The 55,625-nt window shown below is 63.1% G+C and carries 55 protein-coding genes (2 of these 55 only partly in view); 28 read left to right on the top strand and 27 right to left on the bottom strand.

Going from position 1 to position 55,625, the window contains the following annotated elements; translation table 11 throughout:
- Positions 1-542: the start of an ROK family protein gene (locus AC07SZ_RS19590; RefSeq protein WP_056575788.1), read on the bottom strand. It extends 703 nt beyond the left edge of the window; only the first 542 of its 1,245 coding nucleotides appear in the window; it begins with the start codon at positions 540-542; the stop codon falls past the left edge of the window.
- Positions 543-814: 272 nt separating this feature from the next.
- Here AC07SZ_RS19590 and xylF point away from each other — a divergent pair, with 272 nt between their 5' ends.
- The 4 genes from xylF to AC07SZ_RS19610 all read left to right on the top strand — a co-directional run bounded on the left by xylF (position 815) and on the right by AC07SZ_RS19610 (position 5,960).
- Positions 815-1,855, top strand: a complete 1,041-nt coding sequence (gene xylF, locus AC07SZ_RS19595) for a D-xylose ABC transporter substrate-binding protein (RefSeq protein WP_056575790.1) — start codon at positions 815-817, stop codon at positions 1,853-1,855.
- A 145-nt stretch (positions 1,856-2,000) separates the two neighbouring features.
- Positions 2,001-3,353, top strand: a complete 1,353-nt coding sequence (locus AC07SZ_RS19600) for a sugar ABC transporter permease (protein WP_056576524.1) — start codon at positions 2,001-2,003, stop codon at positions 3,351-3,353.
- Positions 3,354-3,366: 13 nt separating this feature from the next.
- Positions 3,367-4,170 carry an ATP-binding cassette domain-containing protein gene (locus AC07SZ_RS19605; RefSeq protein ID WP_056575793.1) on the top strand — a complete coding sequence of 268 codons (804 nt, stop codon included), beginning with the start codon at positions 3,367-3,369 and terminating at the stop codon, positions 4,168-4,170.
- Positions 4,171-4,319: 149 nt separating this feature from the next.
- A complete protein-coding gene (locus tag AC07SZ_RS19610; RefSeq protein WP_056575796.1) occupies positions 4,320-5,960 on the top strand; it encodes a CHASE domain-containing protein in 1,641 nt (546 codons plus the stop codon).
- A 98-nt stretch (positions 5,961-6,058) separates the two neighbouring features.
- On the opposite strand, the gene AC07SZ_RS19615 is transcribed toward AC07SZ_RS19610, so the two are convergent.
- From AC07SZ_RS19615 to AC07SZ_RS19640, 6 genes are all read right to left on the bottom strand, one after another.
- The gene (locus AC07SZ_RS19615) at positions 6,059-6,304 is read right to left on the bottom strand and encodes a YMGG-like glycine zipper-containing protein (RefSeq protein ID WP_056575798.1); all 246 of its coding nucleotides are present in this window, start codon (positions 6,302-6,304) and stop codon (positions 6,059-6,061) included.
- Between the two features lie 109 nt (positions 6,305-6,413).
- On the bottom strand, positions 6,414-6,740 hold the full coding sequence (locus AC07SZ_RS19620) for a hypothetical protein (RefSeq protein ID WP_056575801.1): 327 nt from the start codon (positions 6,738-6,740) through the stop codon (positions 6,414-6,416).
- A gap of 192 nt (positions 6,741-6,932) precedes the next feature.
- Positions 6,933-7,109 (bottom strand): hypothetical protein, encoded by a 177-nt coding sequence (locus AC07SZ_RS19625; protein WP_081295075.1) that lies wholly within the window; start codon positions 7,107-7,109, stop codon positions 6,933-6,935.
- Between the two features lie 127 nt (positions 7,110-7,236).
- On the bottom strand, positions 7,237-8,271 hold the full coding sequence (locus tag AC07SZ_RS19630; RefSeq protein ID WP_056575806.1) for a sensor histidine kinase: 1,035 nt from the start codon (positions 8,269-8,271) through the stop codon (positions 7,237-7,239).
- A 184-nt stretch (positions 8,272-8,455) separates the two neighbouring features.
- Positions 8,456-8,620 carry a DUF1328 domain-containing protein gene (locus tag AC07SZ_RS19635; protein ID WP_010911886.1) on the bottom strand — a complete coding sequence of 55 codons (165 nt, stop codon included), beginning with the start codon at positions 8,618-8,620 and terminating at the stop codon, positions 8,456-8,458.
- Positions 8,621-8,826: 206 nt separating this feature from the next.
- Entirely contained in the window at positions 8,827-9,621 is a 795-nt protein-coding gene (locus AC07SZ_RS19640; RefSeq protein ID WP_056575809.1) for a response regulator, read from the bottom strand.
- A gap of 222 nt (positions 9,622-9,843) precedes the next feature.
- Here AC07SZ_RS19640 and AC07SZ_RS19645 point away from each other — a divergent pair, with 222 nt between their 5' ends.
- Positions 9,844-10,047 carry a NepR family anti-sigma factor gene (locus AC07SZ_RS19645; RefSeq protein ID WP_056575812.1) on the top strand — a complete coding sequence of 68 codons (204 nt, stop codon included), beginning with the start codon at positions 9,844-9,846 and terminating at the stop codon, positions 10,045-10,047.
- Between the two features lie 3 nt (positions 10,048-10,050).
- Positions 10,051-10,602 (top strand): sigma-70 family RNA polymerase sigma factor, encoded by a 552-nt coding sequence (locus AC07SZ_RS19650; RefSeq protein ID WP_494915508.1) that lies wholly within the window; start codon positions 10,051-10,053, stop codon positions 10,600-10,602.
- Positions 10,603-10,643: 41 nt separating this feature from the next.
- Here the strand turns inward: AC07SZ_RS19650 and AC07SZ_RS19655 are convergent, their stop codons facing one another.
- Positions 10,644-11,126, bottom strand: coding sequence for a response regulator (locus tag AC07SZ_RS19655; protein ID WP_320412015.1), 483 nt, complete (start codon positions 11,124-11,126; stop codon positions 10,644-10,646).
- Between the two features lie 48 nt (positions 11,127-11,174).
- Here AC07SZ_RS19655 and AC07SZ_RS19660 point away from each other — a divergent pair, with 48 nt between their 5' ends.
- From AC07SZ_RS19660 to AC07SZ_RS19670, 3 genes are all read left to right on the top strand, one after another.
- Positions 11,175-11,936 carry a Crp/Fnr family transcriptional regulator gene (locus tag AC07SZ_RS19660; RefSeq protein WP_140772696.1) on the top strand — a complete coding sequence of 254 codons (762 nt, stop codon included), beginning with the start codon at positions 11,175-11,177 and terminating at the stop codon, positions 11,934-11,936.
- A 227-nt stretch (positions 11,937-12,163) separates the two neighbouring features.
- Positions 12,164-12,490, top strand: coding sequence for an ElaB/YgaM/YqjD family protein (locus tag AC07SZ_RS19665; protein ID WP_056575821.1), 327 nt, complete (start codon positions 12,164-12,166; stop codon positions 12,488-12,490).
- Between the two features lie 11 nt (positions 12,491-12,501).
- On the top strand, positions 12,502-12,960 hold the full coding sequence (locus tag AC07SZ_RS19670; RefSeq protein ID WP_056575823.1) for a hypothetical protein: 459 nt from the start codon (positions 12,502-12,504) through the stop codon (positions 12,958-12,960).
- 30 nt (positions 12,961-12,990) lie between these two features.
- Here the strand turns inward: AC07SZ_RS19670 and AC07SZ_RS19675 are convergent, their stop codons facing one another.
- Positions 12,991-14,523, bottom strand: a complete 1,533-nt coding sequence (locus AC07SZ_RS19675) for a sensor histidine kinase (protein WP_494915509.1) — start codon at positions 14,521-14,523, stop codon at positions 12,991-12,993.
- A gap of 154 nt (positions 14,524-14,677) precedes the next feature.
- On the opposite strand from AC07SZ_RS19675, the gene AC07SZ_RS19680 reads away from it, so the two are divergent.
- Positions 14,678-14,851, top strand: a complete 174-nt coding sequence (locus AC07SZ_RS19680; protein ID WP_081295025.1) for a hypothetical protein — start codon at positions 14,678-14,680, stop codon at positions 14,849-14,851.
- 92 nt (positions 14,852-14,943) lie between these two features.
- On the opposite strand, the gene AC07SZ_RS19685 is transcribed toward AC07SZ_RS19680, so the two are convergent.
- Entirely contained in the window at positions 14,944-15,864 is a 921-nt protein-coding gene (locus AC07SZ_RS19685; protein WP_494915510.1) for a diacylglycerol/lipid kinase family protein, read from the bottom strand.
- 281 nt (positions 15,865-16,145) lie between these two features.
- Between AC07SZ_RS19685 and AC07SZ_RS19690 the strand changes: the two genes are divergently transcribed.
- Positions 16,146-17,459 carry a PRC-barrel domain-containing protein gene (locus AC07SZ_RS19690; protein ID WP_494915511.1) on the top strand — a complete coding sequence of 438 codons (1,314 nt, stop codon included), beginning with the start codon at positions 16,146-16,148 and terminating at the stop codon, positions 17,457-17,459.
- 71 nt (positions 17,460-17,530) lie between these two features.
- On the opposite strand, the gene AC07SZ_RS19695 is transcribed toward AC07SZ_RS19690, so the two are convergent.
- Entirely contained in the window at positions 17,531-19,096 is a 1,566-nt protein-coding gene (locus AC07SZ_RS19695) for an alkaline phosphatase family protein (RefSeq protein WP_494915512.1), read from the bottom strand.
- 224 nt (positions 19,097-19,320) lie between these two features.
- On the opposite strand from AC07SZ_RS19695, the gene AC07SZ_RS19700 reads away from it, so the two are divergent.
- The 4 genes from AC07SZ_RS19700 (at position 19,321) to AC07SZ_RS19715 (ending at position 22,384) form a co-directional block, all read left to right on the top strand.
- On the top strand, positions 19,321-20,253 hold the full coding sequence (locus AC07SZ_RS19700; protein WP_494915513.1) for a VOC family protein: 933 nt from the start codon (positions 19,321-19,323) through the stop codon (positions 20,251-20,253).
- Between the two features lie 4 nt (positions 20,254-20,257).
- Positions 20,258-20,878: an alpha/beta hydrolase gene (locus AC07SZ_RS19705; RefSeq protein ID WP_056575839.1), complete on the top strand. Its 621-nt coding sequence runs from the start codon at positions 20,258-20,260 to the stop codon at positions 20,876-20,878.
- Between the two features lie 2 nt (positions 20,879-20,880).
- Complete coding sequence (locus tag AC07SZ_RS19710) at positions 20,881-21,180, top strand: GNAT family N-acetyltransferase (RefSeq protein WP_056575842.1); 300 nt, start codon at positions 20,881-20,883, stop codon at positions 21,178-21,180.
- Between the two features lie 145 nt (positions 21,181-21,325).
- On the top strand, positions 21,326-22,384 hold the full coding sequence (locus tag AC07SZ_RS19715) for a dipeptidase (protein ID WP_056576531.1): 1,059 nt from the start codon (positions 21,326-21,328) through the stop codon (positions 22,382-22,384).
- A gap of 3 nt (positions 22,385-22,387) precedes the next feature.
- Here AC07SZ_RS19715 and AC07SZ_RS19720 read toward each other — a convergent pair whose 3' ends face one another.
- The 4 genes from AC07SZ_RS19720 to AC07SZ_RS19735 are packed head-to-tail and all read right to left on the bottom strand — an operon-like array spanning position 22,388 to position 27,103.
- Entirely contained in the window at positions 22,388-22,651 is a 264-nt protein-coding gene (locus tag AC07SZ_RS19720) for a hypothetical protein (protein ID WP_056575846.1), read from the bottom strand.
- 2 nt (positions 22,652-22,653) lie between these two features.
- On the bottom strand, positions 22,654-23,913 hold the full coding sequence (locus tag AC07SZ_RS19725) for an aminomethyl transferase family protein (RefSeq protein ID WP_494915514.1): 1,260 nt from the start codon (positions 23,911-23,913) through the stop codon (positions 22,654-22,656).
- Between the two features lie 3 nt (positions 23,914-23,916).
- Positions 23,917-25,497: a phytoene desaturase family protein gene (locus AC07SZ_RS19730; RefSeq protein WP_494915515.1), complete on the bottom strand. Its 1,581-nt coding sequence runs from the start codon at positions 25,495-25,497 to the stop codon at positions 23,917-23,919.
- The gene (locus tag AC07SZ_RS19735) at positions 25,484-27,103 is read right to left on the bottom strand and encodes a phytoene desaturase family protein (protein ID WP_172371995.1); all 1,620 of its coding nucleotides are present in this window, start codon (positions 27,101-27,103) and stop codon (positions 25,484-25,486) included. Before AC07SZ_RS19735 ends, AC07SZ_RS19730 begins: the two co-directional genes overlap by 14 nt.
- A gap of 278 nt (positions 27,104-27,381) precedes the next feature.
- On the opposite strand from AC07SZ_RS19735, the gene AC07SZ_RS19740 reads away from it, so the two are divergent.
- The 5 genes from AC07SZ_RS19740 to AC07SZ_RS19760 all read left to right on the top strand — a co-directional run bounded on the left by AC07SZ_RS19740 (position 27,382) and on the right by AC07SZ_RS19760 (position 32,495).
- Complete coding sequence (locus AC07SZ_RS19740; RefSeq protein ID WP_494915516.1) at positions 27,382-28,176, top strand: class I SAM-dependent methyltransferase; 795 nt, start codon at positions 27,382-27,384, stop codon at positions 28,174-28,176.
- Between the two features lie 6 nt (positions 28,177-28,182).
- Positions 28,183-28,869 (top strand): transcriptional regulator BetI, encoded by a 687-nt coding sequence (betI, locus tag AC07SZ_RS19745; protein WP_056575858.1) that lies wholly within the window; start codon positions 28,183-28,185, stop codon positions 28,867-28,869.
- 48 nt (positions 28,870-28,917) lie between these two features.
- Complete coding sequence (locus tag AC07SZ_RS19750; RefSeq protein WP_027041849.1) at positions 28,918-30,000, top strand: ABC transporter substrate-binding protein; 1,083 nt, start codon at positions 28,918-28,920, stop codon at positions 29,998-30,000.
- 111 nt (positions 30,001-30,111) lie between these two features.
- Positions 30,112-31,188 (top strand): extracellular solute-binding protein, encoded by a 1,077-nt coding sequence (locus tag AC07SZ_RS19755; RefSeq protein WP_056575860.1) that lies wholly within the window; start codon positions 30,112-30,114, stop codon positions 31,186-31,188.
- Positions 31,185-32,495: a flavin monoamine oxidase family protein gene (locus AC07SZ_RS19760; protein WP_494915517.1), complete on the top strand. Its 1,311-nt coding sequence runs from the start codon at positions 31,185-31,187 to the stop codon at positions 32,493-32,495. Before AC07SZ_RS19755 ends, AC07SZ_RS19760 begins: the two co-directional genes overlap by 4 nt.
- On the opposite strand, the gene AC07SZ_RS19765 is transcribed toward AC07SZ_RS19760, so the two are convergent.
- The 3 genes from AC07SZ_RS19765 to AC07SZ_RS19775 all read right to left on the bottom strand — a co-directional run bounded on the left by AC07SZ_RS19765 (position 32,459) and on the right by AC07SZ_RS19775 (position 35,335).
- Positions 32,459-33,532, bottom strand: coding sequence for an ABC transporter ATP-binding protein (locus AC07SZ_RS19765; RefSeq protein ID WP_056575864.1), 1,074 nt, complete (start codon positions 33,530-33,532; stop codon positions 32,459-32,461). The two genes, AC07SZ_RS19760 and AC07SZ_RS19765, sit on opposite strands and share 37 nt — an antisense overlap.
- Positions 33,533-33,599: 67 nt before the next feature.
- Positions 33,600-34,421 (bottom strand): ABC transporter permease, encoded by an 822-nt coding sequence (locus tag AC07SZ_RS19770; protein ID WP_056575866.1) that lies wholly within the window; start codon positions 34,419-34,421, stop codon positions 33,600-33,602.
- A complete protein-coding gene (locus tag AC07SZ_RS19775) occupies positions 34,418-35,335 on the bottom strand; it encodes an ABC transporter permease (RefSeq protein ID WP_494915518.1) in 918 nt (305 codons plus the stop codon). Before AC07SZ_RS19775 ends, AC07SZ_RS19770 begins: the two co-directional genes overlap by 4 nt.
- A 268-nt stretch (positions 35,336-35,603) precedes the next feature.
- On the opposite strand from AC07SZ_RS19775, the gene AC07SZ_RS19780 reads away from it, so the two are divergent.
- Complete coding sequence (locus AC07SZ_RS19780) at positions 35,604-37,019, top strand: aminotransferase (RefSeq protein WP_494915519.1); 1,416 nt, start codon at positions 35,604-35,606, stop codon at positions 37,017-37,019.
- Between the two features lie 74 nt (positions 37,020-37,093).
- Here AC07SZ_RS19780 and AC07SZ_RS19785 read toward each other — a convergent pair whose 3' ends face one another.
- Positions 37,094-38,125, bottom strand: a complete 1,032-nt coding sequence (locus tag AC07SZ_RS19785; protein ID WP_494915520.1) for an aldo/keto reductase — start codon at positions 38,123-38,125, stop codon at positions 37,094-37,096.
- Between the two features lie 116 nt (positions 38,126-38,241).
- Here AC07SZ_RS19785 and AC07SZ_RS19790 point away from each other — a divergent pair, with 116 nt between their 5' ends.
- Entirely contained in the window at positions 38,242-38,859 is a 618-nt protein-coding gene (locus tag AC07SZ_RS19790) for a TetR/AcrR family transcriptional regulator (RefSeq protein WP_494915521.1), read from the top strand.
- Between the two features lie 156 nt (positions 38,860-39,015).
- Here the strand turns inward: AC07SZ_RS19790 and AC07SZ_RS19795 are convergent, their stop codons facing one another.
- Entirely contained in the window at positions 39,016-40,218 is a 1,203-nt protein-coding gene (locus tag AC07SZ_RS19795; protein ID WP_056575872.1) for an aromatic ring-hydroxylating oxygenase subunit alpha, read from the bottom strand.
- 497 nt (positions 40,219-40,715) lie between these two features.
- Here AC07SZ_RS19795 and AC07SZ_RS19800 point away from each other — a divergent pair, with 497 nt between their 5' ends.
- Positions 40,716-41,126: a hypothetical protein gene (locus tag AC07SZ_RS19800; RefSeq protein ID WP_056575874.1), complete on the top strand. Its 411-nt coding sequence runs from the start codon at positions 40,716-40,718 to the stop codon at positions 41,124-41,126.
- Between the two features lie 119 nt (positions 41,127-41,245).
- On the opposite strand, the gene AC07SZ_RS19805 is transcribed toward AC07SZ_RS19800, so the two are convergent.
- Positions 41,246-43,330 (bottom strand): ATP-binding protein, encoded by a 2,085-nt coding sequence (locus AC07SZ_RS19805; protein WP_056575876.1) that lies wholly within the window; start codon positions 43,328-43,330, stop codon positions 41,246-41,248.
- Positions 43,331-43,423: 93 nt separating this feature from the next.
- On the bottom strand, positions 43,424-44,197 hold the full coding sequence (locus AC07SZ_RS19810; RefSeq protein ID WP_171883347.1) for a response regulator: 774 nt from the start codon (positions 44,195-44,197) through the stop codon (positions 43,424-43,426).
- A 45-nt stretch (positions 44,198-44,242) separates the two neighbouring features.
- Between AC07SZ_RS19810 and AC07SZ_RS19815 the strand changes: the two genes are divergently transcribed.
- The gene (locus tag AC07SZ_RS19815) at positions 44,243-44,944 is read left to right on the top strand and encodes a response regulator transcription factor (protein WP_056575880.1); all 702 of its coding nucleotides are present in this window, start codon (positions 44,243-44,245) and stop codon (positions 44,942-44,944) included.
- Between the two features lie 70 nt (positions 44,945-45,014).
- On the opposite strand, the gene AC07SZ_RS19820 is transcribed toward AC07SZ_RS19815, so the two are convergent.
- A complete protein-coding gene (locus AC07SZ_RS19820; RefSeq protein WP_081295026.1) occupies positions 45,015-45,182 on the bottom strand; it encodes a hypothetical protein in 168 nt (55 codons plus the stop codon).
- A 56-nt stretch (positions 45,183-45,238) separates the two neighbouring features.
- Complete coding sequence (locus tag AC07SZ_RS19825) at positions 45,239-45,727, bottom strand: hypothetical protein (RefSeq protein ID WP_494915522.1); 489 nt, start codon at positions 45,725-45,727, stop codon at positions 45,239-45,241.
- Positions 45,728-45,912: 185 nt separating this feature from the next.
- On the opposite strand from AC07SZ_RS19825, the gene AC07SZ_RS19830 reads away from it, so the two are divergent.
- Positions 45,913-46,368, top strand: coding sequence for a L,D-transpeptidase (locus AC07SZ_RS19830; RefSeq protein ID WP_056575884.1), 456 nt, complete (start codon positions 45,913-45,915; stop codon positions 46,366-46,368).
- 132 nt (positions 46,369-46,500) lie between these two features.
- Here the strand turns inward: AC07SZ_RS19830 and AC07SZ_RS19835 are convergent, their stop codons facing one another.
- Complete coding sequence (locus AC07SZ_RS19835) at positions 46,501-49,584, bottom strand: efflux RND transporter permease subunit (protein ID WP_172372003.1); 3,084 nt, start codon at positions 49,582-49,584, stop codon at positions 46,501-46,503.
- On the bottom strand, positions 49,581-50,930 hold the full coding sequence (locus AC07SZ_RS19840; RefSeq protein WP_056575889.1) for an efflux RND transporter periplasmic adaptor subunit: 1,350 nt from the start codon (positions 50,928-50,930) through the stop codon (positions 49,581-49,583). Before AC07SZ_RS19840 ends, AC07SZ_RS19835 begins: the two co-directional genes overlap by 4 nt.
- Positions 50,931-51,075: 145 nt before the next feature.
- Here AC07SZ_RS19840 and AC07SZ_RS19845 point away from each other — a divergent pair, with 145 nt between their 5' ends.
- Positions 51,076-51,609 carry a TetR/AcrR family transcriptional regulator gene (locus AC07SZ_RS19845; protein ID WP_494915523.1) on the top strand — a complete coding sequence of 178 codons (534 nt, stop codon included), beginning with the start codon at positions 51,076-51,078 and terminating at the stop codon, positions 51,607-51,609.
- 53 nt (positions 51,610-51,662) lie between these two features.
- On the opposite strand, the gene AC07SZ_RS19850 is transcribed toward AC07SZ_RS19845, so the two are convergent.
- A complete protein-coding gene (locus AC07SZ_RS19850; protein WP_494915525.1) occupies positions 51,663-52,103 on the bottom strand; it encodes an Lrp/AsnC family transcriptional regulator in 441 nt (146 codons plus the stop codon).
- 132 nt (positions 52,104-52,235) lie between these two features.
- Here AC07SZ_RS19850 and AC07SZ_RS19855 point away from each other — a divergent pair, with 132 nt between their 5' ends.
- Positions 52,236-55,292: an aminotransferase class III-fold pyridoxal phosphate-dependent enzyme gene (locus AC07SZ_RS19855; protein WP_494915527.1), complete on the top strand. Its 3,057-nt coding sequence runs from the start codon at positions 52,236-52,238 to the stop codon at positions 55,290-55,292.
- Between the two features lie 122 nt (positions 55,293-55,414).
- On the top strand, positions 55,415-55,625 hold the start of the coding sequence (locus tag AC07SZ_RS19860; protein WP_494915529.1) for an amino acid ABC transporter substrate-binding protein. The gene runs 794 nt beyond the window's last position; only the first 211 of its 1,005 coding nucleotides appear in the window; it begins with the start codon at positions 55,415-55,417; the stop codon falls past the right edge of the window.

The following is a 55,625-nucleotide window of genomic DNA, read 5'->3' on the forward strand; positions in this document are numbered from 1 at the left end:
ATGTCGGCGAAGGCGATATCGGTCTGCGGCGTGATCGGCGACCACAGCATGGCCCTGGCCTCGGTGTCGGTGATGCCCTGGATCGCCAGTGCGATGCGGGCGACGCTGCGCACGTCGATATCGGGATCCTCGAGGCGGCGCCGTACAATGGCGACGCATTCACCGATCAGCGCCTCACGCGACATGGTCAGCGTGTCCAGCCGGCGCTGTTCCTCCGATATCACCTGGCCGGCATAGTCGATGACGGCGACGGACAGGAAATTCAGCGACAGCACCACGGTCATGATGGCCGCGGCCTCCGGGTTGAGGCCGAGGCCGACCTGTGGCCGGCCGCGTTTGAGCGCACCGGCCTCGCTCGGCTTGCCCTCGGCCAGGATGCCTTCGCCGATCAGGTCGGAAGAGATCGCCGATATGGTCGAATGGCTGAGGCCGGTGGTCGCGGCGATCTCGGTGCGCGACGGTTGGCCGGCCCGGCGCACGGCCGCAATCACCATGGCGCGGTTGCGCCGGCGCAGATCGTCGTGGCGGATTCCGACCGACATACTTTCCCACATCCTCCCCGGTCGCCGCGGTTCTTCCTGCCCCTCGAACACTGCCGGCAACCGGGACAAATACTGGCAGAAGCGGATGGTGCTGTCATTTATTTATTGCGGGGCTCGAAAAAAAGTCCGCGACACCTCAATATCCATCAGAATCGATGTTGACAGCGTTTCGACGATGGACCAGTATTTTTTTTGAGGCTCGAAAAAATAGAGCCTCTGTGCCGGCCTTCGGGTCAGTTTGGTCGCGCCATACGCGGCGCAGGGAGGATATCATGAAGAGATTCACGGCCGCCATCCTGGCGGGTGTCGCCATGTCGCTGACGCTTGCGTCGGTCGCGCAGGCGAAGGACAAGGTCATCGGTGTTTCGTGGTCGAACTTCCAGGAAGAGCGCTGGAAAACCGACGAGGCCGCCATGAAGAAGGCGATCGAGGCCGCCGGCGACAAGTACATTTCCGCCGATGCGCAGTCCAATCCCGGCAAGCAGCTTACCGATGTCGAGAGCCTGATCTCGCAGGGCGCCAACTCGCTGATCATCCTGGCGCAGGATGCTTCGGCGATCGGCCCGGCGGTGCAGAAAGCACTGGACGAAGGCATTCCGGTCGTCGGCTATGACCGACTGATCGAGAACAAGGACGTCTTCTACCTGACCTTCGACAACAAGGAAGTCGGTCGCTTGCAGGCCAGCGCGGTGTTCAAGGTCAAGCCGGAAGGCAACTATGTCTTCATCAAGGGCTCGGGAGCCGATCCGAATGCCGATTTCCTGTTCTCGGGCTCGATGGAAGTGCTCAAGGCGGCCATCGACAGCGGCAAGATCAAGAATGTCGGCGAGGCCTATACGGACGGCTGGCTGCCCGCCAACGCCCAGAAGAACATGGAACAGTTCCTGACGGCCAATGACAACAAGGTCGATGCCGTGGTTGCCGCCAATGACGGCACCGCAGGCGGTGTCGTCGCGGCGCTGACGGCGCAAGGCCTTGCCGGTACCGTGCCGGTGTCGGGCCAGGACGGCGATCATGCCGCGCTGAACCGCATCGCGCTCGGCACCCAGACCGTGTCGGTGTGGAAGGACGCGCGCGAGCTCGGCAAGAATGCCGCCGAGATCGCCTCGCAGCTGGCTGACGGCAAGAAGATGACCGACATTGCCGGCGTGAAGGATTTCACGACACCTGGTGGCAACACCGTCAAGTCGCTGTTCCTGACCCCTGTCGCCATCACCAAGGACAATCTCAATCTCGTCATCGATGCCGGCTGGATCAAGAAGGACGAAGTCTGCGCGGGCGTCGCCGCCGGCAGCGTCGCGGCCTGCAACTAGAACGGCGCAGCACGGTTCGACATCGACGCCGCGGCCCAAAAGCCGCGGCGTTTTCTCAAAAAAATTTGTGTTTCCGCCTCAGGCGGATAGCTTCTAGGCTGCGTTCCGGCATCCGTGCCGGATGGCCGGCCGGTGGGAGGAAATCATGACCGACACGACGTCCAACCCGCAGGTCGACACCGCGCGTGCGTCGGAGCTTGGCGCGGTTGCCCGGTTCCTGAAGGCAACCGAGATCGACACCCGCATGCTCGGCATGATCGGTGCCCTGTTGCTGATCTGGGTCGGGCTGCACGTGATTTCGAGTCTGCGTCTGGGCGTCAATCCGCTCGATTTCGACAGCCGCACCTTTCTCACTCCGCGCAATCTGTGGAACCTGTCGGTGCAGACCTCCGCGGTCGCCATCATGGCCTGCGGCATGGTGCTGGTCATAGTCATGCGCAATATCGACCTGTCCGTCGGCTCCGCCGAGGGCTTGATCGGCATGGTCATGGGCTTTGCCCAGGTGCATTTCCTGGTCCGGTTCGTCGGGCTTGAACTCGGCAATCCGTGGATCTGGGTTCTGGCGCTGGTCATCGGGCTGGCGCTCGGGCTGCTGATCGGCGCTTTCCAGGGTTTCATCATCGCCTATCTCGAAGTGCCGGCCTTCATCGTCACGCTGGGCGGCCTGCTGGTCTGGCGCGGTGCCGCCTGGTGGGTCACGTCAGGCCAGACCGTGGCCCCGCTCGACGCCACGTTCCAGCTGATGGGCGGCGGCCCGGCCGGATCGATCGGCGCCACCTGGAGCTGGATCGTCGGCATCGTCGCCTGCCTCGCCGTCGTGTTTGCACTGTTCAACGGGCGGGTGCAGCGCAAGCGCTTCCGCTTCCCGTTGCGCCCGGTCTGGGCCGAGACGCTGCTTGGCACCGTCACCTGCGCCGTCATCATGGGCGCGGTGTGGCTGGCCAATTCCTATCCGTGGCCCATCGGCATCGTGAACAGATACGCCGCCGCCAACAACATCACCGTGCCCGAGGGTGGCCTGTTCATCGCCCACGGCATTGCCATCCCGGTGCTGATGGCGATCGCCGTCGGGCTGATCATGACCTTCATCACCAACCGCACCCGTTTCGGCCGCTATGTCTTTGCCATCGGCGGCAACCCGGAGGCCGCCAACCTGGCCGGCATCAACACGCGCTGGATCACCATGAAGGTGTTCATGATCATGGGCGTGCTGGCCACGATCGCCGCCGCGATCTCGTCTGCCCGGCAGAACTCGTCGACCAACGTGCTTGGCACATTGGACGAGCTGCTTGTCATCGCCGCCGCCGTCATCGGCGGCACGTCGCTGGCCGGCGGCTCGGGAACGATCATCGGCGCCATGCTCGGAGCGTTGCTGATGCAGTCGCTGCAGTCCGGCATGGTGCTGCTCGGCGTCGACTCGCCGCTGCAGAGCATCGTCGTCGGCGCCGTTCTGGTCATCGCCGTCTGGCTCGACACCGTCTACCGCAAGCGGGTTTAGGGGGAGAAAGACCATGGCTGACAAAACCGCTCCCGCCGCCAGCACGCCGCTGGTCGACATGCGCAACATCTCGATCGCCTTTGGCGGCATCCGGGCCGTCGACGACGCCTCGATCGATCTTTTCCCGGGCGAGGTCGTGGCGCTCCTCGGCCATAACGGCGCTGGCAAGTCGACGCTGATCAAGATCCTGTCCGGCGCCTATAAGCGCGATGCCGGACAGATCTTCGTCAATGGCGAGGAGGCTTCGATCTCCAACCCGCGCGACGCCAAGAGATACGGCATCGAGACGATCTACCAGACGCTCGCCCTGGCCGATAATGTCGACGCCGCCGCCAATCTTTTCCTTGGCCGCGAACTGATGACCGCCTGGGGCACGCTCGACGATGTCGCCATGGAGGCCGAGGCGCGCAAGGTGATGGGGCGGCTCAATCCCCGCTTCCAGCGCTTCAAGGAACCGGTGATCAAACTGTCGGGCGGACAGCGGCAATCGGTGGCGATCGCACGCGCGATCCTGTTCAACGCCCGCATCCTGATCATGGACGAGCCGACGGCGGCCCTTGGTCCGCAGGAGACGGCGCAGGTCGGCGAACTGGTCAGGCAGCTCAAGTCCGACGGCATCGGCATCTTCCTGATCAGCCACGACATCCATGATGTGTTCGAGCTGGCCGACCGGGTCTGCGTGATGAAGAACGGACAGGTCGTCGGCACCGCGCGCACCACCGATGTCACACAGGACGAGGTGCTCGGCATGATCATCCTGGGCAAGTGTCCCCCGGGCGCTATTCCCGGACCGGGAGCGCTGAAGATCGCCGCCTGAGGGCTTTCGGCGGGTGGCATTGCTCTCCCGCGCGTCCCCGTTGCCGCTCACGTGATGTGCCAGTGGTCGCGATGGGTTGGCCTTGCCATTGTGTTGGCCCGGCGACTTGCCCATAAAGGTCCGGTATTGCTCATGGACCGCATCATCCGTTGAAGAAACTTTTTCCGATTGTCGCGTTCATCGCCGTTGCGCTGATCAGCATGACCATGGCGGGGTTCGCCTATTTCGCGACGCAGGAAGCGGCCCGCATCAAGTTCGAGGCGGCGGCCGATGACGCACTCAACCGGATCGAGAGCCGTATCGACCTGCATTTGTCGCTGCTGCGGTCGACGCAGGCCCTGTTCGACGCCCGCAATGGCGACATCTCCCAGAACGAGTTCAAGGCCTTCTTCAACGCGCTGGATGTCGACACCAATTTCGCCGGCCTGCGCGGCATCGGCTTCCTCAGGCTGGTCAAGACGGGCGATGAGGCAGCTGTCGAACGCGACATCCTGCATGATTTTGGCGCCAGCCATCCGGTCTATCCGGAGACGACGCAGCCCTGGCGGGCGCCCATCATGCTCTTCGAGCCGATGGACCCGTCCAACCAGGCCGGCATCGGCTACGATATGTTCAGCGAACCAGTGCGGCGCGCGGCGATAGAGAAGGCGATGGCCGATGACCAGCAGCACGCGAGCGGGCTGGTGCAACTGGGCCAGGGCACGGGCGCCACGCGGACCTTCACCGGCTTCCTGGTCTTTGTCCGGCTTAATGTCGAAACAGCGCCGGAGGTCATCAACGCATCGCGTTCCTCGACCGCGGGCTTTCTCTACGCGGCCTTCCGCGCCCGCGACTTGTTCCAGATCGCGCTCAGCCGTGCGCCGCTATTACCGGTCAACACGGAAATCTATGACGGTGCGGTGAACAGCGACAATCTCCTGTTCCAGTCGGAGACGCCGCCGGTTTCGTCCTTTGGCGATCGGCTGCTGGTCACCCGCAAGATCACGGTGGCCGGCCGACCGTGGACGGTATTGTTCAGGCCGACCAGCGCCTTCTCGCAGCCGTCGTCGCGCGCCATTCCGGTGATGCTGGGGCTGTTCGGCCTGCTGGCGGCGGGCGCCATCGCGCTGGTGGCGCGCTATCAGGAACGTGCCTATGAGGCGGCATCGCGCTTGCACGAGACGACGGAGAAGAGCCTGCTCGAAAAGGACCTGATGCTGCAGGAGATGAAGCATCGCATCAAGAATTCGATCACCAGGGTGCTGGCGATCGCGCGGCAGACGGCTTCGCGAGCGACCGATGTCAACGAGTTTTCGGCGTCCTTCTCGGCCAGGCTGCAGGCGATGGCCGCTTCCCAGGACATGCTGACGCGTTCGCGCTGGCAGAAGGCGGATCTCGCTGATCTCCTGCGCATCGAACTTGGCCAGGTGTTCGGCAAGGACCTGCCGGAGGGGTTGCTGACGGGGCCCGAGGTGCTGCTCGACGAGACCACGACGCAGGCGCTTGGCCTCACCTTCCATGAACTGGCGACCAATGCGCTGAAATACGGTGAAGTGGGCAATTCCGCCAGTTCGCACCGAAGTGACTGGGCGCTCAAAGTGGACTGGTCGCTGGAAGGGCGGGGGCGCGAGCGGACGCTGGCGCTGAACTGGCGAGAGGCCGGGAAGAAAAAGGTCGAAGCGCCGGCCGAGACCGGATTTGGTACCAAGCTGATCGACCTCAATGTCACGCGCGAGTTGCGCGGCACGATCAAGCGCGATTTTCAGGCCGATGGTTTGAAGGTGGAAATAAGAATTCCGCTCACGGGTTGACGCCAATGGTCGCGCCGATGGCGATGGAATGTGCCCGCACATGCAAAATCCGGAGGCCGGCGGGCCGGCCTCCGGATCGTAGCTCGACTATCGCCAAATCAGTTGCAGCGGGCCGTGTAAATCCGGCCGTGACGGTCGCGATACTGGCAATAGCCGTTGCGCAGGTTGCGAACCAGCAAGCCCGATCCGGCACCGACAGCCGCACCGATCAGGGCACCCTTGCCGCCGCCGACCAGGCCGCCAATGCCAGCACCAATCAAGGTGCCGCCAGCCACGTCCTTCTCGGTCGAGGTGCAGCCGCTGAGAGCGGCAACCGCAACCATCGCAATAATCATCTTCCGCATCGAGTCACTCCTCACTTTGTGTCCACACTTTAGTTGGCTCCAGCAGCCATTTAGCTTAGTTGGCTCCAGCAGCCATTTAGCACGAAATTACGGCCTTTGCTGCTCGAATTTATTGTTGGCTAAGATAGTCTTTTTCTGGGCGCCCCGCCGCCGATGCCATCACCACATTGGAAATCGCCAATGATGCATTGAGGCTGCCATCGGGGCGCACATTCCAGACGATTTGATCGTAGTCATCCTCAAGCGCGGGATCGACCGCAAGGCATTTGGCGACAACATGCTGCGCCTGCCCTTGCACGTCGCCCATCGCGAACGGCCGTTCGGCGGTGCATTCGTCGGCGGTCGCGAAAACGCTGACGGGCACCTGCAATTCGCGGCAGTCGGCCATCGAGTTCGAACAGCCGATGACCAGCAACAACGCGGCTATGTGTTCCATGACGAGATGTCCTCTCGCCGCAACAACGGCGCACATCGTCAAAAAGTTCCTGTCGTGTCACGAGCACACGCAAATAATGACGGTACGAAGAACTGAGTTTCAAGCACGGCCAGAGGCTGCCACCAAAAAGCCAGCCCGGGGCAAGTTAGCGATATCCAGCCGAGAGCGCAGGGGAGGCGGCCAGGACTTCGATCAGGTCAACTGGAACAAAGCTGCGAGGAGTACAATCGCGGCCAGCGCGAGGACGATCCCAATCGTCAAGCCGTGTCGTGCCTGAAGGCGTGTTTCCGCGTTGGCTTCGGTATCCAGAAATTCGCCCATCGAAATACGGGCGGCCTGTTCCAATCTGTTGATATCGGCAATCGTCAAAACATTCCTCCCCACCGTACTGAAATCCTGCTGCCACAATGTCCGAAGACTGGACAGGTTCCGGCGGTGTCTGGGTAAAAAGACAATCCGCCTTTATGGTGAACGGCTGGTTAAGAGCACGAGCCGTTCACTGCGCCTCGAAATTGCTATGTGGGACGACGAGGCGGTATTCGAGGCGGCCATCCGTGATGTCGAGGGTCGCGGTTCCGCCCAGGGATGTCGGCACCACCCGCTCCAGCGCGACGCTGCCGAAGCGCTTCTCTGTCCCCCGACCGCCATTGGCTCCAATGGCTTCGGCCCATGTCAGCGAGAGTGTAACCTCCCCGCTTTCGGCGGTGTTGAGATCGGCGGTTACTTCGACGAATCCATCCGGCCGGGACAGGGCGCCGTAGCTGACCGAGTTGACGGCGAGTTCATGCATAGCCAGGCCGATGTGAAGCGCGGCATTGGGATTGAGGTAGGGATTGGCGCCCCGGAAGCGAAGGCTGTGCGGTGTATTCGTCCCATAGCGCCCAACCTGGCTCGTCACCAGTTCATGAAGGGCCGCACCGCGCCAGTTCGAGGACGTAACCAGATCCTGGGAGGAGGCCAGGGACTGCAGCCGGCCGCGAAAGCGCGTCAGGAAGTCGCCGATGCCATCTGAATAGCGGCCGGTCTGGCTCGCGATGCTCTGGATGATCGCCAGGAGGTTCTTCGAGCGGTGGCTGACCTCGCGCAGCAGCGTTGTCAGTGTCTGTTCGCGCCGCTTCTGCTCGGTCGTCTCGACCATGGTGGTGACGACACCTTGCACGTCACCAGCGTCGCCCCGATCGGCATCGACCCAAACCTGAAACCAGCGGACGCCGTTCTCGACCGGAACACTGATCTCGAGGCGCTCCGGATTGCCGGTCGCAACCACATCGCGCTTGGCCGCGCTGATCCGGTCGGCCTGCGCCATCGGCAGGATGCCGTTGCCGTCGGAATTATCCGAAGCCCAGGGCGCGCGCATGTTGCGAGCCCACACGGTCTTCATTTCGCGATCCTGATAGAGGACGGAAATCCCTGCATTGTGCAGTGCGTGGAGAAGAGCCCGGCCAAGCTGCATGCCACTTTCCGCCGGATGCAAGGCGATGACTTCATCGCTCCGTGCGCCTTCCGTTTTATCTGCAGTCCTGGAGCGCATCGGTCTATCTGTCCACCCAACTCAGGCTGAACGGCTCACTGTCGAATGGGTTCCAAATGAATGTCCCGAGAACCTGCCCCTCTAAAGCGGTCCGCCGGACGGCGTCCCTTGAGGGATACCGCCCGGCGGTGGCTGGAAACCGTTTGAGGGGTGCGGCTTCCAGTGTTCGCTCGCGAAGCGTTCCTCACGCCCGTCTAAACAGGCCGGCCAGCAGCGAGATGACCAGGAAAGCGAGAAAAATGAAGAACAATATCTGCGCTATACCAGCGGATGTGCCGGCGATACCGCCGAAACCAAGCGCGCCGGCAATGATTGCCACGACGAGAAATACGAGCGCCCAGTAAAGCATGGTTCATCTCCTTCCGAATGGTGCAGGGAAAACGTGGGTGGATGCGGTTTGTTCCACCATTTGCCGAAAAAGGCGATGCTTGCAAACTGTTAGAGACGGAACCGACAGCGAAATTCGGCGATGATGGCTTCGGCCGCCAAAAGGCCGCCCGATGCGTCGCATCGGGCGGCCTTGATCCTGGACATTCCTGCCGGAAAACAGCGAATCTATGCGGCGGCCTTTGCTTGGCGGTCGAAGAACAGCGCCTGGCTGATCAGCGCCTTGACCATGTCGGGATTGAACGGCTTGGTCACCAGGAAGGCCGGTTCGGGGCGCTCGCCGGTCAAGAGCCGCTCGGGGAAGGCGGTGATGAAGATAACCGGCACGGAGGTTGACGACAGGATTTCGTTGACCGCCTCGATGCCCGAACTGCCGTCGGCGAGCTGGATATCGGCCAGCACCATCTTCGGCCGCGTCTTGCCGAACATCGTCACTGCTTCGGCATGCGTGCGCGCCGTTCCAACCACACGATGACCGAGGCTCTCGACCATCTCCTCTATGTCCATGGCAATCAGCGGCTCGTCCTCGATGATGAGCACGTCGGTCGCCACCTGGCGGGAAATTTCATTGCTTGCCTGGGCAAGCAGTTCGGAGAATTGCTGGTCACCGACGTCGAGAATCTCGGCCGCCTCGTCCTCGCTGAAACCTTCGACGGCGACCAGCAGGAAAGCCTGGCGGGGCAGCGGCGCGATCGCATTGAGATTGGCGGCGGCGCGCTGCTCCCACGCCGATTGCGCATGCTCCTGCGGTACGCGGATGGCGACCGAGGTGAACAGCTTGGCGAAAACCTTGTAAAGAGCGATGCGGTCGCTCGAAGCTTGAGGGAAGATGTCGACGTCGGCGATGATGGCCTCAAGCATCGCGGCGACCAGCGCGTCGCCGCTCTCTTGCGATCCCGAGACAGCGCGCGAGAAGCGGCGCAGGAACGGCAGATGCGGTGCGATGGTGGCGGATAAACTCATGGTAGAACGTCTCCCTCAGAATGACGTGATTGCCTGGATTGCAGGTCAAGCTGATTGCAAGCCCCGCTAATACAACGCGGGTTTTCCGAAAAAGTTCCGGCCGATATGGAACGAATAGGCGAGAACGGCGTTTGGTGTCGGGATGGGCAACCAGACGAGGGTGCCGCTTGCCTTATGTCGAGTTGAGTATGAGCGGCCTAGCGCTGGGAATATAAGGGCGAAATGAAGGATATGACGAAAGATATTCTGGCTGGCGCCGAGGGTAGGCGCCGGAACGGTGTCGGTGACCCTCTGGGGCCGAACTCCGAGATCGGACGTAAACTCAAACAATATTATGACGAGCTGGTCTCCGACGATGTGCCGGATCGATTTGCCCAGTTGCTCAGCCAGCTGGAACAGACCGAACCCGCACAGAAGAAGGACTGAGGCATGGCAGCGGTCTCCCAAGGCTTCAAGACCGATCTGCTTGGGGCAATCCCGAGCTTGCGGGCCTTTGCCGTGTCGCTGACGCAGAATGCAGACAAGGCCGACGACCTTGTCCAGGAAACGTTGGTCAAGGCCTGGGACAAGCATGAGAGCTTCCAGCCCGGCACCAATCTCAAGGCATGGCTTTTCACGATCCTGCGCAATGAATTCTATTCGCAGATGCGCAAGCGCGGCCGCGAGGTACAGGACAGCGAGGGCATCATGACAGCCAGGCTCGCGGTGCATCCCGCCCAGCACGGCCAACTCGACCTCAAGGATTTTCGTGGTGCCCTCGAGCAATTGCCGGAAGACCAGCGCGAGGCCATCATCCTCATCGGCGCATCGGGCTTCTCCTATGAGGAGGCCGCCGAAATCTGCGGTTGCGCGGTCGGAACGATCAAGAGCCGCGTCAGCAGGGCCCGCACGCGCCTGCAGGAGATTCTGAAGATTTCCGGCGAGGACGAATATGGTCCCGATGCGATCTCGGCTCAGGTCACGGGAACCGCGGCGCATTGACGTAAGGTCCAAAAACGAATTCGGACGCAGCTATATCGATCTCATCCCGCAGAGCCGCGTCCGTAAGCCCGCGCCACCGCTTCGACCAGATCTTCGCCTGAATAGGGTTTGGTTACCAGCCTGACCCCCGGAAAGGACGCCTTGATCTCGTCCGCATCCGAATAGCCGGAGGCAAACACGAAAGGGACGCCTGTTTCCCGCAAGCCGGCGGCGAATTCGAGGGTCGATGTGCCGCCCAGCATCAGATCGACAATGGCCGCGTCAAACTCGATCGCGACCTTTCCGCCGTCAACCTCGGCCAAGTCTCGGGCTATCACCACCTCGCGTGCACCGTGGTCGCGGCAAAGCTGCTCGACATCCATGGCGATGAGGAATTCGTCCTCCAGGACAAGAATCCGCAATCCGTCAAGCAATGTGGGCATCACAGGTGAAGGCTCCTTGAAACGCCGGGAGTCATGATCGCAATTGCGTGTGTTGTCATTTAAAAAAGACATGCCTTCAATCCGGAACTCGGTTCCCGGCAAAACGTTTAAGAGTACCTGCTGACCGGCAGGCTTCGAAGAGGGGTCGAAATGCCAGGGCAGAACGGGCGTGCTTCATCGAGCCGACAATATCCCTGCGAGAAGTGTCCTTTAAGGCCATTACCGGTTTTCCGCGAGTTCGAAAATCAGGAACTGGCCTTCATCAGCAAGTTCAAGAAGGGGGAGCTCGCGGTCGACAAGGGCGCCACGGTGCTCGTGGAGGGGAGCCATAGCGCCCATCTCTACACTGTGCTGTCCGGCTGGGCATTCCGCTACAAGCTGTTGCCGGACGGGCGCCGACAAATCCTCAACTATCTCATGCCCGGCGATCTCATCGGCCTGCAAGGCAGCGTCATGGGCGAGATGCAGCATTCCGTCGAGGCCTTGTCGCCGATGCTGCTTTGCGTTTTTGAACGCGACAATCTGCACGAACTCTACCGCAACCATCCGGGTCTCGGCTACGACATCACCTGGATCGCGTCGCGCGAAGAACGCATGCTGGACGAGAACCTGCTTAGCGTCGGCCGCCGCAGCGCGATCGAGCGCGCCGCTTATCTGATTGCCTTCATAGCCAGCCGCGCCAAGGTCGTCGGACTGAACGGCAAGCAATCCATCCAGATTCCCATCACGCAGCAGCACATCGCCGATACGCTCGGCCTGTCGCTGGTTCACACCAACAAGACGATCCGCAAACTGATGGACCGCAAGCTGATCCTTTGGCGGGATGGCGGTTGCGAGGTGGTCGACACTGAAGGGCTCAAGCAACTCGCAGGCTGGGAAGGGTTGGGCGAGGGCCGTCGTCCCCTGATCTGACGACGTCCTCTCGCCCTGGTTTGGTGTTGGTGCGTACGCTCTTGTTTTCGACTAGAGCAGTTCACTGTTTCGCGGAAACAGCGAATTGCTCTATCTCTTTGTTTTTGACGCAACTCCGGACGGAAAACCGTTTCACACTTTTCCTGGAGTTGCTCTAGTTTGTCCCGATGCCGGAACCTTGAGACGCAAGGCGCGTTTGAAATCGAGCAATCACAAGGAGTTAAGCAATGGCAACCGCCGCAGGAAAGACCGCCAACGAAGCGCGGACGAATTCGGACCTCGAAGCCGACATCAAGCAGCTGAAGGCCGATATCGACAAGCTTACCAAACAGTTGGCCAAGACCGGCGAACACGGCTACGGCACGGCGCGCCGTGCGGCGGCCGAGGGTGTCGAGCAGCTGCGCGCCCAAGGGGAAGCAGCCTTCGACAGCCTGCGCGGCAATGCAAGGGATATCGAGGCGCAGATGCTGGCGAGCGTGCGCGAAAAGCCGGTGACGTCGCTGGCGATCGCCGCGGGCGTCGGCTTCCTGTTCGCGCTGCTCGCGCGTCGCTAGATCCGCCCCAGATGGGACTGCTGGCATCCCTGCTTTCGGGTTTCGCCTCGGGTGAAACCGTGGCCGCCATACGCCGCGCGCGCACGGCGGCCATCATCTATGCGATCGCCGCTCTGGCGGCTTTGTGCGGTCTCGGCTTTCTGGTTGGGGCAGCCTATATCTGGACCGCGGCCCGCTATGGATCGTTCGCGGCGGCGCTTGGCTTCGGTGTCGGCTTCCTGGTGATCGCCGGCCTCGTTCTTCTCGTCCATCGCTTGATGTCCGGCGCCCGTGCACGCCGCGAGGCGCGGCGGCGCAACGCCGACATGAAGGCGATCGGTATCACGGCCGCACTTGCGGTGCTGCCGGCCTTGCTCAAGGGAAAGGGCGGCCTCGGCGTCATTCTGGGCCCGGCCGTGGCGCTCGCCGCCTATGCCATATACCGCGAGAATACGAAGCCCGACGATCCGGATGCTGGGCACGAAACATGACGCCGCCGCTCCGGTCCTGGATCGGATCCGTCACTTGGACAGATCTTCCAGCGGCATCGATATCTCGGCGAAGACACCCTCGGGCCGGAATTCATGGGTGACTTCGCTTGAAATGACCTTGGCCAGGCTGCGGCGGATGAGAATCGAGCCGAAGCCGTGGCGCTGCGGCGGGGCGACTTCAGGGCCGCCGCTTTCGCGCCAGGTCAGCACCAGGCGCCGGTCGCCCTTCCTGCCTTGTGTCTTCCAGTCGAGATCAACCTTGCCGGATGCAACCGACAGCGATCCATATTGCAACGCATTGCTGGCCAGTTCGTGCAGGATGAGCCCGAGGCCAACGGCCTGGTCGGGCGACAGCAAAAGGTCGGCCCCGGAGATGGTGATACGCGGCTGGTTGTCGGTGTCAAAGGGCCTGATCTCGATCTGGACGAGTTCGCGTATGCCGATGCCGCGCCACTCGCGATCGGACAACAGATTGTGGGCGATGCCCAATGCCTGAAGCCGTGCGCCAAAGGCGTCGAGGAATTCGCTCGGCTGGCGGGCGTGACGCACGGTCTGCGTCGCCAGCGCCTGGACGGTCGCCAGTGTGTTCTTGACGCGGTGGTTGAGCTCACGCAGCAGGAGCCGCTGCCGCTCTTCGCCGAGCTTGCGTTCGGAAATGTCGTAGTTGACGCCAAAGATCAGCGTCGGCTTGCCGTCGCCGTCGCGCTCGATGACGCTGCCGCGCGTGGCCACCCAGCGCGGCGGGTGAAAGTCCTTCACCCGGTATTCGCCGAAATAATCGTCGCTGCCGGTCAAGGCGTCGCGAAAGCGGGTTTCGGTCTGATAGACGTCGCGCGGATCTATGGCGGTCAGGATGTCGCGCGCCCGCAGCCGGGTCGAACGCGGCAGGTTGAACAATTCCGACAATCGCACATCGCATTCGATGATGTCGGTGCGGACATCCCATGCCCAGCTGGCCAGCGATGCCGCATCGAGCGCGATGGCACGCCGCTTCTCCTCGCGCGCAAGCGCTGCCTCGGCGATGGCGCCGCTGCGGGTCGCGTCCTTCAAGGTGAACAGGCTGGCGGCAAGGCCTGCCAGCGTCTTCAACTGGTCGAGCTTGGCCTGTGACGGAAAGGCATGTGGCTTGCGGTCGAGCACGCACAGCGTGCCGATCCTGGCGCCTGCCACGAGCATCGGCGCGCCGGTATAGAAACGCACGTGGTGCTTGCCGGTGACCAGCGGATTGGCCTTGAAACGCGGGTCCGTCGTCGCGTCGGTCACCACCATGGGATCGTCGCCGGCGGCGATGGCGTGGGCACAGAAGGAGATGTCGGTCGGGGTTTCGGTCTCGTCGAGCCCAAGGCAGGACTTGAACCATTGCCGCTCGACATCGACGAGCGTCACCAGGGCGATCGGCACCTGCATCACGGACGCGGCAAGGCCGGTGATGCGGTCGAAATCCGGGTCGGCCGCTGTATCCAGCATCGCCAGCCCATGCAGCACGGCCAGCCGCTCTTCATCCTCTATCGAGCGCGCTACCTCGGCCGGCAGGCTCGCCCCTATTTCCGCCTTGCTATTCACCTCAATCCCCAATGCCCATGCCGGTCTTCGCCGTCTTGCCAACCCACCGGCCCGTCACGGGCTCGCTTTCCCGGAACCATCCTAGCAGGGAACCGTTACCCGACCGTGTTTTGCCGAGTGCACCCACAGGCGCAGAACGAAACAAGGATCGGCCATGACCAAGATCATTCCCGAAGACAAGGCGCGACAGGGCCGATGGGGCTGGCACGGCCTGCGCATCCTGATCGCCGCGCTGCTGCTGGCTATCGCTGCCTGGGGCATCGCCGAAATCTATGGTGAGGTGGCCAAGACACCGGCGACGGAGCAGGGAAGTGCGCCGAGCGGCTAGGGCAATTGCGGGAAAGGCGTGAGGCGGCTCTCCGCCCGGAATGGCGTCAAGACAATGCTCTGTGTTCTCGGCCGTCATGGTTCGGGATAGCATCAGGCGGCCTTTGCCTCGGCGAGGCTTGCGGGCACCAGGACGTTCAGCGCACAAGGCTTGATCTCGATGGTCGTTTCCCGATCGAGCCGGACCAGTTCACCGTCCATGACGGCGCGGAACTTCCTGCTGCCGGAATGGATTTTCAGGATAGTGCGGTCGGCCTGATGGATTTCGACATGTTCATTGTCGCGCCATTTGCCGCGCGCCACGTTGAAGAGGAATTTCACCAGTTCGGCGCGCTGCTGCGCCACCGTGACATAAATGCCGAGCACGCCGCCCGAAGGGTTGTCCGCATAGGGGAGGTGGCCCTCGCCGAACAGATTGTTGGTGACGCCGATGCCTGTTATGCGGGCCGTCATCTCCGCGTCCCCGATGCTGAGCGTCACGTTCATCGCGGGCGGGTTCTTGATCGTCGCCCACGCCGCCTTGGCCGATGCTCCGATCTTGCCCAGGCGCGACCCAAATTCCATGCCTTGGCGCAGTTGCACCATCCTGGCATGCATGCCGATCGAGAACTGATGGACGAAGGGTTGGCCATTGGCCGTGGCCATGTCGACCGCGATGATCTCGCCGTCGGCGAAGGATTCCAGCGCGGCATCAAGCGATTGCGGAATGCCGAGACCGCGTGCGAACAGGTTCATGGTGCCGGCCGGCAATATGGCAAGCGCCTTTTCCTTGCCCATCAGCCTCGCGGCCGCGGCCGAAATGGTTCCGTCCCCGCCTCCGGCGAGCACGACATCGACGCTACGGCGCGAGGCAGCGCTGTCGAGTGTTTCCACAACGTCCTTGCCGGCAACGACATCAATGCTGAGAGAATGGCCTGCCGTCTCCAGTGTCTGGCGCATCTTGTCGGAAAGGACGGCGAGGTCGGTGGTGCGCAAGGTGCCGCCGTCTCGGTTCAGCACCGCCGCAAATTTCATGCCCCGCTCCGTTTGCCAGCCAAAACGCGCCGGGCGAGCCCAGCCGCAGGCTGAAACGTGGCGGTACGGGAAAGGTTCCGTTGGAAGGGTGCAATTCAGCGCATGTTCTCAAGCCGCCGCGCAACCGCTCCGTGTTTCTGGCCGCCGACTCCGGGCCGATTTTGTCGGAACAACAGCATGGTCACGACGTTGTGAACCCGTGGAGATGCCACGCCCGATCTTCCCAGCGACGGTTCAATCGGGCGCGGCGTGCACGAAATCACGCACGAGGAGAGACTATCATGATCCGCACCCTTTTAGCCACAACCGCACTCGCAACGCTGATCGCGACCGGCGCCTTCGCACAGAGCGCGACCCCGGCTCCAGCGGGCGCACCTGCCGTTCAGGAGCCAGCCGCAGCCGCTTCGGTGCCGCGCGCCGAAGGCAGCATCGTCACCAACATCATCGGCGAATCCGTCTATAACGGCACGGGCGACGATGCCGAGAACATCGGCAAGGTCAGCGATGTCGTCTTCGACAAGGACGGCATGGCGAAATCCGTCGTTATCGGCGTCGGCGGCTTTCTGGGCGTAGGCGCGAAAAATGTCGCCTTCGACTACGACAAGCTGCAGTGGGCCGAGAAGAATGGCGACCGCTGGCTGGTTGCCCACACAACCAAGGAAGAATTGAAGGCGCATCCGGAGTTTGACAGCAAGCCTTATGGACCCCCGCCAGCGCCAGCCGCGTCCACGGATGCGACAGCTCCCACGGCGCCGGCGACAACGGATACCGCGCAGAAACCTGTCGACATGAATGCCACCCCGGCGGAGCCGGTGAAGCGCGCCGACGGCAACCTTGCCACCAATATCCTTGGTGAGACCGTCTACAACGGTACCGGTGATGACGCGCAGAAAATCGGCAGTGTCAACGACATCGTGCTCTCCAAGGAGGGCAAGGCCGAATCGCTGGTGATCGGGGTGGGTGGGTTTCTTGGGCTAGGCGCCAAGAATGTCACCTATGATTTCGGCAAGGCACAGTGGGCGGAGAAGAACGGTGACCGCTGGCTGGTGGCGCAGACGACAAAGGAAGAGTTGCAGGCGCAACAGGATTTCAACCGCAAGGCCTATGATCCGGTACCGGCGACGACCGCTTCCAACGAACCCGCGGCGACTGCACCGGCCACGACCTCGGCCCCGGCCACCGCTCCGGCGGACAAGACAGCCGAGGCTCCTGTCGCGACGGCTCCCGACCAGACGCAGACGGCAGCCATCGACAAGTCCACGCTGACCGCAATGCCGGTCGGCGAGATCAAGGCCGGCGACCTCAAGGGCACCACGGTTTACGGCGCCAATGATGCCAAGGTCGGCGAGATCAGCGATGTCGTGCTGACGCCCGACAACAAGACCGATGCCGTGATCGTCGACGTCGGCGGCTTCCTCGGCATTGGCGGGAAGGAGGTCGCGGTTGGCCTGGATAATCTTAAATTCATGACCGACAAGAACGGCAAGAAGTATCTCTACACGACCTTCACAAAGGAACAGCTGCAGGCGCAAACCGCCTATGACAAGGGCAGCTATGCCGAGAAGCGCGACCAGCAGCGGATGATTGTGAGGTAGGGCACTAGGGCAGTGGGGCAGCAGGTGCGGCACGTCGGTGCCGGTATATCCAAACAGACTGCCTTACTGCCCTATTCTCTTATTGCCTTGCTCACATGGCCAACCACGCCATTTTCCGTCAACTCCGCCAGCGCCAGTGACTGGTCGAGATGTTCGGCCCGCCAGGCGAGAAGCCGCTCGGCGAATTCCAGGCGGGTGGACAGATGTGCGGGGCTGGTGGCGAGGTTGGTCAGTTCGCCAGGGTCTGTCTCGATGTTGAAAAGCAATGGCGGCAGGCCGCCGCCAAAATGCACATATTTGAATTTCTTGGTCCGGATGACCGCCAGATTGCACTGGCGTGAGGCAATGCCGAAATGCGCCTCGGCCTCGCCGCCTGCGATCGACCGGAAATCGAATTCCCAGTGCGCGGCATCGCGCCAGCTGGCCGGGGTTCCGCCGCTCAGGAATGGTTTCAGCGAACATCCGTCGAGATGCGGTTTGGGCGTCTCGCCAAGCAGGTCCATAAGCGTGGGCAGGATGTCTACGGCTTCGGTGAAGCGATCGATGCTGGTGCCCGCAGCCTTGCCATGCCGCGGATCGCGAATGATCAGCGGAATGTGGTAGCTGCCATCGAAATAGCCGCCCTTGCCCAGCATGAAATGATCGCCCATCATCTCGGCGTGATCCGAGGTGAGAATGATGATGGTGTCGTCCCAGGCACCTGAAACCTTGACTGCCTGCCAGATGCGGCCAAGCTGTGCGTCGACCTCCGAGATCATGCCGTAATAAATCGCCCGGATGCGGCGGAAATCATCCTCGCTCCAGTCGTGCACCCTGCCTGCCGCGCCGGGACGGAACTTCGTGCGTTTCTGGCGGCCAAGATCATAGGCGAGGTAGGGATGGCTCTGAGCTTCAGCCCGCCAGCTCTCCGCACGGTGAAACACCGGGCCATCGGCCGGATCATATAGCGTGTTGTAGGGCTTCGGCACGATGAAGGGGGGATGCGGGCTGATGAAGGAGAGATGCGCGAACCAGGGCGTCGCCTGCTCCTGCTCGCCGAGCCAGCGGATGAACTCATCGGCGAGGAAAGCCGTCGGCGTATGGTCCTTCGAATAGACTGGCGGCGCCTCGGTCACCGCGTCGGCGTCGCCTTCCTCGTCCGCGGGACGATGGATGTCGGGAGATCCGGCGCTGGTATCGATGCCGCGCAGCTTCAGCCAGGACAGCCATTGCTTCTGGTGCTCGGGCAGCAGTTGCCGCACGGTGAATCCAGGCAGTACGCCTTCGTAGCTTTTCAGCCTTGGATCGCCTGAACTCATGAGGCGCGGATCGAGCGACACGTCGGTGTAACCGAACAGGGTCGGATCGTAGCCAAGGCCGCGCGCGTGCAGAGCGATGTTGCCGTGGCGGGCGTCAAGTGGCGAGCCGTTGCGGCAGACCCGGTTGTTCATCTGGTAGAGGCCGGTGTAGAGGCAGGCACGGGCCGGCGAGCAGGGCGCCGCGCCGCCATAGTGACGCTTGAACAGCACGCCTTCCGCGGCCAGCGCGTCGGCATTCGGTGTCTTGACCACGGAGTGGCCGGCGGCCGACAGGCAATCGCCGCGCCACTGGTCGCAAGTGATCAGGAGAACGTTGGGGCGTCTGGCTTTTCCTGTCACTCGCGATACCTTTCGCTGCATGTTCGATGCCGTTCATGGAAACGATTTCCCGCAACGGCGCAAGGCCGCCCCCATTAGCTAATTGGTGAACAAATCTCTTTTTATTGTTCACTTTTACAGCACAGTCCATTCTGCGTTTACCGCCTTTGCCGCAAGCGGAGGTGTCCTCATATTGGCTCGGACAGCGGCGAGGGCCGCACAAACACAAGGGAAGGAGCAAGACAATGCTCGACCAGATCAAGGGCCTGCACCACGTCACCTCCATGGCTGGGGATGCGCGCCAGAACAATGACTTCTTCACCCACAAGCTCGGCCTGCGCCGGGTCAAGAAGACAGTCAACTTCGACGCGCCCGACGTCTACCACCTCTATTATGGCGACGAGGTCGGCACGCCCGGTTCGGTGATGACCTATTTTCCGTTTCCCAACATCGGCAAGGGCCGCCGCGGCGTCGGCGAAGTCGGCACCACGGTCTACTCCGTGCCGCAAGGCACGCTCGCCTATTGGGAAAAGCGCTTCGCCAACGAAGGCGTGGCGGATGTCTCCCTCGAGGAGAGCTTCGGTGAGCAACGGCTCAGATTTGCGGGTCCCGACGGCGACGGTTTCGCGCTTGTCGAAGCCAAGGCCGACAGCCGTGCGCCCTGGGTGAAGGGCGGTGTTCCGGCCGACGAAGCGATCCGTGGCTTCCACTCGGTCGCGCTTCGGCTGAAGGATGGCGGCGCCACCGAGGAGCTCTTGAAATTCATGGGCTACGAGGAGATCGAGAAATCAGGCAATGTCAGGCGGCTGGCCGTCAAGAACGGCAATGGCGCCGATGTCGTCGATATAGAATCGCTGCCGACCGCGGCCTTCGCCGATCTCGGCGCCGGCTCCGTCCACCACGTCGCCTTCGCCGTCGAGAACCGCGCCAAGCAGCTCGAAGTGCGCAAGGCGTTGATGGATACGGGTTATGGGGTGACGCCGGTGATCGATCGCGATTACTTCTGGGCGATCTATTTCCGCACGCCGGGCGGCGTGCTGTTCGAAGTCGCCACCAACGAGCCGGGGTTCGACAAGGACGAGGACACCGCGCATCTGGGCGAAGCGCTGAAGCTGCCGACGCAGCATCAGCATCTGCGGCCCTATCTCGAACAGCATCTGCAGAAGCTGGAAGGCTGAGACCATGAGCAAGGACGCTTACATCCACAAGGTGCTGCCCGGTTCGCCGGGCGGCCCCATGCTTTTCGTCTTCCACGGCACCGGCGGCGACGAGACCCAGCTTCTGTCGCCCGGGCGCGATCTCGTGCCCCAGGCCACCATCATCTCGCCGCGCGGCGATGTGTCGGAACACGGCGCGGCGCGCTTCTTCCGCCGCACCGGTGAGGGCGTCTACGACATGGACGACCTGGCGCGGGGGACAAGCAAGATGGCTGAATTCGTCAAGGCGCATGTCGAGGCGGCGAAGCCTTCGGCGGTGCTGGGCCTCGGCTATTCCAATGGCGCCAACATATTGGCGTCCGTGGTGTTCGCCGAGCCAGGTCTGTTCGACGCCACGGTGCTGATGCATCCGCTGATCCCGTTCGAACCGAAGGTGGAGGGCAACCTCGCCGGCCGGCACATCCTGCTGACCGCCGGCAAGCGCGATCCGATCTGCCCGCCGAACCTGACGACGCGGCTCGAAGCCTATTTGCGTGCCGACGGCGCCGATGTCACAGTGGAGTGGCACGAAGGCGGGCACGAGGTGCGGCCAAATGAAATCGAGGCGGCGCGGCGGCTCTTTGCCGGTGTCGCTCAAGGAGTTTAGAAATGCCCGACCAACTGCCCGAGATCGAACTGGAAGACCGCGGCTCCAAGGGCCGCTATGTCCTGCGTGGCCCCGGAGGCGCCGAGGCCGAGATGACCTTCACCAAGATCGGCGAGCACCAGATCATCATCGACCATACCGAAGTGCCGGACGCGTTTCGCGGCCAGGGTGCCGGACTTCGGCTGGTCACCCGCGCCGTCGAGGATGCGCGCGCGGCGGGCAAGACGATCATTCCGCTTTGCCCGTTCGCCAACGCCCAGTTCCGCCGCCATCCGGAATGGGCCGACGTGCTGAAGCGGTAGCGAGCGCGGCACTTCGTTGATAGACGGCAGCGGGGGGATAAGGGGCAGCTCCCGCTGCCAGTTGGCTTTGTCATTTGCCGCGACCGGATATCTTGCCTAGATATGATATCTCGCCGTGCCGACAAACGAACTGAATGATCCCCTGATGACCGAAACAGACCTCGTCCCCGTCTTCGACGGCCACAACGATACGTTGCTGCGCCTTTATCAGTCCAAGAACGTGGACGTCGAAAAGCTGTTCGTCGAGGGGAAATCGGGCGGTCACATCGACCTGCCGCGCGCGAAAGCCGGCGGCTTTGCCGGCGGTATGTTCGCGATCTTCCCGCCACCGGTCGAGAAGGCCAGGCGAAGCGCCGTGCCATTGGCGCCCAGCGACAGCGAGCCACTGCCGCCGGAGGTGCCGCGCGCCGATGCGCTCAATTCGACGATTGCGATGGCTTCGATCCTGTTCCGGCTGGAAAGGGCCGGGGCGCTTGCCGTCTGCCGCAGTGCCGGCGACGTGCGCAACGCCATGGCGCAAGGCACGGTTGCCGCCGTCTTCCACATCGAGGGCGTCGAGGCGATCGATCCCGAACTCACCATGCTCGATGTGCTGCATGCCGCCGGCCTGCGTTCGCTCGGCATCGTCTGGAGCCGTCCAAATGCCTTTGGCCACGGCGTGCCGTTCCGCTTTCCGTCCTCGCCGGACACGGGCCCGGGTCTGACCGATGCCGGCAAGGCGCTGGTCAAGGCCTGCAACGAGCTGAAGATCATGATCGATCTTTCGCATCTCAACGAAAAAGGCTTCCGCGATGTCGCCGGGCTCAGCGATGCGCCGTTGGTCGCCACGCATTCCAACGTGCATGCGATATGCGGCCACTCGCGCAATCTGACCGACTGGCAGCTCGGCGCGATCCGCGAGTCCGGCGGCATGGTCGGGCTGAACTTCGCCACCGGATTCCTGCGCGAGGATGGCCGCATGAACGCCGATACCAGCCTCGACGTCATGGTGCGCCATGTCGATTCCCTGCTGCAGGCGCTGGGTGAGGATGGCGTCGGCCTCGGCTCGGATTTCGACGGTGCGATGATCCCGGCCGTCATCGGCGACGTCGCCGGCCTGCCGAAGTTGATCGATGCGCTGGCCGCGCGTGGTTTTGGCCGTGCGCTGATCGAGAAGATCGCTTACCGCAATTGGTTGAGCATGCTTGAGCGCACGATAGGTTGAGGGCTATCGATCGAAGCCCATGCGCTTCAGCCAGTCCCTGCCGACGCCGCGATCGCGGATGATCGGCAGCGGATCTTCAGAATCAAGCCGCGCGCAGATGCGGTAGACTTCGAGTGTTTCCGCGCTCATCTCATCGCGCTTGTAGAAGAACATGGCGGCGGCATAGCGCGTGCGGCCTGACCATTTTTCGCCGAGCGGCGTGTTGACCAGATCCCACTGCTCGGCGGCTTCCCCATCTTCTTGCTGCTTGTCCGCTTCGTCGGCCATGGTCAGAAATCCGCCGGCGGATTGGCGGTGCGGCGGTCGAGTTTTATGAAGGGCCGCGCCACCACCTTGGCCCGCTTCATCAGCTTCTGATATTGCAGCTCGCGCATGGCGTAGATCTCGACCCAGAGGTCGTCCACCATTGTATCACCATAGGGCCGCGCCAGCGAGGCGATGGCGATGTTGCGCTTGGCCATCGGCGACCACATGGCGGCGCTGACCAGGCCAACCTCCTGGCTTTTCTTGTGGTAGACGATGGCGTGTTCGGCGGGGATGTTGCCTTCGATCTCGAGCCCGACCAGCACATGGCGCAGCCTGCGTTTGGCGCGCGCTTCAAGAATGGCGCGGCGGCCGTTGAAGTGGCCTTTCTCCGGATCGATCATGAAGCCGAGCCCGATCTCGTCTGGCATGCGCAGGCGATCGGCGCGGATGGCATGTTCGGCGGCGGTGAAGTCGGCATTGGCAACGATCAGCCCGGCCTCGAGCCGTGCGCGGTTCAGCGCCGTGTAGCCGATGGCACGGATGCCGCGCGGTTCGCCCGCTTTCATCAGCCGGTCCCACAGGCTCAGCGCCTTGTCGTCGGCTACGAACAATTCGTAGCCCAGATCGCCGGTGAAGCCGGTGCGCGAGATGGTGACTGTGCCGCCGTCATGGGCGAACTCGGCGAGGTCGAAGATCTTCAGCCGCTCGACGCCGGTGAAGCCGGCATCGCGCAGCACGGCGAAGGAGGTTGGGCCCTGCAGGGCGAGCCCGGCGACGGCTTCGGTTTCTTCCTCGACGGTGACGTCGAATCCAATGGCGCTGTCCAGTAGCCAGGGCAGATGCCGCTCCTGCGAACACAGGCGAAAGCGCGTCGGCGACAGGCGAAACAGCGTGCCGTCGTCGAGGACAAAGCCCTGGTCGTCACACCAGGCGGTATAGTGGACACGGCCAGGTCTCAGCCTGGTCACGTCGCGCAAGGTCACGCGGTCGAGAAAGGCCTCGGCATCCGGTCCTTCGATCCGGTATTTGGTCATCGGCGAGATGTCGAACAGCGCCGCCTGGCTGCGGATGGCGAAATATTCCAGCTCCTCGTCCCACAGCGAATGCGGCGCGCGGTAGCCCGCCCAATTGTACCAGTCCTGAGCCCTGGCCAGCGCATCGAGGCGCGGCTGGAACGGGGTGCCGAGGCGCAGCGTGCGGAAATGACCTTGCGCGGCGATGCGTGCGGAAACGGCCGCACTGGCGGTCTTTGCAACGGGCTTCTTCCTGGTTGCCTGGGCCATGACCTACCTCTTCATCGCGATGATGCGCCGCGCGGCGTTGAGCCCGGGTGCGCCGGAGATACCGCCTCCGGGATGCGAGCCGGCACCAGCAAGGAACAATCCTTCAAGCGGCGTGTCGTAGCCGGACCAGCCCGAGACGGGACGCGAGATCAGCATCTGGTCGGCCTGCAATTCGCCGTGGTGCCAGTGGCCGCCCGGCATGCGGTAACGCGTCTCGATATCGGCCGGCGTCAGCAACTCGGCATGGACAACGCTCTTGCCGATGCCCGACGCGTAAGCCTCGAGCTGCGCCAGGACAGCCTTGAGGAATTTCGGCTTGCCGGCAGCCCAACCTTCCTTCAGTGCATAGGGCGCGTATTGCACCACAGCCGACAACACACAGGCCCCAGCAGGTGCCAGCGATGGATCGGCAAGGCTGGGCAGGGTGATCTCCATCACCGGCTCAGGTGAGAACTCGCCGTATTTGGACGGATTAAAGGCGCGTTCGACATGATCGGGCGAAGGCGCGATGACCAGCCTGCCCTTGTGGCCGGCGGCATCGACGCCGGCGAATTGCGGCGGCCGATCGAGCGCCAGATTGAGTTTCGCCGCGTCGCCTTTCATCCGAATGTTCTTCACCTTGCGCACGAAGCCGGTGTCGAGCTCGCGCGGCCCGACAAGGTCGAGGAAAGTTGTCGCCGGATTGATGGCGGAGATGACCGTCCTGGCGCGCAGCTCCTCGCCAGTGTCGAGCGCGACGCCGACGGAGCGGCCTTTCTCCACGATGATCTTTCCGACCGGCGCCGATGTCCGGATGGTGACGCCGGCCATTTCCGCCGCCGCGCGGATGGCGGCGACAACGGCGCCCATACCGCCTTGCGGCAGCATCTGTGCTCCGGATGCCCCGCCGGTCTCGCCGGCGAGGCGATAGTAGAGGCCGAGCAGCGAGGTCGGCGAGCGCGGGCCGAGATGGCTGCCGAGCGTCGCGTCGAAGGCGAGCAGGCCTTTCAGCCTGTCGTCTGCAAGCTGTTCGTCGAGCAGGTCGGCGACGTTCATGAGCAGCACGCGCAGGAAGTCGCGCAGGTCTTCCTTGCCGAGCTTTTTCAGCGCCAGCGCGGTCTGGCCGAGTGAGGCGGTCTCGAGCAGCGACATGCCGGCAAGATCGGGCGCGCGGCGGGAGAGGAACGGCTTCAGGATGCCGGCATAACGCAGCAGCTGCGCACGCAATTCCTTCCAGGCCGATTGCTCGGAGGAACTGGTGCCGGTCAGCACTTCGCCATAGGCGCCATGCAGGACCAGCGATGGGCCGTCCTTCGACAGTGCCACCGATGGCAGGAAGTCCGCGCGGGCGACTTTGAGCCCGTGTTTCTCCAGCTCCAGCGTCTTCACCACGTCGGGATGCAGACGGTTCAGCACATGGGCGATCGACGAGACACGAAAGCCCGGCGCGAACTCCTCGGTGCGAGCGGCGCCGCCGGTTTCGCTGCCCGCTTCCAGCAGGAGCACCTTGCGACCTGCTTTCGCCAGCGTGCCCGCGGCGACGAGACCATTGTGGCCGCCGCCGATGACAAGCACATCCCATCTTGGTGCATCAAATGACGTCATGGGCCGGACTCATATGCGAGGTGGATTTGGCGAGATCGCGCAGGATTTCGGCGGCGGCATTGCGGCCGGGCGCGCCCATGACGCCGCCTCCCGGATGGGTGGAGGAGCCGCACATATAGAGGCCGCCGACCGGCGAGCGGTATTGCGCGTAGCCCGGCACCGGGCGATTGAACAGAAGCTGGTCGAAGGTCAGTTCGCCCTGGAAAATGTTGCCTTCGGTGAGGCCGACCTCGGCTTCGATCTCGCGCGGCGTGCGCACCTCCATGTGGACGATGCGGTCGCGGAAGCCCGGCGAATACTCTGATATCTGCGCAATCACGCTCTCGGCGAAGCCGTCGCGATCGGCATCGGCCCATTCGCGGCCGTTCACCTTGGGTGGCGCGTATTGCACGAAGCAACTCATGAAGTGCTTGCCCGGCGGCGCCATGGTCGGGTCGAGCGTGGTCGGGATCACCATGTCGAGGAAAGGATCGGCCGACCAGCGCCCGGCCTTCCAGTCGTCATAGGCGCGCTCCATGCGCTCCATCGAATCTGTGAAATGCATGTCGCCGCGATAGACCGGCGAATCCTTCGGCAGCGCCGGGAATTCCGGTAGCGAATCGAGCGCGATGTTGACCTTGCCGGAGGAGCCGCGGATCTTGAAATTCCTGACCCGGCGCAGGAAAATGTCGGGCAATTCCTTTTCCTCAACAAGCTTCAGGAAGGTGCGCTTCACGTCGGCATTGGAGACGACGAGCTTGCCGTAAATCTCCTCGCCGCCGGCCAGCACCACGCCTTTGGCTTTGCCGCGTTGGACCAGCACATGGTCGACCTCGGCGCCGGTGCGGATGGTGCCGCCCGAGGCCTTGAACGACGCGGCCAGCGCCTTGGTGACCGCGCCCATGCCGCCGCGCGCATAGCCCCAGGCGCCGACCGAGCCGTCGACCTCGCCCATATAGTGGTGCAGCAGCACGTAAGCGGTGCCGGGCGACATCGGCCCGAGCGCGGTGCCGATGATGCCGGACAGAGCGAAGTTTGCCTTGATGACGTCGGTCTCGAAATACTCGTCGAGGAAGTCCGAGATCGACATGGTCCAGAAGCGCAGCGTCAGCGCCATTTCTTCCGCCGACAGGCCGGCAAACTTCCTGCCAAGATAAAGCAACTCGCCGAGGTCGCGCGGCTTGAGGCTGGTCGGGTCGGGCGCGGTGCGCATCAAAAGTGGCTGGATGAAACGGCACTGCCGCGTCACGTCGCGGGCGTAGCGGTCATAGGCTTCAGCGTCGCGTTTGGAGAATCGGGCGAATTCGCGCCGGTGCGCATCATGGTCGCGGTAGTTGGCGAGGTAGTCGCCGTCGCGGGTGAATACCGCGCCGCCCTCATAGGAGATGACCTGCAGGCCGAAGCGCGGCAGTTCCAGGTCGCGCATGATTTCGGGGCGGAACAGCGAGCAGACATAGGAGCAGTTGGAGTAGAGGAAGCCCGGCGTCAGTTCGCGGCTGGTGGCGGCACCGCCTACCCAGTCGTTCTTCTCCACCACCAGCACGTCGAGCCCGGCGCGCTGCAGATAGCAGGCGTTGACCAGGCCGTTGTGTCCGCCGCCGATGACGATCGCGTCCCAAGCTTTCATTGTGGCCCAGTCTCTTTGTTTCCACGCAATTCCCAGGGGAAAGCGCTGTGCGGCTTTTCCGGGAAAACCGCTCACACTTTTCCTGGAATTGCGCTCCGCGACCCGCTGTTCATTTTTGCGTGATCTGTTCCCGAATATGCGGAATTTGGCATGGCATCAGCTGTTTTGTCCAGTCATTCTGAATGAATGTTCAACAAATGATGTTGCGTTTTCCCCGGCATGCGCTAGGCTTTGCCGGCGTTCGAACTGGGCAATCATCGATTGGGGATCGAGGGCTGATGATCGAAACGGCAGATGCCGAGCCGGAGTATGACGACACCGCGATCCGCTTCCTCGAGGCGCTGTGGGGCGAGGGCTACCTGTCGCCAGGCGGTCCCGGCGAGGTCGACCGGGTGGTCGAAGGGATTTCGCTCAACGGCAAGACGGTCCTCGATATCGGCTGCGGCTCCGGCGGCATCACCTTGCATCTGGTCGAGCGCCATGGCGCCGCTCACGCCACCGGCTTCGATGTCGAGCAGCCGGTGATCGAAGCGGCCAGACGGCGAGCAGCAGTGCGTGGCTTCGCAAATCGCGTCAACTTCGTTCAATCGCTTCCCGGACCGCTGCCTTTCACCGATCGTTCCTTCGATGTCGTCTTCTCCAAGGATGCGCTGCTGCATGTGCCTGACAAGGACGCGTTGTTCGCCGAGATTTTTCGTGTGCTGAAGCCGGGCGGCGTCTTTGCCGCGTCCAACTGGATGATCGGGCATGACGGCGAACCCTCGCCTGAGATGAAAGCCTATGTCGCCGCCGAGGGGCTGTCCTTCACCATGGCATCGCCGGCGCGCTATGCGCAGGCGATGCGAAGCGCGGGCTTTGCCGACATCACCGTGCGCGACCGCAACCCGTGGTACCGGGAGGTGGCGCGCGGGGAACTCGCACGGCTCAAGGGACCGCTCTACCGCCAGGCTGCCGCCGCGGTCGGCGCGGGCTATGTCGACAAGAACATCAAGACCTGGGAGGCAATGCAGAAGGTGCTTGACAGTGGCGAGCACCGTCCCACTCATCTGCGCGGTTGGAAGCCGGTTGGATAGCCGGCAATGCTGGAGACCGTCACATCCATGAAGACTTCCGAGGCCAGGGACGTTCTCGCCGAAACGACGCGAAAGAGCGACGCCGAAAAGCGCGGCCGCAAGGCTTCGAAGGAGGTCCGTCAATTGCAGCTGATCGAGGCAACGATCGATTCGCTGGCCAGGCGCGGTTACGCCGAGACGACGATGGCCGATGTCGCCGATGGCGCCGGCCTCTCGCGTGGCATCGTCAACTTCCATTTCGAGAGCAAGGAAAAGCTGCTGATCGCGACGCTGCAGCATATGTATGATGAGTACTCGGCGCATTGGCGCGCCGCACTGCAGAAAGCAGGCGACGATCCGGCACGGCAGCTGCAGCAGCTGGTGTGGGCCGACTTCGACCGCTCGATCTGCAACAAGCGCAAGCTCGCTGCCTGGCTGGCCTTCTGGGGCGAGGCCAAGTCGCGGCCGACCTATCAGGCGCTGAGCAGTTCGCGCGATAATTATTACCAGCAGGTCTTCATCGATCTCTGCACGGCGCTCAAGCAGAGCGGCGCGTATGCCTATGAGCCGCAGGTGATGGCGCTGGCGCTGTCGGCCATGCTGGAAGGTCTGTGGCTGCGGCTGATGATGGGCACCGAGGACACAACGCGCGAAACAGCCTTGCAGGCGGCCAATGCTTTTTTGGCCGCGGCCTTCCCGAAGCATTACGGTTAGCAACAGCCGGCCGCCAAGACCGGCAAGACCAAAAGAGGATGGAACAGCATGAAGAAACTCAGCCGACGCCTGACATTGACATTGGCGCTGGGCGGCGCGCTTGCGGCTTCGGCGGCAGCGTTCGCCGTCGCCGCGGACAAGGACCTGATCGTGTTCGACTGGTCCGGCTACGAGGACCCGAGCTTCCATCCGAAATATGTCGAGAAGAACGGCGATTCGCCGACCTTCGCCTTCTTCGGCGACGAGGACGAGGCGTTCGAGAAGGTCCGTTCCGGCTTCAAGGCCGATCTCGGTCACCCCTGCTCGCAGAGCGTGACGAAGTGGCGCGAAGCCGGGCTGCTGCAGCCGCTTGATACCTCGAAGATCACGGGCTGGAAGGACCTCAATCCCGGTATCATGGCGATGAAAAACCTCGCCACGACCGACGATGGCAAGGCGTGGTTCATGCCCTGGGACTGGGGCAACACGCAGCTCACCTACAACTCCTCCAAGATCGACGCCAAGGACGTGCAGTCGCTGAAGGCATTCGCAGATCCGAAGTTCAAGGGCCGGGTGTCGATCGGCGACAATGTCGACGATGCCTATGCGCTGGCCGCGCTTGCCATCGGCATGAAGGACTGGACCACGATGACGGACGACCAGTTCAAGCAGGCGTCCGACTTCCTGCGCCAGGTGCACAAGAACGTCCGCTCCTACTGGACCGACACCACCGATATCGTCCAGTTGTTGAGCGGTGGCGAGGTCGACCTCGCCTGGGCCTGGAACGATGCGACGGTGCAATCCGTCAAGGCAGGCGTGCCGATCAAGTCCGTAAAGGACACCAATGAAGGCATCTCGACCTGGGTCTGCGGCTACGTGCTGTTCAAGGACGCGCCCGGCAATATCGACAAGGCCTATGATTATCTCAACGCCGTCAACGATCCGGAGACCGCCAAGGTGCTGGTCAAGGACTGGGGCTATGGCCAGGCCAATGCCAAGGGCATGGCTGGCGTCGACCAGGCGATCCTGAAGGAAAAGGGCTATGACGACGTGCAGAAATTCGTCGACAAGACGCTGTTCCAGTCGCCGCTGCCGTCCGATCTCAAACTGAAGATGATCGCCGAATTCGAGAAGATCAAAGCCGGGTACTGAGCTGGTTCCACGGTCCGTCCGCTGCCGCCTCGGTGCAGCGGACGACCCTCGCCAAAGCAGATGATTTCTCCTAACCTCGCGGCAGCTTTTTCGTGAAGGGGGAGTTTCGCCATGACGCCAATGCTACGCCGCCTTGCACTTGCCGCCGCCTGCATGATCGGCGCCGGCGGGGTCTATGCCTGGGCGGAAGGCGGCGGCGATCTCGTGGTGTTCGACTGGTCCGGTTACGAGGACCCGCTGCTGCATCCGGCCTACACCGCCAAACACGGCGCCGAGCCGACCTTCGCCTTCTTTGGCGACGAGGATGAAGCCTTCGAGAAGATGCGGGCGGGCTTCAAGGCCGATATCGCGCATCCCTGTTCGCAAAGCGTGGCGAAGTGGCGCGACGCGGGGCTGTTGCAGCCGCTCGACACCTCCCGGATTGCCGGCTGGAAAGACCTCAATCCCGGCATCATGGCGATGAAGAACCTCGCCACCACCGAGGACGGCAAGGCCTGGTTCATGCCGTTCGACTGGGGCAATACGGCATTGCTCTACCGCACCGACAACGTGACGGCCGATGAGGCGCAGTCGCTGCGGATCCTTGCCGATCCGAAATTCAAGGGCCGCGTCACCATCGGCGACAATGTCGACGACGCCTATGCGCTGGCGAGCCTGGTGATCGGCCTCAAGGACTGGACCAAGATGACCGACGCGCAATTCAAGGAGGCATCCGATTTCCTGCGCCAGGTGCACAAGAACATCCGTCTCTACTGGACCGACTCGAGCGATATCGACCAGGCTTTTTCCGGCAATGAGGTCGACCTCGCCTGGGGCTGGGGCCAGACACTGATCGCGATGAGCGGGCAAGGCGTTCCCGTCGCCATGAACCGCGATACCAAGGAAGGCATGTCGACCTGGGTGTGCGGCTACGTGCTGATGAAGGATGCGCCGGGCAAGCTCGACCAGGCCTATGATTTCCTGAACGCGGTCAACGCGCCCGATATTTCGAAATACATGGTCACGACATTCGGTTACGGCCATGGCAACAGTGCCGGCATGGCCGCGATCGATCACAAGGTGCTGGCCGAGCGCGGTTTCGACGACATCGACAAGTTCCTCGACAAGACGCTGTTCCAGCAGCCGGTCGCGCCTGATCTGAAGAAGCGCATGGTCGACGAATTCGAGAAGATCAAGGCCGGATATTGACGAGCGAACTGGAAAGAGCCGACGTCGTCATCGTCGGTGCCGGCTTCACCGGCCTGTCGGCCGCACTTGAGTTGAAGCAGGCCGGCATAGGCTTCCTGCTGCTTGAAGCGCGCGACCGTGCCGGTGGACGGGTCGAGGCGGTCCGCAATGGATTTGGCGAACGCATCGACAGCGGCGGCCAGTTCCTGTGCGAGGACATGCCGGAAGTGATGGCGCTGGCGAAGGCACGCGGCAAGACATTCGTCGCCACCTATGTCGAGGGCGATTTCATCACCCATCCGCCAATGCCGGCCAGGGACGCCAAGCAGACCTATCACGGCGCGATGGCGATCCGCGAACGCATGAACCGCATCGAGCCGGACGACACCTCCATAGAGGGCATGAGTGTCGCGGCCTGGCTGGAACAGCAGCGTGATCCCATCGATGCCAAGACGGCCTTCCGCTCGATGATCGAAGGCCTGTGGTGCCTGCCGATGGACAAGGTGCCGCTCTGGTATCTGATCGACAATGACCGCCGCATCACCAACGAAGTGCCGGAATTGCAATATTCCCTGCGCGAGACCATGCAGTCGCTGGCCGAGGATCTTGCTGGCGATCTCGGCGACCAGATGCGGTTGAACGAACCAGTCACGCGCATCGAGCATGGGCCGCAAGGCGTTCGTGTCGTCACGGGCAATGGCGTGATCGAAGCGCGCCACGTGCTGATCGCGCTGCCGCCGGCAACAGCCGCGAAGCTCGATTTCGCACCGGCCTTGCCGACGAGACTCGCGACGGCGCTTGGCGTCTGGGAAAGCGGCGCGGTGATCAAGATCCTGGTGCGCTATCCCAGGCCATTCTGGCGCGAGCAGGGTTTGAGCGGCATGGTGATGTGGCGCGACCTGCCGGGACTGTTCGCCTGCGATGCCAGCAAGGATGCGGAGCATGCCGCGCTCGTCGTCTTCATCGGCGGACCGCTCGCGCTGCGCTGGCGGGGGCTGAGTAAAACGGCACTTCGTGCGGAAGTGACGGCACGATTGCAGGACGCGCTCGGTCCGGATGCCGGCGATATGCTTGATTTCAGTTCACGCGATTGGATTGAGGATCGCTGGAGCGGCGGCGCCTATAGCGACCTCATCGTCGACGTGACGGCCAGGGATGCCGAGCGGACGATGCTCGCGGGTGCGCCGCCGGTTCATTTCGCCGCTTCGGAACTGTCGCCGTCATTCCCCGGCTATGTCGAAGGGGCGATCGTCGCCGGGCGCATCGCGGCGCGCAAGATCCTGGCGCTGCTTCAGTCGCCCATCGCCACCAGCGCCTCGGGATCGTAGGCAAGGCGGATCGGGGTGCCGACGGGAATGTCGTCGGCGCCGAAATCGTTGGTCTCGGTCACCGATAGCGGCTTTTCCAGTCCGGGTATCTCGACGATCAGATGGGTGATCTCGCCGAAATAGTGGCGTTCGACCACCTTGCCGGCGACCTCGAATTTTGCCGTGGCATTGTCCCATAAAACGCGCAGGCGCTCGGGCCTTATGCCGAGCGTGGCGGCGCCACCATTGCGCACGAAAGCCTTCGGCTTGTCGGTCTTGACGCGGCCGAAGCCCAACGTGTCGACGATCAATGAGGCGCCGCTCTCCTCGACGATCTCGGCCTTGACGAAGTTCATGCCGCCGAGGAAGTCGGCGACCTGGCGGTTGACCGGCCGCTGGTAGATCTCCTTGGGCGAGGCGACCTGCGCGATCCTGCCGCCGAACATGACGGCGATGCGGTCGGACATGGCGAGCGCCTCATACTGGTCGTGGGTGACCAGCACGAAGGTGATGCCGACGGCCTGCTGCAGGCGGCGCAGTTCGACCTGCATCTGCTCGCGCAGCTTCTTGTCGAGCGCCGACAGCGGCTCGTCGAGCAGCAGCACCTTGGGCCGCATCACCAGTGCGCGGGCAAGCGCCACGCGCTGGCGCTGGCCGCCTGACAGTTCGGTGGCCAGCCGCTTGCCAAGGCCGGTCAGCGAAACCTGCGCCAATGCCTCCTCGACGCGGCGCTTCTCTTCGCCACCCTGCAATTTCAGCCGCTTCAGACCGTAGGCGACATTCTGCTCGACATTGAGGTGCGGGAAGATCGCATAGCTCTGGAACACCATGTTGGTCGGCCGTCGATTGGCCGGGATGCCTTCCATCGGCTGGCCGCCGACCGCGATCGAACCGCTGGTCGGGTTGTCGAAGCCGGCGATCATGCGCAAAAGCGTGGTCTTGCCACAGCCGGACGGCCCGAGCAGCGAGAAGAATTCGCCCTCCCGGATGGTCAGGGACGCATCGTCCAGCGCCTTGAACGATCCATAGCTGCGGGTGACGTTGCGGATCTCGATCATCGCTCGATCGGACTGGGCCCGATCAGACTGGGCCCGATCGGATTGAGGGCGCTCGATCTGCGGCTGTTCAGGCATAGAGGCCTCCCTCGTTCTGGGTGCGTCTGGCCGCGCGGCGACGCAGGATTTCGGCGACGGTCATCAGCAGGAAAGAGGCAACGAGCAGCAGCGTGCCCAGCGCCAGCACGCCTGGCAGTTTCGAGGCGAAGCGCAACTGGCCCCAGATGTAGATCGGCAGCGTCGCCTCGGTGCCGGTCAGGAAGAAGGCGATGATGAATTCGTCGAGCGAGATGGTGAAGCAGACGAGCAGGCTGGAGATGATGGCCGGCGCCACCATCGGCAGCGTCACCCGCCGGAAGGTGCCGAAGGCGCTTTCACCAAGGTCGGCGGAGGCTTCCTCCAGGCTGCGGTCGAAGCCTTCGAAACCGGAGGTCAGCACCGTCATCGAATAGGGGATGCAGACCAGCACATGGCCGAGCACGACGGTGAACAGCGACAGGCTCAAGCCCAGCTGAAGCATCACCAGCAGCATGGAGATGGCGACGATCACCTCGGGCAGCACCAGCGGTGCCATGATCAAGCCGTTGATGGTGCGGCGGCCGGGATAGCGGTAGCGGGTGATCGAGCGGGCGGCGAGGATGCCGAGCACGGTGGCGAGAACCGATGCGCAGACACCGACTTTGAGGCTGTTCCAGGCGGCGTCGAGCAGGGCCGGCGTGTGCGGCAGATCGGCATACCATTGCAAGGTGAAGCCGGTGAGCGGGAATTTCGGCGTAGGTGCGGTGTTGATCGAGAAGATCGGCAGGAAGATGACGGGCAGATAGAGGAAGACGATATAGAGGAACGCATAGACGGACAGCCAGCCGCCCGACAGGAAACGCCGCGTCCTCATCGTGCCAGCCTCTGCAGGGCGCGGATGATCAGCACCGTGGCCCCTGCCATCAAGGTGACGATCAGCATGGTGGTGACGGAAAGGGCGGCACCCAGCGGCCAGTTGGCGGCCTTGCCGAATTGCGCCTGGATGGCATTGGCGATCATGACGCCGTCCTTGCCGCCGACCAGCTTCGGCGTGACGTAATCGCCGACGGTCGGGATCATGACGATCAGGGCCGCCGAGATGACGCCCGGCGCCGACAGCGGCAAGGTCACGCGCAGGAACGAACGCAAGGGGCCATCGCCAAGGTCGGTGGCCGCTTCGACCAGCGTGCGGTCGACCTTCTCCAGCGAGACGAAGATCGGCAGGATGGCGAAGGCCGCCCAGGCATGGGTGAGCGTGATGATGACGGCGCTCGAATTGTAGAGCAGGGCCGTCGACGGCTCATCGATGATGCCGAGGCCCATCAGGCCGGAATTCAGGACGCCATTGTAGCCAAGGATGACCTTCCAGGACATGACGCGCAGGAGATAGCTGGTCCAGAACGGGATGGTGATGAGAAACAGCCACAGGCTCTTGTGACGGCCGCCATGGAAGGAAATGAAGTAGGCGATCGGGTAGGCGAGGATGACGGTGAGCAAGCTCACCGTCAGCGAGATGTAGAGCGAGCGCCACAACAGATCCCGATAGATCGGTTCGGTCAGCGCGACGCGGTAATTCTCCAGCGTGAAGGTGCGGTCGATGGTCAGGTAGTGCTGCGTCCAGAACGAATGGGCGATGACCACCAGGATCGGCAGCACCAGCAGGATCAGCGCATAGAGAAAGGTCGGGCTGATCAGGGCGAAGCCCTGTACGGGCTCGGACCGCAGAAGGGCATTTCGCCTGGCCCGCGTCATGCGCAGCGGGGGCGACCCTTCCGCCGCCGCCGTCATTGCCAGGCTCCGGGGGCTCCGGGCGTGATTTCGGTTGCTGGCCTGGACTGTTCCGCCATGCGGCATCCCATTGTGCTGGCGCCGACTTGTTGTTCCCCTTGCCGGCTTTCTTTCATCATGCCCGTATCCGAGGATTGAAATCAAGCGCTATTTCTGCAATATTGATTGAACGGACATTCAAAATGAAGTGAAGAAAGCCCGGATTTTCGGCATTTGACGCTGGATTGCATGGCCGAGAAGAAATCGACGAGATGATGTGGAGGGGATCATGGCGGCTGCGAGAGATCCAAGGGCGACCGAGACCGCCGACGCCGGCGGCGATGCCATCGAACTGGCCAAGCACCATCTCATCCAGCCCTGGCCTTATGCCGGTTCCGTCGGTGCGGAAGCACGCGCGCTGATCGGCGAGGGCGACGGCATCTACATCACCGACAACACCGGCAAGCGGCTGATCGACGGGCCGGCCGGCATGTGGTGCGTCAATGTCGGCCACCGCCGCGAGGAGCTGGCCAAGGTGATGTATGACCAGGCGATGGCGCTTTCCTACAACACGCCCTGGTACACGATGAACGCGCCGTCGGCGGAGCTTGCCATGCGCATCGCCGGCCATGCGCCGGGCGATCTCAGCCATGTCTTCTACACCACCGGCGGCTCTTCGGCCGTGGAGACGGCACTGCGCTTCATGCAGTTCTACAACAATGTGCGCGGCCGCCCGGAAAAGAAGCTGATCCTGTCGCGCGGCGGCGCCTATCATGGCTCGACCTACCTGTCGGCCTCGCTCAACGGCCGCCCGCGCGACCGCGACTGGATGGATGGTGCCGACGAGCTGGTGATCAAGCTGTCCTCGCCCGATCCGTTCCGCCGTCCGCAAGGCATGAGCCTTGCCGCCTTCACCGATTTCCTCGTCGACCAGTTCCGCGACACGGTCGCCCGTGTCGGCGCCGACAGAATAGGCGCTTTCGTCGGCGAGCCGGTGCAGGCCTCCGGCGGCGTTGTCGTGCCGCCCGATGGCTATCTCGGGCGCATCCGCGAGATCTGCCGCGACAACGACATCCTCTATGTCTCCGACGAGGTGGTGACGGGCTTTGGCCGGCTTGGCCATGTCTTCGCCTCGGGCGACGTGTTCGGCATCGACCCCGACATGATCACCTTCGCCAAGGGCGTCACCTCGGGTTATTTTCCGCTCGGTGGCGTCATCATCTCGGAACGGCTGCTTGAAGAACTGCGCCGCTCGAACCATCCCGATGCGATGTTCGGCCATGGCCTGACCTACACCAGCCACCCGGTCGGTTGCGCCGTGGCGCTGAAGAACCTCGACCTGCTGGAAGAAAGCGTGCTTGCGCACACGCAGGCGGTCGCCCCCTATTTCCAGGCGCAGCTGAGGACGCTGGAAGACCTGCCGTTGGTTGGCGAGGTGCGCGGCATGGGACTGATGGGCTGCGTGGAATGCGTCGCCGACCGCGAAAGCAAGGACCCGCTGCAACTCGACAAGGATGTCGGCAAACGCATCGACGGCCATTGCCATGAGCTTGGCCTGCTGGTGCGTCCGCTGATCAACATGTGCGTGATGTCGCCGCCGCTGATCATCACGCGCGAGCAGATCGACGACATGGTCGGAATCCTGCGCGAAGGCATTTCACGCACGATGGATGACCTGCGTCGGGAAGGCGTGTGGCAGGGGTAAAGCTGTCCTTCTTCTCCCCGTCTCACGGGGAGAAGGTGCCTGTTGGGCAGGTGATCTCCTCCGACCTTGCGGATCTATGCAGCGGCGCGTTCGCCGGCAGGCCGGCGGCGCTGATCGGCTTGCAGGATCGCCGGCGGGTTGTAGTTGGCCTCATTCAGTCCGACATCGGTTCCCGGCGGGACGATCTGATCGATCCGATCCAGGATGCCGTCGCCGAGGCGAACCTCGGCGCCGGCGAGCAGATCGTCGAGATGCTGCATCGTGCGCGGTCCAAGAATGGCCGATGTCACGCCGCGATGAGCCATGACGAAAGCCATCGCCATGTGGGTGAGTGACAGTCCGGCTTCGTTCGCCAAGGGGATGAGTTGCTCGACCGCATCCAGGCTGCGCTCATCCGACATTTGCCTGGGCATGTATTTCACCCGCAGGCTGTCGGGCATCTTCTGCCCCTTGCGGTAACGTCCGGTAAGCATGCCTTTCGACAATGGACTCCAGACCATCGCTCCCATTCCATGTCGCTCGCAGGTGGGAAGCACGTCGCGCTCGATGCCGCGATCGAGGATCGAATATGGCGGCTGTTCCGTGCGGAAACGGGCTAGCCCGCGCCGCTCGGCGACCCATTGGGCCTCGACGATCTCGGAGGCCGGGAAGGTCGAGGATCCGATCGCCCGCACCTTGCCGGCGCGCATCAGATCGGTGAGCGCGGAAAGCGTTTCCTCGATGTCTGTGTCCGGCGCCGGCCGATGGATAAGGTAGAGATCGATATGGTCGGTTTGCAGGCGGCGCAGCGACGCCTCCACAGCCTGCATGATCCAGCGTCGTGAATTGCCCTGGCTGTTCGCGTCTTCCCCCATGGGCCCATTCACCTTGGTGGTCAGCACGATGTTGTCGCGACGGCCCTTCAGCGCCTTGCCGACGATCTCCTCCGACTCGCCGCGGCTATACCGGTCGGCGGTGTCGATGAAGTTGATGCCGTGATCCAGGGCTTTGTGGATTATGCGGATGCAATCGTCGTGGTCGGGATTGCCCAGTCCGCCGAACATCATCGCGCCCAGGCAGTAAGGGCTGACCTTGATGCCGGTTCGTCCCAGTGTGCGGTAGTGCATGACGTTCTCCTTGGTGCAGGGTTGTGGCCAGCACTGCCTTGCTGTGCTATTCAGCCTAAGCGGAACAGTATTCCGTTTTATACGGAACAATGTTCCGTTTTGCAAGCGGGTGTGTCGTGAACGACCGGACAGACGATTCAGATAGTGGCCTGGAGCCTCCAGCCCGCGCCGACCGGCGCGTGCGCGCCGATGCTCGGCGCAATCTCGACACGCTGCTCCAGACGGCCCTGTCGGTGTTTGCTAGCTCCGGCGTGGATGCGCCGGTGCGCGAGATCGCGGAAAGAGCAGGTGTCGGCATCGGCACCGTCTATCGGCACTTTCCGCAGCGTTCCGACCTGATCGCCGCCGTCTTCCGCCGCGAGATCGATGCCTGCGCGGACGCAGCTTCCGTCCTGTCGGCCGGGCATAAGCCCTTCGACGCGCTGGCGAACTGGATGCAGCGATACGCGGCCTTCGTCGCGGCCAAGCGTGGGCTCGCCAAGGCCTTGCACTCGGGAGATCCGGTGTTCGACAGTCTGCCGGGTTACTTTGACCAGAGGCTGCGGCCTGCCCTGCGCACGCTTCTGAAGACCGCGACCGACGCTGGTGAGATTCGCGCCGATGTCGATGCCGACGAGCTTCTGGGCGCGGTGGCGAGCCTGTGCATGTCGGCCCACAATGCCGGAAGCGGCCGCGCGGAGCGCATGGTCGCCCTCCTCGTCGACGGGCTGCGCCACGGCGCGAAGTCGTCGTAGCGGGCCAAACGGTCTGAAGCGCGCCAGGCCCGCGCGGGCTCCGGTTGCGCCCCACCGGGCGCAGTTCCGGGAAAGTATGAAACGGTTTTCCGTCCGCAATTGCTTGACAACAAATAGCCAGAGCGGTTCGCCGTTTCCGTGAAATAGTGAACTGATCTAGGATCGCGACCTGAGCGCGTCGTTCAGATTCCACATGTCCTTCTCCTCGGGCGCGGTCTCGAGGCCCAGCACCGGCAGCATCTTGCGCAGATGGTCGTGGTGGGTGCGCACACCGTATTCCAAGTCTGAGAGATAGAAGCCTTCGAAGGCCTCGGACAGCATGGATTCGTTCGACCACACGGACAGCTGCACATCTTCCGACATGGTGTCGCGGTCGATGCGGAAGGACAGGTATCTTGCGGCGGCCTGCTCGCGGCTTTCGTCGCGGTAACGGTAGATCGCGCCGCGCAGCAGGGTCTGCCCCGTCGACAACGGAAACTCCTGGTAGAACTGCACGGATTCCGGCATCACCGAAATGACCGCATTGGGGAAAATGCCGTAATAGACCCAGGCCTTCTTCAGATAGTCCGGCAGATGCGTCGGCTCGGGCGCGATCTTGACGTAGTTCCTGACGCTCCAGCGGCGGCCGGCATGCGGGTTGTAGGTGGCGAAGGACCGCGACACGCCATTGATGAAGGGCTCGTCGAAATAGGTCGCACCATAGAGATCCTGCAAGGCGGGATGCGCCATGGCGACGTGATAGCCCTCATTGTCGACATCGCGCACGGACTTCCAGTTGACCGGCGTCTTCTGGGTCCAGATGCCCCAGGACGGCACCATGTCGGCGGCATTGTAGTGCGCGAATTCGGGCTCGATCGGCTTCATCAGCTCGGCGACCGAAGGCTGCGGGCCGCCATTGCGGAAGCGGATGAAAATGAAGCCCATCCAGATTTCGAGATCGAGCTGCATCAGGCCGAACTCGGTCTTGTCGAGGTCGGGGAACGAGCGCGGGCGCGCGGCGCCGCGCAGCGTTCCGTCGAGATTGTAAACCCAGCCATGGAACGGGCACACCAGCGCGTTCTTGCAATTGCCCTGGCTGTCGGCGACGACGCGGCTGCCGCGATGGCGGCACATGTTGTTGAAGCCGCGCACGACGCCATCCTTGCCGCGCACGATGAGGGCGCGTTCGCCGACCACGTCCATGGTCAGGTAATCGCCGGCGTTCGGGATGTCGGAAACATGGCCGACGATCTGCCAGTGGTTGCGGAAAACATGCTCCTTCTCGAGCTCGAGAAGGGCATCGGAATGGTAACTCCAGCCCGGTAGTCCCCGCCGGTCCCAATCGTTGGGGATCGCCACGTCACGGAGGTGCGGGTTCATAAAACGTCTCTTCTTGTTGTTGAATAACCATTCAATAAAAGCATATTTCCCATTGAAATGCAATGGCTTGTGAAAATACGGCTGGTTCTGAGGCGGGATAGGAGCATCGCCTTCGGCCGAATTCGATACGGCTGCTGCCCAGGAAAATCGCGGAGAATCCGGGTGTTAGCCTCGGTTCCGAGACGCCGTCCCGGCACGATTTCCCGAGGCGCGGAAACCGAAAGGCAAGACGCATGGCCGGAAGCAGAAAGCGCTCTCCGCACCCCGGCCGATCTGCTGTTCGGCAGGCGCTTGGGGCCGGGATCGCGTGTGGGACTTGGGCTGAGGTTCGCTTGCCTCGGCCAAATGTGAGCCGAGCTGACCGATTTTGCCCGATTTTGCCCGAAACTTCTGTTTCAACCTGGTTACATTGCTAGATCGACACCACGTTCGTGCTGTTACAAAGCGCGAGTAAGTTCGTTTCATCGCCAAAAAGAAACGCAGCGAAGGGGAAGGCAATGCATGCGAAAGTCAAGATCATCAGCGGCGAGCACCGCTTCCAGGCTCCAGAGCGCGCTGACCGACGCCCGAAACTGGCGCTGCGCCAACGCGCCAGCGACCACCCGATGGCTATGTTCATGGGACTGGCTGCTTGCGCCTTCGTCGGCATGGCGCTTGCGCCGACAGTCGGGCCGGCCTTCGCTTCGTTGAACCCGCCAGCCAACATCGTCGACGGCGCGCCGACGACAATCAAGACCGCGCGCCTGCCAATGCCGACGCTCGATTTCGCCTGCAAGGGGCAGGCTTGGGGCGCCGAGAGCGTGGATTGCCTGCGCGCTATCGCCGAGCAGTCCGGCACGCACAAGGCCCGCGCGATCCGCATGATCGCCAATGCCGCACCGCTGACCAACACGCCAAACATTTTCTGATTTCCGTCGAAGCGTGACCCCGAAACCCGTTCCCATTCGGGATCATGCTCTGACCTCCCCGAGCGCTCCTCCAGCGCTCTCTTCGGCTCCCGCCGCTCAGTCGGCCGGGAGCCTCTTTTTTACCCTTTCAACGCCGCCTGCTCGGCAATCATTGAAAGCACGCTGCGCACGTCCAGCGTGCTGAACGGCTTTTCCAGGATCTGCGGCCGCTGCTGCGCCGGCAAGGCCTCGATTTCCGCCTTGGCGCCGATCAGATCGCCGGTGACCAGCACGAAACGTCGTGCGAGGTCAGGCCTCTCGGCGAGCAGTTCGCGGTAGATCGCAATGCCCGATGTGCCGGGCATGCGCAGGTCCGAAAAGACGATGTCCGGTGGCATGTGGCCGCTCAAGGTGGCGGTGCCCGATACCCAGACAGGCGCGATCCGCGACTTGATGCCCATCAGTTCGAGAATGTCCGACAGCGAGCCGGCGACATCAGGTTCGTCGTCGATGATCAAGGCATGGCGCAGTCCGCTCGAGCGTGGCTGCGTTTCGCCGGCGGCGGCGATGCCCGCCGAGATGGCCGGCAGATGGACGACGAAACGCGCGCCTCTGGGGAGAACCTCCTCGAACCAGACATTGCCATTGTGCCGTTCGATGATCGATTTCGAGATCGACAGGCCAATGCCGGTGCCCACACCAACGGGCTTGGTGGTGAAATAGGACTCGAAGATGCGGTTGCGGATCGCTTCGGGAATGCCGGGCCCGTTGTCCTCGACCGAAAAGCCGGGATTGCCGCGATCGGTGCGGAATGTCCGCACCTTGATCAGTCGGTCCCCGGCAATGCCGGCAAGCGCATGCTGGCTGTTGATCAAAAAGTTGGCGGCCACCTGCGTCACATGGTCGGCGTCCGCCATGGCCAGCAGCGGGCCGGGCGCGAAATCGGTGTCGATGATGATGCCGCTCGAGCGGGCGCCATAGGCTGTCACCTCGAGCGCGGCGCGGATCACCTCGTTGAGATCGGTCTCGGCCTGCGCCGCGGGATGCAGGCGCACCATGGAGAGGAAGCTCTTGACGATGCGGCCGCAGCGCTCGGCGGCGGCGCGGACCTTCTCGGCACGAACCTTGGTCTGCGGGTCGGTGGCGAATTCATGCAGCAGTGTCGATTGAGCGACCACCACCGCCAGCGGGTTGTTGAGCTCGTGCGAAACGCCCGCGAGCAGCGAGCCCATCGCTGCCATCTTCTCGTTCTGGTGCAGTTTCTCGCGCTGCCGGTTGATCTCTTCCTCGGCCCGTAGCCTGTCGCGCAAATCGCGGATCGAGCCGAAGATCAGGCGGCGGTCGGCGACGCGCATCTCGGTCGCCGTCAGTTCGATTGGAAACACCTCGCCCGCGGCATTCTGCGTCACGGTCTCGAGCCGCTGGCCAACCATGGGCGCGCCGCGGCCCGACATGTAGTCGGCGCCCGAGGAATAGCCCTTGCGGTAGTATACGGGCACGACGGTGTCGAGCAGGTCCTTGCCGAGGATGTCGCTGCGCCGGAAGCCGAACATCTTTTCGGCGGCAGGATTGAATTCGATGATCGATCCGGCCTCGTCGATGACGATGATGGCGTCGAGCGAGGCCTGCAGCATGGTTCGCCGGATGACTTCGCTGGCATGGGCGTCGGAAGGCGAATGTTCGATGGCATCGCCGATGGCGAGCGCGATGATATGCAGCGTCGCCTCTTCCTCGTCGGTCCACTCGCGCTCGCCGACGCAGTCATTGACGGCCAGCGTGCCCCACAGATGGCCATGTGCGAAGACCGACACCGACAGGAACGACTTGATGCTCTGCTTTTCGAAATCGGTTCTCAGGAAGCCTTCGAGGTTGCGCGTGTGCCCGGCGAAGATCTTGCCTTGCCGTTCGTCCTCGGCCACGCGCTCCAACAGCGGATCGGAGTTGACGATCGACTGCATGATGACGGTCGGCGAGGCCAGTTCTCCACCGAAGTCGGGGTCGATCCAGTAGGCGGACACCGACTGGGCAAAACCCTGGCCAGGCAGCTCACGCAAGCGGAACAGGATGCCGCGCTGGCATTCGATGGCCCGGCACAGCGTTTCCAATATCCCGTCCATTTCGCGCTGCCAGTCGCCGGCCTCGCGCAGCCGACGAACCACGCGCACGGCCGCCATCGCCGCGCCCTGCCTGAAACCCGTATCCGTGCTTGTTGCTTCGCCCGTCATTGTCAGCCGTTATTCCAAGGTCATTGCCAATTCGATCGACCCAAATTCGATCGGCGAGCAACGGCTGCGAGCCTGAACCCTGTGGGCCGGCGCTCAGTTGCCGTCGCCGGTCGGCAGCGAGAAGATATAGCCTTCGCCGCGCACCGTGCGCAGGAATTTCGGGTTGGCTGGGTCCATCTCGATCTTCTTCCTCAGGCGCATGATGCGGATGTCGACGGCGCGCGACGATTCCGGATCCTCGGTGAAGCCGATGGCCTCCGAGATCGCGGCGCGCGTCAGCAGCCGGTTGGCGCGGGTCAGGAAGACCTCCAGCACGTCGAATTCGCTCTTGGCCATGTCGATCACGGCACCATTGGCGCCGGTGACCAGCCTGCCGTCGAGATCGGCCTGGAACGGGCCGAAGGCTACCGAGCGGCGGTCCGTCTTCGCTTTCCTGTCGAGCAGCTCCGTCGGCTGCGGAACGCGGCGCAGCACACTGCGGACCCTGGCCAGCACTTCGCGCAATTCGTATGGCTTGACGATGTAGTCGTCGGCCCCGAGTTCCAGCCCCACGATGCGGTCGAGCGCGGTGCCGGCGGCGGTCGCGTAGATGATGCCGATCGGCATTTTCGAGCGCAGCCAACGGCCAAGCGACAGCCCGTCCTCGCCCGGCATGGCGATGTCGAGGATGGCCAGATGGAAGGGTTGCGTCTCGATTAGGCTGCGCGCGGCGGCCGCGGTTTCCGCGGTCGCCACGTCATAGCCGGCGGCGCCGAGATATTCGGCAACCGCATCCCTCAGGTCGGGCTCGTCCTCGACGATAACAATTCTTGCCCGCACGATGCACTCGCTCCCACTTTCAGTGGAAAGTAGATTGGGTATAAACATCATGTCCAGCACTCATATCCGGTTGCAAGGGGATGGTTGGAAAACATGGCCGCACGAGCCGTCATCGCGCTTGTTTCCGTCGCCGAGGTGGTCGCGACCGAACTTGCAGACCATCTCGAGCGGCGTGGCCATGACGTGCGCCAGGCGCGACAGCCCTGGGAGGCGGAGTCGCTGCTGGCAGGCAGGGGCATCGATGTCGTTGTCGTCGGTGACAGTCTCAGTCAGGCGGAAGGCCGGGATCTGCTCAGGCGTCATGGCGGCCAAGGCGAGGGCGGCGAGGATGGACCCGATTTCATCCTGATCTGCCGGCCTACCGATCTGGTCGACAAGGTGCTGGCGCTCGAACTCGGTGCGGCCGACGTTGTCGAAAGCCCGCTCAATGTCAGGGAACTCGCCGCCCGTGTCGGCGGCCTGCTTTCGCGGCGCGGCAGGGGCACCCAGGAACTGATCGTGCTGGAGAATGCGACAGTCGATTTGAGGTCGGCCATCGTCATGCACCGCTCCGGCACGGAGGAACAGCTTTCGCCCGGTCAGGTGGCGCTGCTCAGGCTGTTCCTGGCGAGCCCCCGCAAGGTGCTGACGCGTGACGACATCATCGCCGCGGCACCGGCCGAGAACGCCGACGCCTTCGATCGCTCCATCGATTCGCGCATCGTGCGGCTGCGTCGCAAGCTCGACACCGAGACCATCACCACCATACGCGGCGCCGGCTACCGGTTCGATCCGCCGCAGCAATTCGCGGACTGATGGCAGGGTGCCCGGAAGATATTTCTGGCTGAGCATCGGATTTTCCCCCTCGCACCGATGCTTCCGAAGCTCAGCGTACCACCAGCAGCGACGGCCCCGATGGCATGTCGTTGGTCATGACGAGTTCATTGGCCTGGGCGCGATCCCTCAGGAGCACGGAGGCGAGGGCGGCAAAGCCGAGCAGGCCCTGCGCGTAAAGCAATGCCGAAAGCACCGAGGCCGCGAATTTCGTTTTCATCGTTCCAACTCCCCAGAAATGCCAATTCGTCAAAAATCAATGTGTCGCGGGTCGCTTCAGGAAACTCCCGAAGTGCCCGCGCCGCCCACGGAGCCCCCCGTCGCGGCGCGGGCCTTCGGTCCTCTCGGCAGCAAGTTGCCGGAGGGGCCGCGCAATGCCAGCAACCGAAGGCCAACCCGCCAGAGGGCCTTGAGCCGGGCGATGCGCAGGCTGGAAACAATCCAGACCGTGGCTGAAAACAGGCGGCGTGCAGGGTAGAGATCTCGTTCGAACTCATCGCCGCCAATCTCGCCACGGAACCGCCGGCAACTGTGCCGACACCGCCGATGACCGCCGCCGCGATGCCGATCCTGAAAAGCCAGGACCGTATGTTCGTTTTCGTTCCCATGGTCGTTGCCGTCTGCTTTCGTTACGTCAACTTTGCTTCCGGCCCGTATCCGGATCATGCCGCCAGACCCGACGTTTTGTTGCAGATTGGTTTCGAGATTGACTTCGTGCCTTTCATATAAGTCAATACGAACTTTCGTTTCGTGAGGAATACCCATGTGCCGCATCCCGCTCCGATCTGTGCGAGCAAATGCAGTCGCCCCCGACCTCTTGATTTGTTAACCGGAAGAAACAGATTCGAAACACAAACGAGCATTTCGCGAAATCTGTCCGAAACATGGCGCAGCGATAAGCCGCTCATCGAATTGGAGCCGGCCGGACCGGCAGACAGAGAGGGGATATCATGCACACCACCATTTCCGCCAAGCTCATCAACATCACCGTCGCCGCGTTCACGGGGGCCGTGCTTCTGTTTGGCGCCGACGCAGCGCACGCCGCCAACAAGATTGTCGCGCGGGTCTCGCTTTCACAGCAGATCATGGAAGTCTCGGTCGATGGCCGGCCGACCTTCGCCTGGAAGGTTTCCACCGGCGACCGGGCGCATGTGACGCCGACGGGATCGTTCAAGCCGACGCGCATGCATGAGATGTGGTATTCGAAGAAGTACGACAACGCGCCGATGCCGCACTCGGTGTTCTTCAGCGGCGGTTACGCGGTGCATGCCACCTATGCGATCAAGCGCCTCGGCCAGCCGGCCTCGCATGGCTGCGTGCGGCTGCATCCCGACAATGCCGCCGATTTCTACCAGCTTGTCGAGACCTTCGGGCCGGCCAACACCAGCATCGTCATCGTCAAGTAGCAGGCTGTGAGCGGGCCGGCGGACCGCCGTGCCCGTTCAGGACTCCCGTAGGACCATTTCCCGCGGTTGAGCGCAGCCAAAAAAAGAGGCCGGGAAAATTCCCGGCCTCTTTTTTTGTCCTTCGGCTTTCCATCAATCCGGCAGCGCCGGCATCAATTTCGGATCCGGCTTTTCCGCGTGATGCGGCAAGTCCTTGCTGGCGATGAAGGTGTAGAACATGGGCACGACGAAGAGCGTGAACATGGTGCCGACCAGGATGCCGGTGAAGATGACCAGGCCCATCGAGTAGCGGGCCGCGGCACCAGCGCCGCTCGACGTGATCAGCGGCACAACGCCAAGCGCCATTGCCGCCGTCGTCATCAGGATCGGCCGCAGGCGCACCTTGGCCGAGGCGATGATGGCGTCGCGCCGCCGCATGCCATGGGCCTCGCGCTGCTGGTTGGCAAACTCGACCAGCAGGATGCCGTGCTTGGTGATCAGGCCGATCAGAGTGATCAGGCCGACCTGCGTGTATATGTTGAGCGTGCCAAGGCCCAGATTGAGCGGCACGATAGCGCCGAAAATCGACAACGGCACCGCCATCATGATGATCAGCGGGTCGCGGAAGCTCTCAAACTGCGCCGCCAGCACCAGGTAAATGACGATGACTGCCGCTCCGAAGGCGATCAGGATCGTGTTGCCCTGTTCCTTCTCCTGCCGGGATTGGCCGGAATAGTCGATGAAGAAGGTATCGGGCAGGCTCTCCTTGGCAATGTCCTCGAGGACCTTCAAACCGTCGCCGGTGGTGACGCCGGGCAGCGGCAGCGCGGAGATCGTCGACGAATTCAGCTGGTTGAACTGCTCGATTGCCGCCGGTGAGGCATTGTTCGAAATCTTTACCACGGCCGACAGCGGCACCATCTCGCCCGTCACGCTGCGCACGAAATACTCGCCGAGCCTTTCGGGGTTGTCGCGGAATTCCTGCGGCACCTGAGGGATGATGTCGTAACTGTTGGAGTCGCGGTCGAACTGCGCCACCTCGGCGCCGCCGACCAGCAAGGTGAGCGTGCGACCGATGTCGGCGATCGGCAGGTTGAGCGCCGCCGCGCGGTCGCGGTCGATGGTCACCGTCACCTGCGGCGCGTCATAGGCCATCGAATTCTGCACGACGATGAAGCGGCCGGAGGCCTGCGCCTTGTTCTTGATCTGCTCGGCCGCCTCGTACACTTCGGCGGAATCGCCGGTCGAGCGTACCACCAGGGAGATGGGCAGGCCGCCGCCGGAGCCCGGCAGCGTCGGCGGGGCGAAGACGAAGGCCTGGACGCCCGCCACCTTGGCGATACGAGCGGTAATGTCGGCCTGCAGCTCCTTCGAATTGCGCTTGCGCTCGGCCCAATCCTTGAAGGCAAAACCGACGAAGGCGCTGTTCGTCGTACCGCCGAAGGCGACGGCCGAGAACTGCGCCCGTGTTTCCGGAATATCCCTCACCAGGCCGAGAATCTGGTTGACGTAGGTCTCGGTGTAATCGGATGTCGCATAACGCGGCGCGGTCACCAGGGAGAGCAGGAAGCCCTGATCCTCTTCCGGCGCCAGCTCGCTCGAGGTCTTGGTGAACATGAAGCCGGTCACACCGACAAGCGCCAGCACGATGAGCAGCGTCAGCGGGCGGTAGTTCAACGAACCAGTGACGGCTCGCTCATAGACGTGCTCCACCCGCGCGAACGTGCCGTCGACAATGCGCTGGAAACGGCCTGCGTTGCCGGGCTTCAGAAGGCGTGCCGACATCATCGGGGTGATTGTGATGGCGATGATGCCCGACAGCACCACCGAGCCGGCGAGCGTCACCGCGAACTCACGGAACAGCGCGCCGGTCAGGCCGCCCGTGAAGGCCAGCGGTGCGAACACGGCCGCGAGCGTCATGGTCATGGCGACGATGGCACTGGCGATTTCGCGCATGCCGTTGAAGGCGGCCTGCATCGGCGACATGTGGTCCTCTTCCATGTGGCGGTGGATGTTCTCCACCACCACGATGGCGTCGTCGACGACAAGGCCGATCGCCAGCACCATGGCCAGCAGCGACAGAAGATTGATCGAGTAGCCGACCGCGAACAAAAGGAAACAGACGCCGATCAGCGACAGCGGGATGGTGATGATCGGCATCATCACCGAACGGAAGGAGCCAAGGAACAAGAGGATGACGACGACGACGATGGCGACCGCCTCGGCGATGGTCTTGAACACTTCATCGATCGAGGCGCTGATCTGTCCGGTCGCGTCGTAGACGACTTCGATCGTCATGCCTTTCGGCAACGTCTCCTGGATCTGCGGTACGAGCTTGGTCAACGCGGCCGCGGTGGTCAGCGGATTGGCCGCCGGGGTCGGGAAGATGGCGAGGAAGGTGCCGGGCTTGCCGTTGAAGCTTACCCTTGTATCGGTGTTCGCGGCAGCGAGTTCGACGCGCGCCACGTCGCGCAGCCGCACCACATTGCCGTCGGTCGAGCGCAACGGCAGCGCGGCGAAGGCCTCCGGCGTCTGCAGCGTCGAGCGCACGGTGATCGACGAAACGACGTACTCGTTCTGGGTGTTGCCGGGCGCCGACAGGAAGTTCGAGTTGTTGATCGCCGCCAGCACTTCCGCCGCAGTCACGCCACGCGCCGCGAGCCTGACCGGATCGATCCAGACGCGCATCGAGTATTCCTGGGCGCCGAAGATCTGCACGTCGGCGACGCCTTCGACCGTCGACATGCGGGGCCTGATGACGCGCTCGATATATTCCGTCAGCTGCTCCTTCGTCATGTTCGGATTCTGCATCGAGATGTACATCATCGCGAACTGCTGGCCGGTGCCCTTGACGATGACCGGATCCTTGGAGGCGTCCGGCAAAGTGCCGCGCACGCCCTGGACCTTGGACAGCACTTCGGTGAGCGCGACGTCCGGGTTGGAGCCGAGCTTCATCTGCACCGTCACGGTGCTGGAGGACGGACGGCTGGACGAGGTGACGTAGTCGATGTTCTCGGTCGAGGCGACGGCGCGCGCGATCGGGGCTGAAATGAAGCCCTGGATCAGGTCGGCGCTGGCGCCCGGATAGGCCGTCGTGATCGTGATCGCGGTTTCGTCAACCTTCGGATACTGCCGGATCGACAGGTTGAAGATGCCCTGGAAACCGAGCAGCAGGATCATGCAGGCTAGAACCGTCGACAGGACGGGCCGGCGAATGAAGAGATCGGAAAAGCTCATTGGTCGTCGGCCTGCTTGTTCGCCGATTTGGTCGGGTCAATCGTGTTGTCGACGTTGACGGACATGCCGTTGAAGAGGCGGTTCTGACCCGCGGTGACGACCTCGTCGCCAGCCTTCAGCCCTTCGACGATCTCGACCATGCCTTGATTGCGGCGGCCGGGCTTGACGAAGACCTGCGACAGGACAAGCGCGGGCTTATCGCCTTCCGCCGCCGGTTTGGCGGGATCTGCGGCTGCCGGTTTGGTGGCATCGGAAGCGGCCTTGTCCGCTGGCTTGGCGGCATCGGCGGCAGGCTTCATGGCATCGGCCGCCGGTTTCATCGCGTTGGCCGGCTTGGCGTCCGCAGGCTTGTCGGTGGCGGCCGCCACGGGCTTTTCCTCCGGCTTGGCGGTCTGGGCCGGGGCCGCGCCGGCGGGCTTCGCCTGCTGCACCACGAAGACGTAGTCGCCATAAAGGCTGGTGGTCAGCGCCGTTTGCGGCAGCGCCAGCACGTTCTGCTCCTCGGGCAATTCGACACGCACCTGCACGAACTGGCCGGGCGTAAGCTTGCCTTCCGGATTGGCGACCTCCGCCCTGATGTTCACCAGCCGGCTGGACGAGTCGATCTTGGGGTCGATGCCGCGAATGGCGCCTGCGAACGGCATGTCCGCGCCACTCAGGCCCAGCCGAACCGTCTGACCGATCTTGAGCAGCGGCAATTGCTGTTCAGGAACCGAGAAGTCGACCCGCATCGTGTCGAGATCCTGCAGCGTCACCACCGAGGTGCCGGGTGCGATGTACTGGCCCAGGTCGATCCTCGGAATGCCGACCGTGCCGCCGAAGGGCGCCGTCAGTTGCTTCTGATCGAGCACGGCCTGCAACCTGGTGACCTGGGATGCCGAAGCGGACGCCGCCGCTCGCGCGCTGTCCAGCGTCGAGTCGGAGCCGACGCCACGCCTGGTCAGTTCGATGGCACGGGTCAGCGATACCTGATCGAGCGCGGCCTGCGCCTTCTGTGCGTCGAGATCGGCGCGTTCGACGGCGTCGTCGAGTTGCAGCAGCACCGCGTTGGCCGCCACCTTCTCGTTGGCATGGAAGGGAATCTCCTTGACGATGCCGGCGGTCTCGACGGTCAGGTCGACACCGCGCACGGCGCGCACCGTACCGATCGCCTCGACGCCCGGCGTCCAGTTCGACGGTTTGGCGATGGTCGTGGAAACAGTCGCCGCCGGTGGCTTCATCGTGGCGAAATACTGCTTGATGCCGTTGTCGCGCAGGAAGTTGAAGCCGACGATACCGCCGACCACAATGACGAGCACGGCCAGGACGAGAATGATGAGAAAGATACGTAGTATGCGCTTGAACAAGGAAGTCCCCTCAGTCGAAATCCGGCGCGAAGCTCGGACATCGGGACACATATCGACTGCGGGTCCCGATTTCAAATAGTGGCGGCCTTACTGTACCGTCTGGACGGTCTTGTCAATTGGGCCTAAGCTTGCGATGGGAGGCGCCATGAGAGACCGACGACCGAACTCGCGCGAGAAGATTCTCGCAGCGGCGGCTGATGTTGCCCGGGAATCCGGGCCCGGCAGCCTATCGCTGGATGCCGTCGCCAGCCGTGCCGGCGTATCGAAAGGCGGGCTGCTCTACAATTTCCCGACCAAGGCCAAATTGATGCAGGGGCTGGTCGAGGGTTATCTGCGCGATTTCGAGCAAGCGCTGGAAGCCGCCAGCACCGGCGACGATGGCGAAAACCCGCTCGCCGCCTATATCAGGCTGTCGGCCAGTGACTGCGAGGAAAAGCAGCCCTCGGCCTCCTGGATCTTTTCGGCGATCGCCGAGGATCCCGATTTCATGACGCCGATAAAGACATTCAAGCGGCAGCTTTTCGAGCGGCTGAAGGGCGAGACATCAGACCTCAAATCGCTGCTGATCTGTTATCTCGCCATCGAGGGGCTGCGCAGCATGGACCTCTTCGAGTTCGACGTGCTGTCGAAGGATGAGCGCGATCTGCTGGTGGCGTCGTTGCTGGAGATCGCCAAATAGGTATGGCTGTGCGGTCGCGGCCGTGCGCGAAGGACGCCGTTGCCGCGGAGCGTTCAATCGGCGGCCCGTTCAATGTCCCGGCGCAAGACGATCGCGGTCGTCAGGTCGTCGACGCCGCCGAGAGTGGCAACGAGGTCGCGCACTGTGTTCAGCCTGTCGATCGACGGCACTTCGACCTCGACCACGAGATCCAGCTGGCCACTTACCGACGACACGCGCCGGACCTCCGGATAGCGCGCCAGCTGGTCGAGAATGCCGATTGACGGCGTGCGGACCAGCGTGACCAGCAGGAAAGCGCAGACCAGTCCTTTGTCCATCTGGCCGATATCGGCCCGGTAGCCTCTGATGACACCACTCTTTTCCAGCGAGGCCACCCGCTCGCTCGTAGCGCTGCGCGACAGGCCGATGCGCCCCGCGAGCGTCTTCAGGGGGATGCGGGCTTCCTTGGACAGAATGGCAAGAATGTCCCGGTCCTTGGCGTCCAGTTCCTTCACGACGTCACGCTCCCCTGCGGTTCCGTTAATGTGCCGGCCGATGCAGTCATTGTGCCGGCGCAACCGACGCTTTGCCGGATGCCCGATTTCCAGGCCCATGCCAAGCTTTGACAAGGCAGATCCGGAATACCGATGACCAACGTTTCACACCCAGCCCCTCAAGTCTCGCAGAACGAGGCCGTCGATATCGCGGCGCGGCACTTCGGTATTTCCGGCAGCATCGCGCCCCTCGACAGCGAGCGCGACCGAAATTTCAAGCTGACGGCTTCAGACCATTCGCTGTGGATACTGAAGATCGTCAACGCCAGCGAGCCGCTCGTCGAGAGTGAATTCCAGACGGCATTGTTGGATCACCTTGAGCGCAACAGCCCGAATCTGGCCGTGCCACGTATAAGGAAGACGCTACAGGGTGCTTCGCTCGCCCATGCAAAGGGGCCGGGCGGCGAGGATCATGCCGTGCGCCTGGTGTCGTGGCGTCCCGGCCGGCCACTGGCCGAGAGCCAGGCCACGCCGGCGCTGCTGGAAAGCCTCGGAGGTGCGCTCGGCAGGCTGGACCACGCCCTGCAAGGCTTCATTCACCCCGGCGCGCTGCGCTCATTCGATTGGGACATTCGCCGGGCAGGTGCGGCACGGCAACGCCTGCATCACATCGACGACGATCAGGACCGCGCCTTGCTGGAACGGTTCCTCGATCATTTCGATGCCGAGGTGGCACCCAACCTGCCGGCATTGCGGGCACAGGTCATCCACAACGACGCCAATGACTGGAATGTGCTCGTCGATCCCGAAAGGCCCGAGCTTGTAGCCGGGTTGATCGATTTCGGCGATGCCTTGCACAGCGTGCTGATCGCCGAGGTCGCGGTCGCTTGCGCCTATGCGATCCTTGATGCCGAGGATCCGATCGGCGCCGCTGCCCGCCTCGCCGCCGGCTTCCATGCCGAGTATCCGCTGCGCGAAGAGGAACTCGACCTGCTGTTCGACCTCATCGCCATGCGTCTCGTCACCTCGGTGACACTGTCGGCCGCGCGCAGGGACCGCACCGGCGGCAATCCCTATCTGTCGATCTCGGAAGCGCCAGCCTGGCGATTGCTGCATCGCCTGGACAGGATGAACCGGCACTTCGCGACGGCGATCCTGCGCAAAGCCTGCGGCTTCGAAGCCGCCGCCGGAGCCCGCGCCGTGACAGGCTGGATCACGGCAAACCGAGCGCGGCTCGCGCCAATCCTCGACCGCCATCCGGCGACCCTTGCAAAGGCGCTGGTGCCTTATGGAGATCCGCAAAATCCGATGACGGTGACATCGGCCGCGCAGCAGCCCGACAAGGCCACGGCGTGGTGGAATGCCTATTGCGCCGAGCACGGCGTTGCGCTCGGCATCGGCCCATGGGGCGAAGCACGCACCGTCTACACCAGCGACATCTTCCAGTCGCGTTTCGTGGAAGGCGCTCGCCGTGCCAACCATCTCGGCCTCGACCTTTTCATGGCGGCGGGGACGCGGCTTTACACGCCGCTCGCCGCCATCGTCAGAAGCGTCGAGGTCGAGGAGGATCCGCTTGGCTATGGCTGCCTGGTGGCGCTGGAGCACACATCGCCGGGCTGCCCGTCCTTCGTCACCCTGTGGGGGCATATGGCGCATGAGGCGGGACGGCGGCTGAAGGCGGGTGACCGTCTGGAAGCGGGTGCGCTTGTCGGCGAGATGGGCACGCCAGCCGAAAACGGCGGCTGGGCGCCGCATCTGCATTTCCAGATATCGACGGATACAAGCCTCGCCGCGCGCGACATCCTCGGTGTCGGCGAGGAGCGTTATCTCGACGTCTGGAAGGAACTTTTCCCCGATGCCGCCGAACTTGCCGGCATTCCGCCCGAGACCTTCCGGCAGAGCGGCCGGTCACGCCCACAGATCGTTGCCGCGCGCAAGGCGTCGCTGCTGCCCAACCTCTCCATTTCCTACTCCGAGCCGATCAAATTCGTGCGCGGCGAGGGCGCATGGCTGATCGACGATCGCGGTCGCGCCTATCTCGACTGTTTCAACAATGTCTGCCATCTCGGCCATGCCCATCCCGACGTGGTCGAGGCGATCGCCAGACAGGCCGCGAAGCTCAACACCAACACGCGCTACCTGCACGATGCCATCGTCACCTATGCGGAACGGCTGACGGCGACGCTGCCCGCCGGCCTGTCGGTGGCGTCCTTCGCCTGCTCGGGCAGCGAGGCCAACAGCCTGATGCTGCGCATGGCGCGCACCCATACCGGCCGAGGCGAGGCGATCGTGCTCGACTGGGCCTATCACGGCACGACGCAGGAGCTGATCGAGCTCAGCCCTTACAAATACAAGCGCAAGGGCGGCAAGGGGCGCCCGGCGCATGTGTTCGAGGCAACCATACCCGACAGCTATCGTGCCCCGGCCGAATGGCCGGTGGACGAACATGCGAAGCGTTTCGCCGAGAGCGTCGCTGAGCAGATCGCCGATATGGCGAGACAAGGCCGTGCACCTGGCCTGTTCCTGGCGGAATCGATACCCAGCGTCGCCGGCCAGGTGTTCTTGCCGGACGGCTATCTCGGGGAGGTCTATGCGATGGTGCGCGCCGCCGGCGGTATTTGCGCGGCCGACGAGGTGCAGGTCGGCTTCGGCCGCGTCGGCCGCCATTGGTGGGCTTTCGAGACGCAAGGCGTGACGCCCGACATCGTCACGATGGGTAAGCCGATCGGCAACGGCCATCCGATGGCGGCGCTGGTGACGACGTCAGAGATCGCCGCCTCGTTCGACAACGGCATGGAGTATTTCAACACCTTTGGCGGCAACCCGGTGTCCTGCGCTGCCGGGCTCGCGGTGCTCGACGTCATCGAGCGCGATGGCCTCAGGCGCAACGCCCTGGAGATCGGTGATTATCTCATGGCCCGCTTCAAGGCCTTGCAGGATCGCTACGACATCATCGGCGATGTGCGCGGCCAGGGCCTGTTCCTCGGCATTGAACTGGTCGAGGATCGCAAGAGCAAGGCGCCGGCCACACGCCTTGCCCGCCGCATCAATGATGGGGTGAGGGCACGTGGCGTGCTGATCGGCACCGAGGGGCCATATGACAATGTCCTGAAGATGCGCCCGCCGATGATCTTCAGCCGGGCCAATGCCGATCATCTGGCCGGTGTTCTGGACGAGGCGATGGCGGCGGTTCTGGCGGAAGGGGCTTAGGACAGATCAACGCACCGCCCAGGCGGCGCGTAACCAGACATGACAACAGCAATTTTTCACGAACGTCCGGCGCTTCAAACGCCGGCGATAGGCGGGGCTTTGCCTCATAAAGGGAGGAAACCATGAGACATGCATTGATCACAGCGCTTTTGCTGGCATCGGCTACGCTGGCCAACGCGGACACATTCGACATCGTCAAGCAGAGAGGCTCGATCATCTGCGGCGTCAGCCAGGGCGTGGCGGGTTTTTCGGCGCCCGACGACCAGGGCAAATGGAGCGGCTTCGACATCGATTTCTGCCGCGCGGTTTCTGCCGCCGTTTTCGGCGACCCCG

The sequence above is a fragment of the Mesorhizobium sp. GW821-FHT07A06 genome (assembly GCF_059419085.1).

Excerpts from the sequence above, each read along its gene's own strand:
- xylF (WP_056575790.1), top strand. The coding sequence starts at position 815 with ATGAAGAGATTCACGGCCGCCATCCTGGCGGGTGTCGCCATGTCGCTG.
- AC07SZ_RS19600 (WP_056576524.1), top strand. The coding sequence starts at position 2,001 with ATGACCGACACGACGTCCAACCCGCAGGTCGACACCGCGCGTGCGTCG.
- AC07SZ_RS19605 (WP_056575793.1), top strand. The coding sequence starts at position 3,367 with ATGGCTGACAAAACCGCTCCCGCCGCCAGCACGCCGCTGGTCGACATG.
- AC07SZ_RS19615 (WP_056575798.1), bottom strand. The coding sequence starts at position 6,304 with ATGCGGAAGATGATTATTGCGATGGTTGCGGTTGCCGCTCTCAGCGGC.
- AC07SZ_RS19620 (WP_056575801.1), bottom strand. The coding sequence starts at position 6,740 with ATGGAACACATAGCCGCGTTGTTGCTGGTCATCGGCTGTTCGAACTCG.
- AC07SZ_RS19630 (WP_056575806.1), bottom strand. The coding sequence starts at position 8,271 with ATGCGCTCCAGGACTGCAGATAAAACGGAAGGCGCACGGAGCGATGAA.
- AC07SZ_RS19635 (WP_010911886.1), bottom strand. The coding sequence starts at position 8,620 with ATGCTTTACTGGGCGCTCGTATTTCTCGTCGTGGCAATCATTGCCGGC.
- AC07SZ_RS19640 (WP_056575809.1), bottom strand. The coding sequence starts at position 9,621 with ATGAGTTTATCCGCCACCATCGCACCGCATCTGCCGTTCCTGCGCCGC.
- AC07SZ_RS19645 (WP_056575812.1), top strand. The coding sequence starts at position 9,844 with ATGAAGGATATGACGAAAGATATTCTGGCTGGCGCCGAGGGTAGGCGC.
- AC07SZ_RS19650 (WP_494915508.1), top strand. The coding sequence starts at position 10,051 with ATGGCAGCGGTCTCCCAAGGCTTCAAGACCGATCTGCTTGGGGCAATC.
- AC07SZ_RS19660 (WP_140772696.1), top strand. The coding sequence starts at position 11,175 with ATGCCAGGGCAGAACGGGCGTGCTTCATCGAGCCGACAATATCCCTGC.
- AC07SZ_RS19665 (WP_056575821.1), top strand. The coding sequence starts at position 12,164 with ATGGCAACCGCCGCAGGAAAGACCGCCAACGAAGCGCGGACGAATTCG.
- AC07SZ_RS19670 (WP_056575823.1), top strand. The coding sequence starts at position 12,502 with ATGGGACTGCTGGCATCCCTGCTTTCGGGTTTCGCCTCGGGTGAAACC.
- AC07SZ_RS19680 (WP_081295025.1), top strand. The coding sequence starts at position 14,678 with ATGACCAAGATCATTCCCGAAGACAAGGCGCGACAGGGCCGATGGGGC.
- AC07SZ_RS19685 (WP_494915510.1), bottom strand. The coding sequence starts at position 15,864 with ATGAAATTTGCGGCGGTGCTGAACCGAGACGGCGGCACCTTGCGCACC.
- AC07SZ_RS19690 (WP_494915511.1), top strand. The coding sequence starts at position 16,146 with ATGATCCGCACCCTTTTAGCCACAACCGCACTCGCAACGCTGATCGCG.
- AC07SZ_RS19700 (WP_494915513.1), top strand. The coding sequence starts at position 19,321 with ATGCTCGACCAGATCAAGGGCCTGCACCACGTCACCTCCATGGCTGGG.
- AC07SZ_RS19705 (WP_056575839.1), top strand. The coding sequence starts at position 20,258 with ATGAGCAAGGACGCTTACATCCACAAGGTGCTGCCCGGTTCGCCGGGC.
- AC07SZ_RS19710 (WP_056575842.1), top strand. The coding sequence starts at position 20,881 with ATGCCCGACCAACTGCCCGAGATCGAACTGGAAGACCGCGGCTCCAAG.
- AC07SZ_RS19715 (WP_056576531.1), top strand. The coding sequence starts at position 21,326 with ATGACCGAAACAGACCTCGTCCCCGTCTTCGACGGCCACAACGATACG.
- AC07SZ_RS19720 (WP_056575846.1), bottom strand. The coding sequence starts at position 22,651 with ATGGCCGACGAAGCGGACAAGCAGCAAGAAGATGGGGAAGCCGCCGAG.
- AC07SZ_RS19725 (WP_494915514.1), bottom strand. The coding sequence starts at position 23,913 with ATGGCCCAGGCAACCAGGAAGAAGCCCGTTGCAAAGACCGCCAGTGCG.
- AC07SZ_RS19730 (WP_494915515.1), bottom strand. The coding sequence starts at position 25,497 with ATGACGTCATTTGATGCACCAAGATGGGATGTGCTTGTCATCGGCGGC.
- AC07SZ_RS19735 (WP_172371995.1), bottom strand. The coding sequence starts at position 27,103 with ATGAAAGCTTGGGACGCGATCGTCATCGGCGGCGGACACAACGGCCTG.
- AC07SZ_RS19740 (WP_494915516.1), top strand. The coding sequence starts at position 27,382 with ATGATCGAAACGGCAGATGCCGAGCCGGAGTATGACGACACCGCGATC.
- betI (WP_056575858.1), top strand. The coding sequence starts at position 28,183 with ATGCTGGAGACCGTCACATCCATGAAGACTTCCGAGGCCAGGGACGTT.
- AC07SZ_RS19750 (WP_027041849.1), top strand. The coding sequence starts at position 28,918 with ATGAAGAAACTCAGCCGACGCCTGACATTGACATTGGCGCTGGGCGGC.
- AC07SZ_RS19755 (WP_056575860.1), top strand. The coding sequence starts at position 30,112 with ATGACGCCAATGCTACGCCGCCTTGCACTTGCCGCCGCCTGCATGATC.
- AC07SZ_RS19765 (WP_056575864.1), bottom strand. The coding sequence starts at position 33,532 with ATGATCGAGATCCGCAACGTCACCCGCAGCTATGGATCGTTCAAGGCG.
- AC07SZ_RS19770 (WP_056575866.1), bottom strand. The coding sequence starts at position 34,421 with ATGAGGACGCGGCGTTTCCTGTCGGGCGGCTGGCTGTCCGTCTATGCG.
- AC07SZ_RS19775 (WP_494915518.1), bottom strand. The coding sequence starts at position 35,335 with ATGACGGCGGCGGCGGAAGGGTCGCCCCCGCTGCGCATGACGCGGGCC.
- AC07SZ_RS19780 (WP_494915519.1), top strand. The coding sequence starts at position 35,604 with ATGGCGGCTGCGAGAGATCCAAGGGCGACCGAGACCGCCGACGCCGGC.
- AC07SZ_RS19785 (WP_494915520.1), bottom strand. The coding sequence starts at position 38,125 with ATGCACTACCGCACACTGGGACGAACCGGCATCAAGGTCAGCCCTTAC.
- AC07SZ_RS19795 (WP_056575872.1), bottom strand. The coding sequence starts at position 40,218 with ATGAACCCGCACCTCCGTGACGTGGCGATCCCCAACGATTGGGACCGG.
- AC07SZ_RS19800 (WP_056575874.1), top strand. The coding sequence starts at position 40,716 with ATGCATGCGAAAGTCAAGATCATCAGCGGCGAGCACCGCTTCCAGGCT.
- AC07SZ_RS19805 (WP_056575876.1), bottom strand. The coding sequence starts at position 43,330 with ATGACGGGCGAAGCAACAAGCACGGATACGGGTTTCAGGCAGGGCGCG.
- AC07SZ_RS19810 (WP_171883347.1), bottom strand. The coding sequence starts at position 44,197 with ATGTTTATACCCAATCTACTTTCCACTGAAAGTGGGAGCGAGTGCATC.
- AC07SZ_RS19815 (WP_056575880.1), top strand. The coding sequence starts at position 44,243 with ATGGCCGCACGAGCCGTCATCGCGCTTGTTTCCGTCGCCGAGGTGGTC.
- AC07SZ_RS19820 (WP_081295026.1), bottom strand. The coding sequence starts at position 45,182 with ATGAAAACGAAATTCGCGGCCTCGGTGCTTTCGGCATTGCTTTACGCG.
- AC07SZ_RS19825 (WP_494915522.1), bottom strand. The coding sequence starts at position 45,727 with ATGGGTATTCCTCACGAAACGAAAGTTCGTATTGACTTATATGAAAGG.
- AC07SZ_RS19830 (WP_056575884.1), top strand. The coding sequence starts at position 45,913 with ATGCACACCACCATTTCCGCCAAGCTCATCAACATCACCGTCGCCGCG.
- AC07SZ_RS19835 (WP_172372003.1), bottom strand. The coding sequence starts at position 49,584 with ATGAGCTTTTCCGATCTCTTCATTCGCCGGCCCGTCCTGTCGACGGTT.
- AC07SZ_RS19845 (WP_494915523.1), top strand. The coding sequence starts at position 51,076 with ATGAGAGACCGACGACCGAACTCGCGCGAGAAGATTCTCGCAGCGGCG.
- AC07SZ_RS19855 (WP_494915527.1), top strand. The coding sequence starts at position 52,236 with ATGACCAACGTTTCACACCCAGCCCCTCAAGTCTCGCAGAACGAGGCC.